This window comes from Methylobacterium sp. D53M, from assembly GCF_053345625.1.
This window is the reverse complement of record NZ_JBKFAL010000032.1, coordinates 1-53,973: the sequence shown is the minus strand read 5'-3', so window position 1 is coordinate 53,973 and position 53,973 is coordinate 1. Positions and strand designations below refer to the sequence as shown.

The window sequence follows — 53,973 nt, the reverse complement described above, 5'->3', positions numbered from 1 at the left end:
GGCGTCGACCCGCGGCCGGAGGCGGTCGAGGCGGCCGCTCGCCTCGTGCAGCCGGCCGACGGTCGCCGCCACGGCGGGGAGTTCGAGGCCGTCGAGGAGCGGCCGGGCCGCGGCGAGCCCCGCGATGGCCCGCTGCCGGTCGGCGTAGAGCGACGCGCGGGTCTCGGCCTCGACGGGCTCGGCGGCGGCGAGGAACTGCAGCGTCGCGCCCCGCTCGAACCGGGTCACGTTCAGCGTCTGGAGGAGGGCGCGGCTCGCCTGCACCAGCGCGATGACCCGCTCGGCCTCGGCGGCGTGCTGCCGCGCCTCCCGCACGGTGCCCGTCGCGAAGCCGAGCATGATCGTGGCCATGACGACGAGGACGAGGCTCATGGTCGTCCGGATGGACAGGTCCCCTACGCGCATCGTGCCTCGGCTCCGGTCGCCCGATCGGTCGGGCATACCAGATCATAGCAAGTTTTTCCCCGCACAGCCGGGACAATGCGAGCGGACTCAGGCACAGAACTGTCTTAAAATTTCCCTTTCCGAATTATTTATCTGCAAAACGACCGGATAATGGTCGGGCACAAGCGCAGATATTCTCGGCCACCAATCGATCGGACGTGGATTTTTTGCAGAAACACTTTTATCTTCCCTGTGCGCAACGACACTCACGCTCGGAACGGCGCGTCGTCCGAGGGGTCCCGCGTCCCTCTCGGGGGGCGCCGCGTCAGCCGGCCAGAAGCGCGGCGAAATGGGCGACGAGCCGCCGGGCGACCTCGTCCTTGCCGAGGCGCGGCCAAGTCTCCACCGCGCCGTCCCGCCGGATCAGGTGCACCGTGTTGTCGACGCCGCCCATGACGCCGCCCTCGGCCGACACGTCGTTGGCCACAATGAGGTCGCAGCCCTTCCGGGCGATCTTCGCCCGGGCGTGCTCGACCACCGTGTCTGTCTCGGCCGCGAACCCGACCACGAGGGGCGGGCGCCCGGCCGGCAGGCGCGCGATCGTGGCGAGGATGTCGGGGTTCTCGACCAGCGGCATCGGCGCCGGCCCGGTGCCGTCCTTCTTGATCTTCTTGCTGCCCGCCTCCTGCTCCGGGCGCCAGTCGGCGACCGCGGCGGCGAAGACCGCGATGTCGGCCGGCAGCGCTTCCTCGACGGCGGCCAGCATCTGCCGGGCGGTCTCGACCCGCACGACGGCGACGCCCGGCGGGTCGGGCAGCGACACCGGCCCGGAGACCAGGGTCACGGCGGCGCCGGCCGCGGCGGCGGCGGCCGCGATGGCGTGGCCCTGGCGGCCCGAGGAGCGGTTGGCGATGTAGCGGACGGGGTCGATCGGTTCGTGGGTGGGGCCCGAGGTCACGAGCACGCGCCGGCCGGCCAGGGGTCTGTCCCCCGCCGGCGCGCCGAGCATCCGCTCCAGCGCGTCGGCGATCTCGTTGGGCTCGGCCATCCGGCCGGGCCCGGATTCGGGCTCGGCCATCCGGCCGGCATTCGGCCCGACGATCCGGACGCCGTCGCCCTCCAAGACCGCGCGGTTCCGGCGGGTGGCGGGGTGCGCCCACATCTGGACGTTCATGGCCGGCGCGATCAGGATCGGCAGGGTCGTGGCCAGCAAGACCGTGGTCGCGAGGTCGGCCGCGTGACCGCCGGCCATGCGGGCCATCAGGTTGGCGGTCGCGGGCGCCACCACCACGGCATCGGCCTGACGGGCGAGCTTGATGTGGCCGATCTCGGCCTCGGAGGCGCGGTCGAACAGGTCGGTATGCGCCCGCTCACCGGCGAGCGCGGCCGCCGCCAGCGGCGTCACGAATTCCTGCGCCCCCGCGGTCAGGACCGGGCAGACGCTGGCGCCCCGCTCGCGCAGCCGCCGGATCAGGTCGAGGGCCTTGTAGGCCGCGATGCCGCCGCCGATGACGAGGAGGACGCGGCGATGGGCGAGGGTCTCGGTCATGCCGCCGACCCTCTGCGCGCCGGCGCGCGCGCGTCAAGCCGCCTCAGGCGGCGGCCGGGACGGCCGGCGCCTTCAGGCCGCCGAACCGGCGCTCCCGGCGGCCGAACTCGGCCACGGCCTCGGCGAGGTCGTCGGGCCCGAAATCGGGCCACATCCGCTCGGTGAACAGCAGCTCGGCGTAGGCCGCCTCCCACAGCATGAAGTCGGAGAGGCGGCGCTCGCCACCGGTGCGGATCAGCAGGTCGACATCCACCGGCGAGCCGTGCATCGGACCGGCCACCAACTTGCCGAAGCTCTCGCGCGTCGGCTCCTCGCCGGCGAGGCGCTGCGCCGCCGCGATGATCGCGTCGCGGGCCGAGTAGTCGACGCAGATCCGCAGATGCAGCCGGGTCCCCCCCGCCGTGGCGGCCTCGGCGGCCGCGATCGCCTGGGGGATGCCGTCGGGCAGACGGTCGCGCCGACCGACGACGCTGAGACGGGTGCCGGTGCGGGCGAGGCGCTGGGTCTCGTTGCGCAGGTACGAGCGCAGGAGCCGCATCAGGCCGCCGACTTCCTCGGCCGGCCGCTGCCAGTTGTCCGCCGAGAAGGCGTACAGCGTGAGCGTGCCGATGCCGTGATCCGGGCACGCCTCGGCGGTGCGGCGGATCGCCTCGACGCCCCGATGGTGGCCGGCCAGCCGCGGCAGGCCGCGTTGCGTCGCCCAGCGCCCGTTGCCGTCCATGATGATCGCGGCGTGCAGGGCTCCCGGCACCGCTTCGCTTTGCATCGTAAAGTCTCCCGGCATGGGCGTGGCGTAGAGGTCTATCGAAACGGGATTAACATTCCCGGCGGGACGGGCGGTCTCACGCCGTTTTCGTGGCCGGATCGAGGCCGCGGACACCGGACTCGGGGCCGCGCTCGGCCGCCTCCGCGGCGTCGCGCACCACCTGCTCCAGCACGCCGAGATAGCCGATGAAGCGCCGACGCCCGACCGCCGTGAGGCGGCAGATCGTCTGCGACCGATTCTGCGCGAAGCGCTTCTCGAGGCTCACCAGATCCGCCTCGCTCAGAACGGCCAGATGGCGGCTGAGATTGCCGTCGGTCAGCCCGCACAGCCGCTTGAGATCCGGGAAGGGCAGCCCCTTCGGGTGCGCCACCAGGGAGGTCAGCACGCTCAGGCGCGCCCGCTCGTGGATGATCCTGTCGAGCCCCTCGTAGGAGAAGCGCCCCTCGGAACGGTCAGCGGTCGTCATCGAAGGCCCGGGCCCCGTGATGGATGATCCCGGCCAGCCACGCCTGGCCGATCAGGAAGGGCAGGCCCATCGTCCAGGGCGACAGGGCCCGCGTCTCGGCCGAGACCGCCAGGACGGCGAGGCCGGCGAGCAGGTACCAGGCCCCGACGCCCTGGACCGCCCGGGGCAGGATCCGCGCCGAGGCGAAGAGGCCGAGGCCGACCAGCACCTGCCAGAGACCCGGCAGCATCCAGACCTCGCCGGGCGCGAAGCGGGCGATGACCAGGGCGAGGCAGGCCCCCGCGCCCGCGGCCGGTAGGAACACCTCGATGGCGTTCCACACCATCGCGTCGGCGAGGCCGGAATGCAGGCGCCGGCTGCGCCGGACCGCCTCGACGCCGATCATCGCGAAGGCCGCGAGGGCCGCCGCGATCCAGAGGCCGAAGAACAGGCCCGGCCGCGCCGCGGGATCGCCGAGCCACAGGGCCTGCCCCGCCGCGCAGGCGAGCGCGAGGCCGCCGGTGCCGGCGACCGTCGCCGCGCCCAAGCCGCGGAACGCCGTGTCGCGGGCGATCTGCGAGCGGATGGCCACGATGTCGGCCAGCGCCTTGTCCAGGTCCTGCATGTGCCTCAAGCCCCCGGCCGCAGCATGCCGCACACCCCACTTTGCACCGCAAAGTATCGACGGGGTCGGCCCACCGCAAGCCGATTTCCGCGCGCGCATGCCGATCTTCTCAGCATCCGGGACCGCGGTCGAGTTCGCCCCCGGGTGAATTCTACCTATCGGTTGTATTCGCCACACCGTCTTTAGTGGAACGCCACGGCGCTCCGCGGCCGGTCCTCGGCATGGCCGGCGGCGGACGAAAGCCGTCAAACCGCACCCGCGCAGGGTTTCTCGGAGCGCGATCCGGGCCCATATTGTTCTCATGCCCGCACCGAAGAAACCGCGCGCCGCCTCCGTGACGGCCACGTCCGCCAAGGCGTCGAAGCCCGAGCTGAAGCCCCTGGACACCTATCTGGCGGAGCTTCTGAACCCGGCGCTCAACCGGAACCGTCCGGCCACCGTCGAGCCGCCCCCCGAGGCGCCGGCACGGCCGGGCCGCAAGGCGGGGGGCAGGAAGGGCAACCCGAAGGACGGGGTGCCCGCGGCCGCGACCCGGAGGGCCGAGATCGCCCGCGACGGCTTCGCGGAGGCGCCCCAGGCCGGCTACGCGCTCGGCGACGCGGCCGATGTCGACCCCCGTCTGGCGCAGGCGCTCGGCCTGACGCCGCCCGAGGACGGCCCCGCGCCGGAGGGCGCCGATCTGCCGGATCCCGGCGGCGACGGCGGCGCCTCGGCGACGGTGAGCGCGCTCGAGCGGCTGCTCACCGAGGGCAACCCGCTGTTCAAGGACGGCAAGACCTGGACGCCCCACCGGCCGGAGCGGCCGCAGAAATCCGAGGGCGGCGTCCGGTTCACGCTCAAGTCGGACTTCACCCCGGCCGGCGACCAGCCCCGGGCGATCGCCGAGCTCGTCGGCGGCGTGCAGGCGCTGGAGCGCGACCAGGTGCTGCTCGGCGTCACCGGCTCGGGCAAGACCTTCACGATGGCCAAGATCATCGAGGAGACGCAGCGCCCGGCGCTGATCCTCGCGCCCAACAAGACGCTGGCCGCGCAGCTCTACGGGGAGTTCAAGGCGTTCTTCCCCGACAACGCGGTCGAGTACTTCGTCTCCTACTACGACTACTACCAGCCCGAGGCCTACGTCCCGCGCTCCGACACGTTCATCGAGAAGGAATCGTCGATCAACGAGCAGATCGACCGGATGCGCCACGCCGCGACCCGCGCCCTGCTGGAGCGGGACGACGTCATCATCGTCGCCTCGGTTTCGTGCATCTACGGTATCGGCTCGGTCGAGACCTACACGGCGATGTCGTTCACCGTGAGCCTGGGCGAGCGGATCGAGCAGCGCCAGCTGATCGCCGACCTCGTGGCCCTGCAGTACAAGCGGATCCAGTCCGACTTCGCCCGCGGCACCTTCCGGGTCCGCGGCGATTCAATCGAGCTGTGGCCGGCCCACTTGGAGGATCGCGGCTGGCGGATCGGCCTGTTCGGCGACGAGGTCGAGAGCATCGTCGAGTTCGACCCGCTCACCGGCAAGACGATCTCCGAGCTGAAATTCGTGAAGGTCTACGCCAACTCGCACTACGTCACGCCGCGCCCGACGCTGCAGCAGGCGATCAAGGGCATCAAGCACGAGCTGAAGGGCCGGATCGAGGAGCTGACCAAGATGGGCCGGCTGATCGAGGCGCAGCGGATCGACCAGCGCTGCACCTTCGACATCGAGATGATCGAGGCGACCGGCGCCTGCAACGGCATCGAGAACTACTCCCGCTACCTCACCGGCCGGAAGCCCGGCGAGCCGCCGCCGACCCTGTTCGAGTACCTGCCCGACAACGCCCTGGTCTTCACCGACGAGAGCCACGTCACCGTGCCGCAGATCGGCGGCATGTACCGGGGCGACTTCCGCCGCAAGGCGACGCTCGCGGAGTACGGCTTCCGGCTGCCCTCCTGCCTCGACAACCGGCCGCTGCGCTTCGAGGAATGGGACGCGATGCGGCCGATGACGGTCCACGTCTCGGCGACGCCCGGCAAGTGGGAGATGGAGCAGACCGGCGGCGTCTTCGCCGAGCAGGTCATCCGCCCGACCGGCCTGGTCGACCCGGTGATCGAGGTGCGCCCGGCCCGCAGCCAGGTGGACGACCTGCTGGGCGAGGTCCGCGAGGTGGCGCAGGCCGGCTACCGGACCCTCGTCACCACGCTCACCAAGCGCATGGCCGAGGACCTCACCGAGTACCTGCACGAGAACAGCGTGCGGGTGCGCTACATGCACTCCGACATCGACACGCTGGAGCGGATCGAGATCATCCGCGACCTGCGGCTCGGCGCCTTCGACGTCCTGATCGGCATTAACCTGCTGCGCGAGGGCCTCGACATCCCGGAATGCGCCCTGGTGGCGATCCTCGATGCCGACAAGGAGGGCTTCCTCCGCTCGGAGACCTCGCTGATCCAGACGATCGGCCGCGCCGCCCGCAACGCCGACGCGCGCTGCATCCTCTACGCGGACAATATCACCGGCTCGATGGAGCGGGCGATGGCCGAGACCGAGCGCCGACGCGCCAAGCAGCTCGCCTACAACGCGGAGCACGGGATCACGCCGCAGAGCGTGAAGCGCGGGATCGCCGACATCCTGAGCAGCGTGTTCGAGCGCGACCACGTGCAGGTCGATACCGGGCTCGCCAAGGACGCGATCACGGTGGGCCACAATCTCAAGGCCGTGATGGCGGACCTCGAGAAGCGCATGCGGGCGGCCGCCGCCGACCTGGACTTCGAGGAGGCGGCGCGGCTGCGCGACGAGCTGAAGCGTCTCCAGGCGACCGAGCTGCTGGTCTCCGACGACCCGATGGCCCGGCAGGGCGACGTGGAGCGCGAGGCCGGCAAGTTCGGCCGGAAGCCGCCGCGCGGGGGCAGCCGCATCGCCAGGCCCGACCTCGACAATATGGGCCCGGGGACGGACCGGGAGCTGCCGGTGGGCGGCGCGGCGCCGGTCTGGCAGGAGCGGCCGAAGCCGCGCTCGACGCAGGGGCTCGGCGGTCAGAAGCCCAAGTACAAGGGCGGCGGTGGGCGACGGCGGGGCTGACCCGGCCGCCGGGACCTCAGGCGGCCTCGCTGCCGCGGCCGAGGCCGTGTCCCGACCCGGCCTCGCCGGCATCGACGATGGCCTGCGCGATCCGGACCACGAGGACGTGGCAGGCCTCGTCGTAGGCGTTGGAATCCGCGCGGACCGCCGCCTCGACGACGGTCCCCGCCTGCTCGCGCACGATCTCGCGGGCGGTGCGCAGCGCGTCGGCGTAGGGCTCAAACGGTCGGGGCATCGTCGCGCTCCGGAGACGCCGGGCCTGGCCCGGATAGGCGGCTGGAACGAGCCAGGCGACGAAACTGTTCCCCCGGCCGCTGGACGTCGATGCCGCAGCGGCCCAGATCAGCCGCGATGAGTGACGAGCACGCGATGGCCTCAGAGACGAACCCGCCCCCGACCCTCGACGACGAGACCCTGGCCTTCGCGGGCCGGGTCTTCCAGTACGCGCGGATGGGCCACGCCGAGGAGCTCGCCGACCTGTTCGGGCAGGGGCTGCCGGCGAACCTGCGCAACGACAAGGGCGACAGCCTGCTGATGCTCGCCGCCTATAACGGTCAGGCGGAGGCCGCCCGGGTGATCCTGGAGGCCGGCGGCGACCCGGAACTCGCCAACGACCGCGGCCAGACGCCGCTCGCCGGGGCGGCCTTCAAGAACGACCTCGCCGTCGCGCAGCTCCTGCTCCGGCATGGGGCCGCGGTGGACGGGACCGGCGACGGCACCCGCACGGCGCTGATGACCGCGGCCATGTTCGACCGCACCGAGATGGTCGACCTGCTCCTCCAGCACGGCGCCGACCCGGATCGCCGCGACGCCTCCGGCCAGAGCGCCGCCGACATGGCCCGGGCGATGGGCGCCCAGGCGACGCCGGCGCAGCTCGACGGGGCGCCCCGGCGGCAGGCGTGAGGCCGCGTCGCGAGAAGACCTGTTCGGGCGCGACGGGCGCCGCACACGGGAGCACAGTTTTGTCGCGATGGATCGGGGCCGCCCTGCTGGCCTGCCTTGCAGGACCCGCGTCCCTCGGTTCGGCCTCGGCCGCCGAGACGCCCTGGCCGGCCTTCGGGCACGACCCGAGCAACCGCAACTTCTCCGAGCTGACCCAGATCAACCGCGACACGGTCGGCCGGCTGCGTCCCGCCTGGATCTTCCAGACCGGGGTCACCGGCTACTTCCAGGCCCAGCCGGTGATGGTGGACGGCACCCTCTACGTCTCCACGACGCAGAACAACGTCGCCGCCCTCGACGCGAAGACCGGCAAGCCGCTCTGGACCTACACCCACAAGCCGCGCACCGAGAAGATCTTCGGCCCGCCCTCCAACCGCGGGGTCGCGGTGTCGGGGGGCCTCGTCTTCGAGGCGACCATGGACGGGCAGCTGATCGCCCTGGACGCTAGGACCGGTCGGATCGTCTGGGAGAAGGAGGCGGTGCGCCCGGAGGAGGGCGAGACCGAGACCGCCTCGGGCCTCGCCGCGACCCTCGGCGGCAAGCCCGTCCAGGGTTCGAGCCGCCTCGGCTTCAAGATGCCGCCGCTCGTCGCCGACGGGCTCGTCATCGTCGGCGTCACCGGCGCCGGCTACGGCCTCCACATCGAGGACGAGGCGGGCGGCCTCGACGGCGGCTCGGTGGTCGGCATCGAGGGCGGATACGGGCGGCGCGGCTGGCTCGCGGCCTACGACGCGAGGACCGGCGAGGAACGATGGCGCTGGTACGTGACGCCCTCGGAGGGCTGGGAGGGCGGCTTCGTGGAGAAGACCGCCGACGGCACGCCGCTCCACCGCGACATCGCCGCCGAGAAGGCGGCGGCCCCCGCCAACCGCGATGCCTGGCGGGTGGGCGGCGGCTCCCTCTGGATGACGCCCGCCTACGACCCCGATCTCGGCCTGATCTTTCTCGGCACCGGCAACCCGGCGCCGCAGAATTTCGGCCTGTCGCGCCCGGGGGACAACCTCTACACGATGTGCCTCGTCGCCCTCGACGTGAAGACCGGGAAGCTGCGCTGGTACTACCAGCAGGTGCCGCACGACGAGTGGGGCTACGACGTCGCCGCGCCGCCCTTCCTGCTGGACATGCCGGGCGGCGCCAGGGCGGTGGCCTCGGCGAGCAAGACCGGCTGGATCTACGTCCACGACCGCGCCACGGGGAAGCTGCTCGCGCGCTCGGCCCCGCTGATCGAGCAGAAGAACCTGTTCGCGCCGCCGACCCCGCAGGGCACCGTGGTGGCGCCCGGCCCGCTCGGCGCGGTCTCGTGGCCGCCCACCGCCTATGACGGGACGCGCGCTTACGTGCAGGTCCGCCACGGGGCGACGACCTACACGGTGAAGACCGTGCCGGCCGCCGCGGGGCGTCCGGAGATCCGCTACACGGAGACCGGGGAGGCCAGGGGCGAGCCGTCCTTCAGCACGCTCACGGCCGTCGATCTCGCGGACGGCGGCCGGATCGCGTGGTCGGTGCGCGGCGCGAGCCGCCTCTCCGGGGGCACCCTGGCGACCGCCGGCGGGCTCGTCTTCTCGGGCGAGGAGGACGGCCATCTCGACGCCCACGACGCGCGGGACGGCCGGATTCTCTGGCGCTTCCAGTGCGGGGCCGGCATCAGCGGGCCGGCGATGACCTACGCGCTGGACGGCAAGCAGTACGTCGCGGTGGCGGCGGGCGGTGCCTCGTTCACCAAGGCGTCGGGCTTCGGAACCGGCGACGCGCTGCTGGTCTTCGCACTGCCCGATTGACCGCGGCCGGCCCACAGCGCGGACGGATGTCGCGGCGCGCCGGACTCTCGACGCTGCGGCGGGACGGGACGCCCCGGCGCGGTCCCTTGGCTATTGGGCCACGAAGAGGGACAGCGCGCACAGGGCGCTCACGCCCAGCGCGAACGTCACGTCAGTCCAAGCGAAACGAGCCCTGCCCGGCATGCAGAATCTCCGCGCGAATGCCGACCAACAGTTTCCCGGACAAGTTGTTGCCGTCCGCTATCGGACAGAAGCCTCGCGGACGGGGGACGGAGACGTTCGAGGAGGCAGGCCGGGACGGGTACGCTCACGACGCGCGGCCTTCCGCGGCCGGCGCGTGATGTCCGGGCGCCCGGGGCGCTTCAGCCCGCCGCGACGGCGTAGCGGGTGCGCAGGCGCAGGCCGAACACCGCCATCATGAACATGCAGCAGGTGGCGTTGTTGCCGTTGTAGAGCACCGTCTCGAAGGAGGCCGAGACCAGCCCGAGGAACCACAGCCTCAGGAACAGCAGGGTCTCCGCGTCGAGGCGCGTCCCGCCGGCCACGCGCTGCAGGTCGCGCACCGGGGCGAGCACGAAGGCCACGACGGTCAGGGCGAGGAACGGCAGGCCGCCGATCAGCGCGGTGTCGAGATAGGCGTTGTGGGCGTGATCGACGGTGTTGACCCAGGTCAGCGCTTCGGAGCCGGCATACATGGTCCGCTCGGTCATCCAGAAGGCGCCGATCCCCCAGCCGCGCCAGGGCCGGATCATGATGTTGTCGATGGCGAACTGCCAGATCTCGCTGCGGCCCGTGAAGGTCGCGTCGGTGAGCAGCGAGCCCACCGCCTCCTGGATCGGCGGCGCCAGCACCGAGCCGATCGAGATCAGCGAGAACCCGATCACCGGGCCGAGGAGCAGCAGGCGGCGCAGGAACCCGCCGGTCAGGACCTGGCACAGGCCGGTCACGGCGAGGATCACCGGCAGGAGCAGGATCGCGGTCTTGGAGCCGCTCGCCACCAGGAACCCGGCCGCCAGGAGCACGATCGCCCAGCCGAGGACGCGGCTCGCCACCCTGGCGACGTAGAGGCCCACGATCACCAGGATCACCATGGCGGCACCGGCCTCGTTCTTCTGCGGGAAGATCCCACGCCAGAGGCCCGGATGGCTCGGATCGGAATTGACGTCGAAGGCCGAGTGGATCGCGAGGTTCGGCACGAAGGCGACCGCGAGGTAGGAGGCGAGCACGATGACCAGGGCGGACCCGGCCATGGTCAGCGCCAGCTGGCGGGGCGAGCGGGCCACGATCAGCACGCCCGCCGAGAGCATCGCCGCGATGGCGAAGAGCGCGAGCCGCCGCAGCGACAGGCTCGGCTCGACGGAGAGCAGCGCCGTCGCCCCGAGCCAGAGGGCGCAGAGCACGAGGGGGCGGGTCACCAGGGGGCGGAGGTGGCGCACGCCGATCCGGTGGATCGCCGCCGCCATAGCGGCGCCGGCGCTGAGGAACAGGATCTGCGTCAGCAGGCTGCCGTCCTCGGAGGCCGCGAGCATCGACCGGTCGGACAGGTCCTTCAGCCAGACGTGGTTCCAGAGCAGGACGAAGACGGCCCCATTCAGGAGCACGCGCAGAACGTCCGGCACGTCGCGGCCAGCGACGCCGCGCTGCCGCCCGTCGGCCGGGATCCCGATCGCCGCGTCCGCAGAAGCCATGCCGTCCCACCGCGAGGCCGCGCCGCGCGGCCGAGACCATTCTAGCGGCCCGCAGGAGCGGGGCGATGGAAAATCAGATGTTGCACCCCGCGATCGCGCGATAACCTTGACGCGGTCCCGGCGGGGTCAGCGCCGCATCGTGTACTGCGAGCGGCCGGCGGATTGCCGCATCAGGAAGGACGCCATCTCGGCCAGTTCCGGCGCCTTCGAGCGGAAGGTGACGGACAGCGCCAGCAGCGTGTCCTTGTGGTCGAGGCCCGGGTAGAGCCGCTCCTGGACCGGGACGTGCTCGGCCCGCAGCTTGGCGGCGAGGCTGACCGTGTGCCGCGGCTTCACCACGGTGTCGGCGTCGCCGGTCGCCAGGAAGGCGGGGGGCGAGAGCGGGCCCGCGAAGGCGACGGGCTGCGTGGCCTCCGGATCGGGCGCCTTGCCGAACACCTTGACGGTGGTGTCTTGGTCGAACGGCAGGAAGTCGTAGGGACCAGACAGGCCGGCGACGGCCTTGATCACCTTGGGATCGACCCCGGCGGCGATCACGTAGCGCGGGTCGAGGCCGAGCATCACGGCGTTGTAGGCGCCCGCCGAGTGGCCGGCGAGCACGATGCGGCGCGGGTCGCCGCCGTAGCCGGCGATGTTGTCGCGCACCCACGCGATGGCCTCGGCGCCGTCCTCGAGGAAGCCGGGGAACGGCGCCTCCGGGTAGAGCCGGTAATCGGGCAGCACCGTGACGAAGCCCTGCGCCGCGAGGGCGTGCCCGACGAAGGCGTAGTCGTCCTTGGCGCCGCTCTGCCAGGAACCGCCGTAGAAGAACACCAGGACCGGCGCGTTCTCGGCGCCCGCGGTGGGAACGTAGACGTCGAGCCGCCGCCGCGGACCCTCGCCGAAGGGCTGGTCCTTCGCGGCGAGCCGCCCCCCCGGATCGCGCGGGCCGATCGCGTCGAACAGCGCGAGCGGCGAGGCAGCGGTGAAGCCGAACGCGGCGAGCCCGAGGCAGAGGAGGCTAGCGAGCGCGGTGAGGAGACGTGTCATATCCCATCCGGTTGTCCCGACCGGGCCATACCGCACCGCCCTCGGGGCGGATTGATGACGCTCTCGGGGCGGATCACGAAAAATCAGGTCCGCAGCACGAAGCAGGCGCCGCCGACCTTGCGGATGCGGCCGCACAGGTCGTCGGCCGCCTGCCGGCTCTGCGCCGGGATGCGGATCCGGTAGAAGGCGCGGGTCCCGCGGTTGCGCAGGCGCGTGCCGATGATCATCGGCCGCACCTCGCCGATCACCCCCGCGTAGGCGCTCCGCGCGCGGTTGAAGCTCTGCAGCGCCAGAGCCTTGGAGAAGTTGCCGGCGAGCTGGATGCCCCAGGGGGCGGCCGGCCCCTCGTTGAGGCCGAGGGCGAAGCGGTCGCCGCGCGACGGGACGCGCAGGCTGGCGGTGACCTGCAGGCAGGTCTGCGGCGCTTCCGGCTTGGTCTCCCTCTTGGCCTCCCCCTTGGCCTCCTTCTGGTCCGTCGCGTCCTTCTCACCCTTCGCCTCGGACTTGCTGTCGGACCTGCCGTCGGACTTGGCGGGCGCGCCGCCCTCCGGGAACTCGATCGCCTTGCCGGGGCCGGTCCGCCAGTCGTCCACCGGCTGGCCCGTGATATTGGCCACGTAGGCCCGCGTCTCGGCGGGCAGGCCGCCGTCGCCGGCGAGCCACTTGCTCACCCGCGCGGCGCCGCCGTTATAGGCCGCGGCGGCGAGGCCCAGATTGCCGAACTGGGTCCTCAGGTCGGCGAGCAGGTGGGCCGCGTGCGGGATCGCCTGCTCGGGATCGAACGGGTCGAGGAGGCCGCGCTCCCGGGCGGTCCCGGGCATGAACTGCGCGACGCCCTGCGCGCCGGCCGGGCTCACCACCCCGACGCGAAAACTGCTCTCGCGCCAGATCAGGCGCGTCAGGAACGGCACCGGCAGGCCGCGGGCCTTGGCCGAGTCGTCGATGAGGCGGCACAGGGCCTGCTCGACGGTCTCGGTCGCCCCCTCGGACGGGGCGGCCGCGGCCGGCTGCGCGCAGGCGAGGGCGAGGAGCAGCGCGCCGAGGCGCAGGGGCGGGACGGTCACGCCGCGCATGTAGCGACGCGCGGGGTAGGATCAATCCGCACGGCCAACCTTCCTGGGGGAACATCCGGCCCCGGCGCGCGAGCGTTGCACCTTTGCACACTGGCGCGACCGGGCCGCGCCGTCGTAGCGTCCCGGGCTCAGAGAGCCGCCTCCGACGCGGCCCGATGGGAGGAACCGCCGATGTCCGATCCGGCAACCCTGCGCGGCCTGTCCGGCCTGAGCCCCGCGCCGGCCCCGCTCAGGGGCTCGGCGCTCGTGATGATCGACCTGCAGCAGACCTACCGGGAGGGCGTGATGCGGCTCGACGGCGTCGAGCCCGCGCTCCGGGAGGCGGCGGCGCTCCTGCGACGGGCGCGCGAGGCCGGGATCCCGGTGATCCATGTCCGCCACGATGCCGGGCCGGGCTCGCCCTACGACGTGACCGCCCCGATCGGCCAGATCAGCCCGGAGGTGGCGCCGCAGGGCGACGAGCCGGTGATCACCAAGGCCTATCCGAGCTCCTTCGTGGGCACCGACCTCCAGGCGCGGCTCGAGCAGATCGGCGTGAAGGACGTCGTCCTGGCGGGCTTCATGACGCATATGTGCGTCAACTCCACCGCCCGGAGCGCCTTCAACCTCGGGTTCCGCCCCACCGTCGTGGCGGCCGCCACGGCGACGCGGGACCTGCCCGGGCCGGACGGCGCCGTGGTGCCGGCGGCCCAGCTCCAGGCCGCGAGCCTCGCGGCCCTCGGCGACCTGTTCGCCGTGATCGCGCGCGGGCAGGGCGATATCCCCGACTGAGACAGCGGACCGCTCCCGGCACCGGTCGAGGCCGCGCGATCAGGCCTGGAGCCGCTCGATCTCGGCGATCACCGCCCCGAGGCCCGGCCGCCCGTCGGGATCCGGCCCGGCGCAGGCCTGCGCCAGGGCGCGCAGGGAGTCCGGCGGCGCCGCGCATCGGTCGAGCAGCTCGCCGATCAGGATGCCGACGGCGCGGACCTCGACCCGCGCCAGGGCCGCGCCGAGCGGCCCGTCCGGCAGAGCCGAGGCGGCGCCGAAGTCGCTGAGCACGGCCGCGCCGGTCCCGGCATCCCAGAGCGTGTTGTGGGCGTAGACGTCGCCGTGCAGCAGGCCCCGCCCGTGCAGGTGTGCCACCGCCTCGGCCACGGCGCGGGCGATCCGCAGGACCGTGTCGGCGCCGAGGCGCAGGTCCGGGTCGTAGACGTCGCGGCTGCAGCTCGCGAGGCTCGGCGGCCCGGCGAGCGCGCGCCAGTGCGCCGGCAGGAGCCGGAGCAGCAGGCCGCGGGCACCTTCGGGATGGCCCTCGAGCCGGCCGAGCGCGCCCGTGAGGGCCGGGTGCGTCCCGGCGGCGAGGCAGGCCTCCATCTCCCGCTCGGGCAGGCCGTCGCTGGTCATCGCGCCCTTGAACAGCTTCAGGGCCACGTCCTCCCCGCCGGCCGGCCCCCGCCACCGCGCCCGGTGGACGCGCCCCGAGGCGCCCTCGCCGAGCAGGTCGCCGACGGCGAGGTCGGCCCACGGCACCGCGGGGGCCGCGACCGGCGCCGTCGCCGGCTCGGCGGGGTTGCCGGCATAGGCGATCCAGGCGAGGCGGGGCAGGCGCGCGAGCCAGGGCGGGAGTGCCGCGAGGCGATTGCAGGCGAGCCGGATCAGCTCGAGATCGTCCGCTCCCGACAGGCTGTCGGGCAGCGCCGTGAGCCGGTTGCCCGCCAGCATCAGCTTCTGCAGGCGCGGCCGCTCGCCGAGGGCGGCGGGCAGCTCCGCGATCGCGTTGTCGGTCAGGGTCAGCCAGCGCAGGTCGCGCGGCAGCGACTCCGCCGGGACCTCGCGGATGCCGCAGCCGCGGAAGCCCAGCTGGCTCAGCGCCGGGCAGGCGCCGAGCACCGGCGGCAGGCGCGCGAACGGGTTGCCGGAGCAGAACAGCACGCGCAGGCGGTGGAGGCGGCCGAGATCGTCCGGCAGGTCGGTGAGGCTGCCCCGGCCGAGATCGAGCACCTCGAGGGTGTCGGCGAGGGCGAAGACCTCGGGCGGCACCTCCGTCAGGCCGTCGGGCAGCCGCAGCTCGCGCGCGCCGCCGAGATCGCCGCGCCGCAGGGCGGCGAGGGTTTCGCGCCGGTCCAAGCCTCAGCCCCGCTTGAAGAAGGCGTCGGCCGCGCCCTGCGCCGCCTGCTTGGCGGCCCGCGCCGCCTCGAGCCGGGCGATCTCGGCGCGCTGGAGCGCGACGCGCTCGTCGAGATCCCCGAGCGAGAGCGTGTCGAGGGGCTGCCCGATCTCGTGGGCCACGGCCTTGCGCGGCCGGTCGTCGTCGTCCCGCACGTCGTGTCCTCCCTACAGGAACGGTGTTCCGGCCCCGTCCCAGGCGAGGCCGAGATGGGCCGCCACGGTGGCGCCGATATCCGCGAAGGTCTCCCGCCGGCCGATCGGCCGGCCGGCCACGCCGGGGCCGAAGGCCAGGACCGGGACCTGCTCGCGGGTGTGGTCGGTCCCGGTCCAGGTCGGATCGTTGCCGTGGTCGGCCGTGATCACCGCGAGGTCGCCCGGCGCCAGCGCCGCCAGGATCTCGGGGATCCGGGCGTCGAACGCCTCCAGCTCCGCGGCGTAGCCCGGCACGTCCCGGCGGTGGCCGTGCTCCGTGTCGAAATCGACGAGGTTGACGAAGATCAGGCCGCCCTCCGGCAGCGTCGCCAGCGCGTCGAGGCCCGCGGTCACGCAGGCCGCGTTCGGGCCCGGCCTGATCTCGCGCCCGGTGGCGCGGTGGGCGAAGATGTCGCCGATCTTGCCGACGCTCACGACCGCGCGGCCGGCCGCCTCGGCGCGGTCGAGCAGCGTGCGCCCGGGCGGGGCGACGGCGAGATCCTTGCGGTTGCCGGTCCGGCGGAAGCCCGCCTCCGGCGAGCCGACGAAGGGCCGGGCGATCACCCGGCAGACGCGGTAGGGGTCGCACAGGCGGCGCGCCACCCGGCACAGGTCGTAGAGCCGCTCCAGCCCGAACGCCTCCTCGTGGGCGGCGATCTGGAACACACTGTCGGCCGAGGTGTAGCAGATCGGCCGGCCGGTCCGGAGATGCTCGGCGCCCAGCGCGTCGATGATCGCGACGCCCGGCGCGTGGCAATCACCCAGGATGCCCGGAAGTCCGCCCTCGGCCACGAGCGCGCGCGTCAGCTCCGGCGGGAAGGCCGGCCGGGTCTCGGGGAAATGCCCCCAGGGCTCGGTCAGGGGCAGGCCGGCGATCTCCCAGTGGCCGGAGGGCGTGTCCTTGCCGGCGGCCGTCTCCACCGCGTGGCCGTAGGCGCCGCGCGGCGGGCCGGCCGGGGCGAGGTGCGGCGGGATCCGGCCCGAGGCCCCGGCGGCCGCCAGGCCGAGCCCGAGTTCGGCGAGGTGGGGCAGGCGCAGGGGGCCCGCGCGCAGCCCCGCCCGGTCACCGCGGCCCTCCGCGCAGCGCTCGGCGATGTGCCCCAGCGTGTCGGACCCGGCATCGCCGTAGCGGTCCGCGTCCGGGGCCCCGCCGATGCCCACGGAATCGAGGACGATGATGAGCGCCCGCGCCACGGTCAGGCGGGCTCCAGCTCGGCGGGGGCGTCGCTCTCGAGGGCGAAGGCGGCCTTGAACAGGGCGCGGGTGTAGGGCGTCTGGGGGTTCGCGAAGATCGTCTCCGCGGCGCCCTCCTCGACCACGCGGCCGTTCTGCATGACGATCACGTAGTTGGCGAGCGCCCGCACCACCTTCAGGTCGTGGCTGATGAACAGGTAGGCGAGGCCCCGCTCGCGCTGGAGGTCGCGCAGCAGGGTCACGATCTGCGCCTGGACCGAGCGGTCGAGGGCCGAGGTCGGCTCGTCGAGGACGACGAAGCGGGGATTGAGCACCATCGCCCGCGCGATGGCGATGCGCTGGCGCTGGCCGCCGGAGAACTCGTGCGGGTAGCGGTCCATGGCGGCCGGATCGAGCCCGACATCGGTGAGCGCCTTGGCGACCACGGCCCGGCGCTCCGCCCGGGAGCGCGCCGTGCCCTGGACCACCAGTCCCTCGGCGACGATGTCGGCCACCGACATGCGCGGCGACAGGGAGCCGTAGGGATCCTGGAAGACGACCTGCATGTCCTTCCGCAGCGGGCGCATCTGCGCCGCGCCGTAGCCGTCGATCGCCTTGCCGAGGAAGACGATCGGGCCTTCCGAGCCCGTGAGCCGCAGGAGGGCGAGGCCGAGGGTTGTCTTGCCCGAGCCGGACTCGCCGACGACGCCGATGGTCTCGCCGGTCCGGACCCGCAGGGAGACGCCGTCCACGGCCCTGACGTGGCCGGTGACGCGCCGGAGCAGGCCCGACTTCAGCGGGAACCAGACCTTCAGGGGGCCGGCCTCCAGGAGCGGGGCGGCGTCGGCCGGGACGGGGTTGGCCCGGCCCTTCGGCTCGGAGGCGATCAGGCGGCGCGTGTACGCGTGCTGCGGATCCGCGAAGACGGCCTTGGTGGCGCCGGCCTCCACGATCTTGCCCTTCAGCATCACGCAGACGCGGTCGGCGATCCGCTCGACGATGCCGAGATCGTGGGTGATGAACAGCATCGCCATGCCGAGGCGCTTCTGCAGGTCGGCGAGCAGCGCCAGGATCTGCGCCTGCACGGTCACGTCGAGGGCCGTGGTCGGCTCGTCGGCGACCAGGAGGTCCGGCTCGCAGGCGAGCGCCATGGCGATCATCACGCGCTGGCGCTGGCCTCCGGAGAGCTCGTGCGGGTAGGCGCCCATGCGCCGCTCGGCGTCGCGCAGGCCCACGAGTTCCAGAAGCTCCAGGATCCGGCGGCGGGCCGCCTTGCCGGCGAGGCCGCGGTGCAGGCCGAGCACCTCGCCGATCTGCCGCTCGATTGTGTGGAGCGGGTTCAGCGAAGTCATCGGCTCCTGGAACACCATGGTGATGTCGGCGCCGCGCACGTCCCGCATCGCCCGCTCGGGCAGCCGCGCGAGGTCGCGGCCCGCGAACAGGATCCGCCCGTCCTGGCGGGCCGCGGGGTCGAGGAGGCGCAGGATCGCCAGCGCGGTCACCGACTTGCCGGACCCCGATTCGCCCACGAGCGCGACGGTCTCGCCCCGGCGGATGGTGAAGGAGACGCCGTCGACCGCCACGGTCTCGCCCTCCCGCGCGCGGAACGCCACGGAGAGGTCCTCGACGGCGAGGAGCGGCTGGGGATCGGCCTCTGACATGAGCCCCTTATAGCGCGCCCGGCCCCGGACCCTAGCCCGCGCGGACGCCGCACGGGGCGGGCCGGCACGACGCGGCCGGACGGGCGGGCCGGCGGTCCCGGAAGGTCGGCCCGGCGCCCCAGCGCGCCACGGACCTACCGGATCGGCGCCCCGGGATCGATCGCCGGCAGCTCGTTCGCCGGGAGCCCCGTTCCCGCCTGGGCCTGCGGTCCGGCGGCGCCGCGGGCGCGGTTGGCGAGGGCGACGGTCAGGCGCTCGGCGGTCTCGGGCTGCATCACCGCCAGGACCTCGGACATCTTGCGGGGGTTCATGGCCAGCACGATCGGGACCAGCACGTCGAGCCCGAGCCGGTCGAAGACCCGGGCGGCGTCCTTGGGCTTCATCGCCTCGTACATCGTGACGATGTTCTTCAGGGCCTGCTTCTCGGCGTCCTCCTTCGCCTTCGCGACGGCGTCGACCTTGTCCTCGGCCTTCTTGAGGTCGCCGAGCCCGGTCTCGAGCTTGCGCTCGGCCTCGCCCAGCATCTTCTCGCGCAGCTCGAGCTCGTCGCTCTTCTGACGCAGGGCGTCGCGCCGGGCACCGAGCTTCTCCAGGAGCAGGCGCTCGGTGGGCGAGGCCGAGCTCCCGGCCGCGGGCGGTGCGGACTGGGCCGGGGCCAGGGGAGGGGCCGACGGCTGCTCGGGCGCGGCTGCCGGCGCCTCCTTGGCGCCCACCGAACCGGTCGTCACCGGATCGAAGGGCTCGGAGCCGGTGCGCGCCCGGGCGACCGCGCGCCCGTAATCCGGCAGCGCCGCGCTCTCCGGCAGGCCGGCCTGCAGCAGACTGAGCAGCTTGAGCACGAGCAGCCCACCGGCCGCGAGCGCCACGGCGTCGATGAGGCGGAGCCGAAACTGCCGGACCGGCTTCCGGCGCGCGCGCCGCTCGGGCGTCGCGGCGCGGCGTATCCGCTCCTCGGGATCCGGCTTCGGCGGCGGGATCTTCGGGGCCTTGACCCCGGTCACGCGGCGCGCGCCCGGACGCGGGCGAGGGCGCGCTCGCTCATGGCGAGCGCCGCCGCGGCCGCCACGCCGAGGCGCTCCCCGTTCGGACTGGCGTGCTCCGGCCGGCGCTCGGCCGGGATCTCCGGCGCGCGCGTCGGCTCGGGGACCGCCTGCGGCGCGGGCCGCGGCTCCGGCGCGGGCTCGGGGCGGACCGGCACGGCGCGCATCTGCGCCACGATGGCGCCGATGCGGGTGATCACGCCCTCGCCGGCCTCGACCTGCAGCCGCAGCTCGCCGGCGCGGATCGTGGCGGTCTCCAGGCTCGCGTTCAGGGTGCGGTCGCCCTCGTCGATCGCCGCCCGCAGGCCCGCGATAGCCCGCTCGGCCGTGCCGGTCGCCACCATCAGGTCGCCGATGGTCTGGCGGAGGGCGGCCTCGTCGCCCTTCATCTGGCCGATGCGGCGCGAGAGCCGGAGGGACGTGACGATGGTCGCCGCCAGGAGGACGGCGACCAGGATGTCGGCCGCGAGGGTGACGAAGAGACTCATGACCGGACCCTCATCGGCACTAGTTGTCCGAGCGGTTGTTCATCGAGGCCTCGTAGGCCTGGATCGTCGTGCGCGAGCGGCGCAGCGGCCGGGTGACCTGGACGGCGATGTGGCCGTCGACCCGGCCGATCCGCCCCTGCGTCAGCGCCCAGTCGCCGCAGCGCACGGTGATGAGGTCCGAGGGCTTGGCCTCGAACATCAGCGTCTCGCCGACCTTCAGGCTCATGACCTGCTTCAGCGGCAGCATCATCTCGTGCAGCACCGCGTCCATGGTCACGTCGGCCTGCCAGATCTCGGTGGCGAGATGGCCCTCCCAGACGTGGTCGCGGCCGAGCTTCTCGCCCATGAAGCTCTGGGTCAGCAGCTCCCGGATCGGCTCGATCGTCGCGTAGGGGAACAGGATCTGCAGCATGCCGCCGCGCCCGTCGACGTCGAGGCGCAGGCTGATCAGGATCGCGGCGTTGCCGGGCCGCGTGATGGTGGCGAAGCGGGGGTTGGTCTCGATCCGGTCGATGCCGAAGCTCACGGGCGAGAGCGGCTGGAACGACATCTCGAGATCGCCGAGCACGATCTCGACGAGGCGGCGCACCAGCGTCATCTCGATGGCGGTGAAGGGCCGGCCGTCGAGGCGGCTCGACGAGCCGCCGCGCTTGCCGCCGAGCAGCAGGTCGAAGGTCGCGTAGGCGAGGTTCGAGTCGACCGTGACGAGGCCTGAATTCTCCCACTGCTCGGCCCGGAACACGCCCAGCAGCGTCGGCAGCGGGATCGCGTTCAGGTAGTCGCCGAAGCGCACCGAGGTGATGTTGTCGAGGGTCACCTCGACGTTGTCCTGGAACAGGTTGCGCAGGGAGGTCGACAGCAACCGGATCATCCGGTCGAAGACGATCTCCAGCATCGGCAGGCGTTCGTACTGGACGACGCCCGAATCGACGATGGCCTGCACGCCCCCGGCCCCGGAGGCCGAGAGCTCGCGCATGGAGAAGCCGAGGACGCCGTCGATCTCGTCCTGATTGAGCACCCGGTCGTTGCCGGCGAGCTCGGGGAGGTTGTCGCTCTCCCCGTCCTCGATCATCGTCGCCCATTCGGCGGCGACGTCGCCCGCGTTGCGCGTGGTGCCCTGCTCGGCGAGCGCCGCGCCCCACTCCTCGGCCAGCGACGTGTCGCCGCCCTCGGCCCCCTGCTCCAGGAGGGCTGCCGACCAGTCGTCCTCGGGGAGTTCGTCCTCGGGTTCCATCAGGCGTGCTCGATCGGGGCCCGGCGCGGCGCGGCGCGCGATGGACGGGGCAGGGTCGCGGGCGCGCTCACTGGACGATCACGTCCTTGAACAGCACCGCGTCGACCTTGGCGGGGTACAGGGCAATGTTGATCCGGCGCAGAAGCTCCTCGCGCAGCCGGAACAGGCCCATCGAGTTGGTGATGTCGCTGGCGCGCAGCTCGCGCATGTAGACCTGCAGCGCGTCCTCGACCCGCGGCATCAGGGGCTTCACCTCCTCCTCGACCTTGGCGTCCTTCAGCTCCAGCGAGATCCGGACCTTGGCGTACTTGGCCTTGTCCTGGGGCAGCTCGGGAGAGAGGTTGAGGAGCATCTCGCGCACGTCGACGAAGACCACGGCCTTCTTGGCGTCCGGACCGGCGCCCTTGGCGTCGCCGTGCCCGCCGCCATGGCCGCCGCCCTGCGCGGCTTCCTTGCCGTCGCCCTGACCGCCGCCGCGCATCATCAGGAAGGCGCCCGCGCCGCCGCCCGCGATCAGGACCGCGAGGGCCACCATGATCATGAGCTTCTTCTTGCCCTTCGGGGCGCCCTCGGCTTTGGCCTCGCCGTCCTCGGCGGAGGCCTTTTTCGGCGTCTTGGCCATGGAATAATGCTCTCTCGCGGGAGACCGCGCGCCAGGTACACCTGGATATCGGAGCATCACGGTTAACGCGCCGTTAAGGAGGCAATTCCTGCCGGGTCAGGTTTGCCGCGGCGCAGCCCCCGCGCCGCCGCGACACGCGAGCGTCGCTAACCAAGTCCCTGTCACACCGCTAAAATTTGCCGCAGACGGGTTTGGCACAGCGGATGCTGAATGGATCGTTGCCGCCTCCGCGGCCCGCGAGTCCCAGAGTCCACGATGCAGAATGCCCTCTTCGTCGGCGTGTCGAGCCAGATGGCGCTCCAGCGGGAGCTGGACGTGATCGCCAACAACATGGCGAACGTCTCGACCACGGGCTTCAAGGCGCGGAACACCCGCTTCGAGGAATACCTGATGCCGGTGGCGAGCGCGGATTCGTTCGCCCGGCCCGACCGGCGCCTGTCCTACGTCATCGACCAGGGCACCAGCCTCGACCTCGGGCAGGGCCCGATCGAGCAGACCGGCAACCCGCTCAACGTGGCGGTCAAGGGCTCGGCCTTCATCGCCGTGCAGTCGCCCCAGGGCGAGCGCTACACCCGGAACGGCGCCTTCGAGCTCGACGCGCAGGGCACGCTCGTCACCAGCGACGGCTACAAGGTCGTGGGCGAGGGCGGCCCGATCAGCATCAACCCGCAGGAGACCGGCCTCGCCATCGGCCCCGACGGCACCGTGTCGACCAACCTCGGCATCCGCGGGCGGATCAAGCTCGTCACCTTCGCCAACCCGCAGCGGCTGACCAACGAGGGGACCAACCTCTACGCCTCGCCGGAGCCCGCACGCCCCGCCGGGATCGACGGGCGCCTGGAACCCGAGTCGCTGGAGCGCTCCAACGTCCGCCCGGTGATCGAGATGACCCGGCTCATGGACGTGAACCGGACCTACGCCATGGTGTCGAGCATGATCTCGCGCCTCGACGACCTGCGGGGCACGGCGATCCGCCGCCTCGCCGACGTCGCCTGAGGAGGCCTGACCGATGCGCGCCCTCTACTCCGCCGCCACCGGCATGGCGGCCCAGGAACTCAACGTCCAGGTCATCTCCAACAACATCGCGAACCTACGCACCACCGGCTACAAGCGCCAGCAGGTGCACTTCCAGGATCTGCTCTACCAGAACATGCGCCGGGCCGGCGCCTCGACCTCGCAGCAGAACACCCAGCTCCCGGCGGGCCTCAGCCTCGGCTCGGGCGTGAAGACCACCTCCACGGCCCGCGTGATGTCGCAGGGGACGCTGTCCTCGACCGAGAAGGATTACGACGTCGCGATCCGCGGCGACGGGTTCTTCCGGGTGACGCTGCCGGACGGCCGGACCGCCTATTCCCGCGACGGCTCCTTCGACCTCTCGGCCCAGGGCCAGCTCGTCACCCGCGACGGCTACCTGCTCGATCCGGCGATCACCGTGCCGCAGAACGCGACGTCCGTGACGATCAGCGCCACGGGCGTCGTGCAGGCGAACATCCCGGGCCAGACGGCGCCGCAGGCGCTGGGCCAGTTCCAGCTCTCGCGCTTCGTCAACAAGGTCGGCCTCGAGTCGATCGGCGACAACCTGTTCGTCGAGACCGCCGCCTCCGGGCAGGCGATCAGCGGCCTGCCGGGCGCCGACGGCTTCGGCAACCTCCAGCAGAGCTACCTGGAGGAGGCGAACGTGAACGCCGTCACGGAGATCTCGTCCCTGATCGCCGCGCAGCGCGCCTACGAGATGAACTCGAAGGTCGTCACCGCCGCCGACCAGATGCTCTCCACCACCACGCAGATGTTCCGCAGCTAACCGCGCGACCCGCACCCCGCTTCAGGTCCCTGAACATGTATGCCGGCATGCATCCCGACCCGCTCGATCCCGACTTCGAGACCCTCGACCTGCCCCGCATCGCCGCGGGGACCGGGGACGACATCAGCCCGATCGTGCGGCGCGTCCCGCGGCGGGTGATGCCCCTCGGCGCCGCCGTCATCCTGCGCGCGCTGCTGGCCTTCCTGACCTTCGCGGCCCTCGGCGCCCTGGCGATCCCCGCCATGGCGCGGGCGGAGGGCCTGCGGCTGCGCGGCGACGTCACCGCCCGCGGCGACGTCCTGACGCTCGCCGATCTCGTCGAGGGCGCGCCCGAGCGCCTGGCCACGCGCCCGCTGTTCCGCGCGCCCAGCCTCGGCGCCACCGGGACGATCCAGACCCGCCGCATCCTCGACGCGGCCTCCGCGCTGGGCCTCAGCGGCCTGGAGACCGGCGGCCGGCTGCAGATCGCCGTGCAGCGCGCCGCCCGCCGCCTCGGGCCGCCGGAGATCGAGGCGGCGCTCAAGCGCGGCCTCGAGACCGGCTACGGGCTCAACGCCCAGAACATCGCGGTCCGCCTCGACGGCGACGGACCGACCCTGCTGGCGCCGCTGGACCTCGAAGGGCAGGCCGCGGCCCTGGACCTGACCTACGATTCGCGGACGCGCCGCGTCGCGGGCCTCGTCACCCTCGGCGAGCGGCAGGTCTCGCTGCGCGTCTCCGGCGTGGTCGTGGAGCTGCGCGAGGTGGCGGTGCTCACCCGGAACCTCAACCGCGGCGAGCCGGTGAGAGAGGGTGACGTCGCCCTGGAGCGGCGCCCGCGCGAATCCGTCGCCCCCGACGCCCAGGGGAGCGCCACGACCATCCTCGGCGAGGTCGCGCAGAACACCCTCACGGCCGGCACCGTGCTGCGGGTCACCGACACGGCCCCGCCCGACCTGGTCGCCCGCGGCGAGAACGTGACCATCGTGTACGAGACGCCGAGCATCAGCCTGTCGATGCGCGGCCTGTCGAACGATTCCGGCCGCATGGGCGCCGTCGTCAACGTCGTCAACGTCGCCTCCAAGAAGGTCCTGCAGGCCACCGTGATCGGCCCCGGCCGGGTCTCGGTGAGCCCCAGCCCCGCGGCCCGGCAGGCCGCCGGCGCCGCCCCCGTCCAGGCGACCGCCTCCCTGCGCTGACCGCCCGCCCTGCACGCGTCGAAGATTGATAGCCCGATGGCCCGTCGCACCGTCCTGAACCCGCTCGCCGCCGCCCTGATCGCCGGCGCGCTCGGCGCCTGCAACACCGCCGACCGCCTCTCGCAGGTCGGCTTGACCCCGGCGCTGTCGGCGATCGAGGACCCGACCGCGCAGCCGGGCTACAAGCCGGTGCGGATGCCGATGCCGGACGTGCAGCCGGTCTCGTACGCGCCGAACTCGCTGTGGCGCACCGGCTCCCGCGCCTTCTTCAAGGACCAGCGCGCCGCCAAGCTCGGCGACATCCTGACCGTGAAGGTCAAGGTCACCGACCAGGCGAACATCAGCAACGAGACCAAGCGTTCCCGGGCCAACACCGAGAGCTTCGGCCTGCCCAACGCCCTGGGCCTGGAGAACAACGCGGTCGGCAAGTCCTTCGGCGTCGGAAGCACCGCGCTGCTCTCCGCCACCTCGGCCATGGCCAATGACGGGGCCGGCTCGGTCCAGCGCACCGAGTCCGTCCTGACGAACGTCGCCGCGGTGGTGACCCAGGTCCTGCCCAACGGCAACCTCGTGGTCGAGGGCAAGCAGGAGATCCGGGTCAATTTCGAGGTGCGCGAGATGATCGTCGCCGGCGTGGTGCGGCCGGAGGACATCGAGTCCGACAACACCATCGACTCGGCCAAGATCGCCCAGGCGCGCATCGCCTACGGCGGCCGGGGCCAGATCACCGACGTGCAGCAGCCGCGCTACGGCCAGCAGCTCGTCGACATCCTGCTGCCGTTCTGAGGCACCTCAGGACGGCTCCTCCGGCTCCGGCCCGCGCATCACGTCGAGGCCGGAGCCCGCGCCGGGGGGCGGGCCGACCTTGACCGGCGCGCCGGTGCGGGCGGCCTCGTAGATCGCCTCCATCAGGACCTGGTCCTGCAGCCCCTCCTCGCCGGGCGTGCGGGGCCGCAGGTTCTCCTGGATGCACCGCGCGAAGTGGTCCAGCTCCAGGGCGAACTGGTTCTTCGGGCTCAGGACCTTCTCGTCCCGGGCGGCGTTCCTGCCGTCGCGGTGGCCGATGTAGAGACGCTGGCCCTGGTAGGCGAAGGCGTTCTGGAGATCGACGGAGGCGGTCCCGGTGTGCAGGGTCAGGCTCCGCGCCTCGTAGACCCCGTAGCTCGTCAGGCACTGGGCGATCACGCCGGACGGGAAGTGGAGGGTGAAGCTCGCCGTCTCCTCGACCTCGCGGTACTTGGGATCGTCCGGCGGCGCGTGGATCTGGGCCTGGATCAGGTTCGGCTCCTCGCCGAGAACCGCGCGGGCGGTGTTCAGGCAGTAGAGCCCGATATCCGGCAGCGAGCCGCCGCCCGCCAGCGCCCTCCGCAGGCGCCACTGCTCCGGCAGACCCGTGGTCTGGCCGTTGAAGGCCTGGATCAGCCGCGGCCGGCCGAACTCGCCCGAACGCGCGAGCTTGATCACGGCCCGGTTGTGGGGCTCGTACTGGCACCGGTAGGCGATCATCAGCTTGACGCCGGCCTTCGCGCAGGCCGCGATCATCTCCCGGCACTCGTCCGAGGTCACGGCCATCGGCTTCTCGCAGAGCACCTGCTTGCCGGCCGCGGCGGCCGCCACGACGTTGTCCCGGTGCACGCCGTTCGGCGTGACGATGTAGACCGCCTGGACGTCGGGGTTGGCCTTCAGGCGATCCCACGCGTCGTAGCCGTAGACGGCGTCGTCCGGCAGCCCGTACTGCCGCGCCACGAGCTTCGCCTTGTCGGGCGAGCCCGACATCACCGCCGCGAGACGGGCGCGCTTGGACTCGCCGAAGGCCGGCAGGATCTCGTCGAGGCTCAGGCGCCCGAGACCCACCACGCAGTAGCCGACGCGCTGGCTCGGCGGCTGCGGCGCCGGGCTCGGGGCGGGCGGCCGGTCGCCCGGCCCGCGCCAGTTCGGGAACATCACCTTTCCGCCCTGCACGGCGCCGGTATCGGCCGGGACCGAAGGGGCCGGCGGGGCGGCCGGCGGGGCGGCCTGCGCGCCGCCGCCGGCCGCGGCGCCGGCCAGGGCGCCCCCGGCCGCGAGGAGAGTGCGTCGTGAGAGCCGGGTGTCGTCCGCCATGTGCCTCGCCGTGTCGCCGGATCGGGAGGGCCGCGCCTGGGACGCCGCCCGCGCCGGGAGCCGCCGGATGGCGGGACCGCGCCCTCAGTGAACGCGACCCGGCTCCGGGCTGTTTCCGTCGAGGAGCGCGGCGCGCAGACGCGCCACCTCCGCCTCGCTGGCGGCGAGCCGGCGCGCGACCGCCTCGGGCTCCGTCGCCGCTCGGGTCTCGGCGAAGCCGAGGCCGACCGACTCGCCCGCGCGCCAGGCCACGAAGGCGCGCCGGGTCTCGCCGCGACAGGGGATGAACAGCTCGACGCAGTCGGGGAGCACGGCCTCCGCCGGCAGCCGGACCCGCGCCCCGTCGAGGGACACGTCGCGGACCGTGCAGTCGATCTCCGGGAGGAAGGCCGCGATGCGCAGCCGCCCGCCCAGGCAGACGCGGCGTCGGGCAGTGCGGCGGCGCTCGACCACGATCGTCTGACCCTGACGGTTTCGGTTGCGGGGACAACCGCCATCCAGCCCGGACCGCCCCCGCCCGTCCACCTTAACCGTCTGTTTACCTTAACGGCGGCCTCAGGCGGGCGGCGGCGGGTCGGGCGCCTCGACCTCGCCGCGGCGCTGCAGTTGCAGGGCGACGAACCAGCACAGGGACGCCCAGGCGGCGCCGATGCACCAGCCGGCCAGGACGTCGCTCGGCCAGTGCACGCCGAGATAGATGCGGCTGATGCCGACGAGCAGCGTCACGCTCACCCCGAGCGCCAGGACCAGCGCCTTGGCGCGGCGGTTGCGCTCGATCCGGGCGATCAGGGTCGCCAGGGTCAGGTAGGCGATCGCCGACATGGTGGCGTGGCCGCTCGGGAAGCTCGCCGTGAACACCTCCATGCCGTGGGGCACGAGGTCCGGCCGGGGCCGATGGTAGAAGATCTTCAGCACCGTCGAGACCAGCTCGCCGCTCCCCACCGCGGCGAGGACGTAGAGACCGATGCGTCGGCGCCCGGACACGCCGAGATAGGCCGCCACCGCGCAGGTCAGGAACAGCACGGTGAAGACGCTGCCGAGCCCGGTGATGTCGCGCATCGCCTCCTCGAGCCAGGGCGGCCCGATCGGGTCGGCGAGATCGGCGGGGTTGCGCAGGGCGAGCAGGATCCGCCGGTCGAGGGCCGCGGTGGAGCCCTCGCCGACCTCGTGGGCGAGGTAGAAGAATCCGTAGCCGAGGATGCTCAGGCAGAGCAGGGCGACGAGGGGACCGACCTCGTTCAGGCGCAACCGCAGCCAGACCGCCATCGCGGGCTCGATCAGCCGGTTCTGCCGCAGGTTGCCCGGCGCCCTCATGGCGCGGTCTCCCGGTGCGCGTCGACATCCATCAGGCATTCTCTCCGAAGGGCAGGCGGGCGACGGCGTCCCAGGGGCCGCCGCGGTAGCGCCAGAGCAGGGTGCCGGGGGCGGTGAACCGGAACGGCACGAACCCCGCCGACAGGTCGGCGTGCAGCGCCCGGGCCGTGTCCGGCGACACCTTGTTCTGCACCGTGACGTGCGGGCGCCAGCCCTGCCGGTCCTGGGCGGTGAGGTGGGCCGCGAATTCCTGCGCGAGGCGGCCCCGGAAGCGCGCCAGCGCGTCGGAGTCGAGCGCGTAGGCGACGCCGCGGCCGGTGAGGCGCAGGCCGGTCACCGCGACCTCCGGCGGCGGCACCGTGCGGGCGAGGGCGGTGATCGCCTCGATCACGCCCCGCTCCCGGTCGCCCGGCAGGTGGTGGAACAGGGTCGCGTGCGCCGGGATGCGGTTCAGGGCTTCCGGGAAGTGGCGGCGCCGCTCGCCGTCGAACCGCGCGAAAGTCGGCTCGTCGAAGGCGAGCGTCAGGATCAGGGGGTCCGCGTCGATCATCGGGGCCAGATGGCGCCCGCGGGCGCTCAGGTCCAGTACAGGATCCGCGCGGCCGGCAGGTCGCGGGCGAGGCAGGCGGTGAGATGGGCGCGCATCGCCTGCATCAGGGGCTTCGGGAAGACGTGCTTTACCGAGCCGAACTTGGTGCGCTTCTCGACGCGCTCCGCCTCGTCCAGCGGCAGGTCCGAGCCGGGATACCAGCCGCGCAGCACCGCCTTCGAGCCCGGCGTGAACCGGTGGGTGATGAGTTCGGCGGTGAGGTCGAGATCGGGCACGCCGGCCAGCGCGTCGGCGGCGGCGCGGACCAGCCCGGCATAGGCGTCCGCCCAGTCCGGAACCGGCAGGATCGGCGCGACGGTCAGGCCGACCGGGTAGCCGGCCCGCGCCGCCGCCGCCAGGGCGGCGAGCCGCGCGTCGAGGGGATCGGTGCCGCCCTCGTAATGCGCGGCCGCCCGCGGATTGACCGAGAAGCGGATGCGCGTGCGCCGGTTGTGCGGCAGGTCGAGGAGCGGTTCGACCGCGGCGAACTTGGTGGTGAAGCGCAGCTGCACCGGCGCGTCCCAGGCGCCGAAATGCCGGATCGCCGCCGAGAGCGAGCCGGTCAGGTGCTCGATGCCGAGGGGATCGGTGTAGCAGGACGCCTCGAAGGTGGTCCCCTCCCGCGCCCGCTCGGCGGAGGCCGACGTCACCGCGCCGCGCCCCGCATAGTCCGCGAGGGTGCCGAGGATCGCCGCCAGATTGGCGTAAGCGCGGGTCACCGGCGGCCCAGACAGAGAGCCCGCGAGGTAGCAGTACTGACAATGGGCCGGGCAGCCCTCGGCGAGGTCGAAGCGCCAGTCGGCCGAGGGCGGGATCGGCTGCAGTCGCAGCTTGGTCGGCGGGGCGACCGTCAGCGCGAGGGTCGCCTTGGCGGCCGCGTAGGCGCGGCGCGGATCCGGCTCGCGCGGGCTCGGCAGGCGGTTGGACGCCAGCCGCTCCACCGGCAGGCCCAGCGCCTCGGCGCGGGCCAGCATGGCGCGCCCGTGGGCATGCTCCAGGGCGGCGGGCATCACCAGCACGCGGCGCGGGCGCCACAGCCGCGCCGGGCGGGCGGGCTCCGGGCCGCCGGGCAGCTCCGGGCGATCGCGGGTCTGGACGGCCGGTGCGGGCGAGGGCGTCATGCCTGACGAACGCGCGGTCCCGGTGCCGGGTCCGGCCTAGTCGCCCGCTCGCGGTGCGGCTAAAGCACCGTCATGTCTGCAGGCAGGGAGAGCGTACATGTCGGCCGCGACGGCTGGTTATTCCTCACGGGGGGGACCAACCGGGTCATGGACCGGTATCGCGGCGGCCTGCGGCACTGGCTGCTGCTGCGCGGCTGGACACGGCTGATCAAGGCCCGCGCGCGGCGGGCCGAGAGCCTCGGCATCCGCTGCCTGCACGTGATCGTGCCGGAGAAGCTGTCGGTCTACGACGACAAGACCGACGGCCTGCGCTACGCCCCCGGCAAGGCCTCGACCCGGCGGCTGGCCCGCAGCCTCTCCCGGCATCCGGCCTATCTCGACCTTCTCGCCCCGCTCCGCGCCGCCCGGAACGGGCCGGTGCCGCTCTACCTGCGCACCGACACGCACTGGACCGCGCAGGGCTGCCTGCTGGCCTACCGCGCGATCATGCGGGCGCTCGGGGCGATCCCGCCGGCCGACATCGGCGCGCGTCCGGGCATCGTCTCGGACCAGCTCATGGATCTCGGCGAGAAGCTGCCGGAGCGGCCGCGCGAGCGCCTGGAACGGTTCATGCTGCAGCGCGACGCGTCGCGGGTCGAGACCGGGCCGCTGCTCGCCGCCTACGAGGCGGAAGGGCGCGACCGGGAGGTGCATGTCGGCGCGCATGTCGTCTACCGGAACGCGTCACCGGCGGCCGATCCGCGCCGGCTCGTCCTGTTCGGCGATTCCTGCGCCCATTTCGACCCGTTCCTGCTGACCGGGCTACTCGCCGAGAGCTTCAGCGAGGTGCACTTCGTCTGGTCGTCGAGCCTCGACTGGGCCTATATCGAGCGGGTCCGCGCCGACATCCTTCTGTTCGAAATCGCCGAGCGCTTCCTCGCCAAGCTCCCGAAGGACGATTTCGACGTGGCCGTCGCCGGCCAGCGCGGGACCGGCGGCCGCCTCGCGAAGCTCCGGACCGGCGGCCTCGACACCGTCGGCCGCGGGGCGAAGCCTCAGTAGATGGCCTGATCCAGGCGGGCGAAGTCGGCGACGCTCGCCGCCTGATACTTCGCGAAGGATTCCGGCGCGCAGGCGATGCCGATCATCAGGACGAGGAGCGTCGCGAGGCACGCGAGCGTCGCGGTGACCACGTCGGCGTGGCGCCGCAGGGCGTGGATCACCAGGCACCCGAACGTGAACAGGGCCGCCTCGGCGACGGGCACCAGCGCGAACGACATCACATCACCTCCATCGATCCCCCACCGGGTCGGGCAGCTGCGGCACGCGCACGGCGACGGGTGGGTGACGCGAGACATGGCGGACTTTGCTGCACCGCAACAGACAGGCGGGCGCAGGCCTGCCTTGCGTGGCGTTCGCGGGCGGACGCGTCCCTTCACACCGACCGCGCGAGGCCCATCTCGGTCGGACCTCTCGGACAGGCGGAGACGACAATGGGCCTCCTCGTAGACGGCATCTGGCGCGACCAGTGGTACGACACCGCCGCGACGGGCGGCCGCTTCGAGCGCAAGGCCTCCGCCTTCCGCAACTGGGTCACCGCCGACGGGTCGGCGGGCCCCTCCGGCGCGGGCGGCTTCCGCGGCGAGCCGGGGCGCTACCATCTCTACGTGTCCCTGGCCTGTCCGTGGGCGCACCGCACACTCATCGGCCGGACCCTGAAGGGGCTGGAGGACGCGATCTCCGTCTCGGTGGTCGACCCGCACATGGGCGCGGAGGGCTGGGTCTTCGGCGACACGCCGGGCGCGACGCCCGACCCGATCCACGGCGCCCGGCGCCTCTACGAGGTCTACCTGGCGGCGGACCCGTCCTACAGCGGCCGGGTCACCGTCCCGACCCTCTGGGACCGGGAGCGCGCCACCATCGTGTCGAACGAATCCGCCGAGATCCTGCGGATGCTGAACGACGCCTTCGGGGGCACCGGCCCCGACCTCTATCCCCCGGACCTGCGCGCCGAGATCGACGCCGTGAACGGCCGCGTCTACGACCGCGTGAACAACGGCGTCTACAAGGCGGGCTTCGCGACCACACAGGAGGCCTACGCCCAGGCCTTCGAGGCGCTGTTCGCGGAACTCGACGCGCTCGAGGCGCGCCTCGAACGGAGCCGCTACCTCTGCGGGGACCGGCTGACCGAGGCCGACATCCGGCTGTTCACGACGCTGGTGCGGTTCGACGCGGTCTATGTCGGGCACTTCAAGTGCAACAGGCGCCGGATCGCCGACTACCCGAACCTGTCGAACTACCTCCGCGACCTCTACGCGCTGCCGGGCGTCGCGCCGACCGTGAACCTCACCCACATCAAGCGGCACTATTACGAGAGCCATCCAACCATCAATCCGACGAGGATAGTGCCCCTCGGGCCGGACCTCGACCTCGCCGCGCCGAACGACCGGGCCCTGCGGTTCGCGGGCTAGCGGGCCGCCCCGCCCGGCGTCCCTGCCGCGCCCGTGCGGGTAGGGTTGAGGGCGTCCGGCGCGTCCGCGACACACCTCCCGTCGCGCCGGTCCGGGGGCCGTGCCCCTCGACGGCGTGCGCGGCGCGCCTAGTTCGGCTCTCAACCGGAGGATGCCCGACACGCCATGACCAACAGCCTGCGCCTCGCGCTGCTCTGCGCCCTCGTCAGCCTGCCCTCCGCGGCCCGCGCCCAGGCGGCGCTGCGGCTGGAAGGGACCTGCGAGAAGCTCGTCATCGGCACGCAGGACCTGAGCGCGGCCTGCAGCAACGTCCTGACGAACGCGGTGAGCCGCAACCGCACGAGCTTCGACTTCACGACCTCCGACGGTCAGACCCTCAGCTTCAGCGGCAACGGCGCCCAGCAGGAGGCCACCGAGGAGACCGATCCGCTGCAGCCGATCAACGTCGTCACCACGGGCAAGGACGGCGCCCCGATCCTCGCGATCGGCGCCTGCCGCTTCTCGACCCCGGAAGCCGGGCGCACCGCGATCACCTGCGAGGCCAGCACCGCCGACGGGCGTCCCTTCGCCGGCACGTTCGTGACCGCCGCCAAGGCGGCGGCGGGCGCGCCGGCCGCCGCGCCGCCGCGCTGAGGATCCGTCCCTCCGGGCTGGTCAGACCGAGGCGGAAGCCCCATTTAAGGCGCTCCACGAAAAAGGTTCCGAAGCCAGACCGATGCTCAACGACACCCTCGCCGCGGGCGGTACCCCGGCCGGCGACACCGGCTCCCTCATCAAGGACACGACCACCGCGAGCTTCCGTCAGGATGTCATCGCCGAGTCGATGAACCGGCCGGTCCTGGTCGATTTCTGGGCGCCCTGGTGCGGGCCCTGCAAGCAGCTCACGCCGGTCCTGGAGAAGGTCGTCCGGGAGGCCGCGGGCGCGGTCGTCCTCGCGAAGATGAACATCGACGAGCATCCCTCCATCGCCGGTCAGCTCGGCATCCAGTCGATCCCGGCGGTCATCGTCTTCCAGAAGGGCCAGCCGGTCGACGGCTTCATGGGCGCGGTCCCGGAGAGCCAGATCAAGGAGCTGATCGCGCGCGTGGCCGGTCCGCAGCAGGACCCGCTCGAGGCGGCCCTCGCCGACGCGGCGGCCCTGATCCAAGAAGGCGACCTCGCCGGCGCCGCCGAGATCTACGCGGCCGTGCTGGAGCAGCAGCCCGACAACGTCACCGCGCTGGCCGGCCTCGCCAAGATGCAGCTCGACGCGGGCGAGATCGAGAACGCCAAGCGCGTCCTGGCGATGGTTCCGGAGGCGAAGGCCGGCGACCCGGCGCTCGTCGGCATCCGCGCCGCCCTGGAACTCGCCGAGCAGGCGGCGTCGCTCGGCGACCTCGCGGGCCTGCAGCGCGAGGTCGAGGCCAACCCGGACGCCCATCAGGCGCGGTTCGACCTCGCGCTCGGGCTCGCCGCCCGGGGGGAGCGCGGCCAGGCGGTCGATCACCTGATCGAGCTGCGCAAGCGCGACAAGGACTGGAACGAGGACGGTGCGCGCAAGCAGCTGCTGCAATTCTTCGAGGCCTGGGGCGTGATGGACCCCGACACGATCCGCGGCCGGCGCAAGCTCTCGGCACTTCTGTTCTCGTGAGGCACCGGCTCGCGCGCCGGCCCACCGATCGGCCCCTCTGGGAGGCGCCATGAGCACCCATGCGAGCTACAAGGGCCCCGCGGATTGCCCGGCCGTGATCCCGGTCTTCCCGCTGTCCGGCGCGCTGCTGCTGCCGCGGGGACAGATGCCGCTCAACATCTTCGAGCCGCGCTACCTCGCGATGGTCGACGATGCCATGCGGACGGACCGGATCATCGGGATGATCCAGCCCGACCCGGAAGGGTCGGGCGGATCGAATCCGAAGCTCTACCGCGTCGGCTGCGCGGGCCGCGTCACCCAGTACGCCGAGACCGGCGACGGCCGGTACCTGATCTCGCTCACCGGCGTCACCCGGTTCCGGGTCGAGAGCGAGCTGGCCTCGATCGGCCCCTATCGCCGCTGCCACGTCTCCTACGACGAGTTCGCGGTGGACTTCGAGCCGCGGGCGGGCGAGGAGCAGGTCGACCGCGAGGGCGTCCTCAAGGCGCTGCGCGATTTCGTGGAGTCGAACGACCTCAAGGTGGACTGGGCCGGGATCGACGAGGCGCCCGACGAGGCGCTGGTCAACGCCCTGTGCATGATGAGCCCGTTCGGCGTGCGCGAGAAGCAGGCGATGCTGGAGGCTCCCGACCTGAAGACCCGGGCCGAGATCCTGATCGCGGTCACGCAGATGGAACTGGTTCGCGGCTCGGGTCCCGAGTCGCCGATGCAATAGGTTGCCCCGCCGATGTCCAACGATCTCACCGCCCCCGTCGAGGCGACCCGCGTCGACCCGAAGCTCCTGGAGATCCTGGTCTGCCCGCTGACCAAGGGCACCCTGGAATACGATTCGGCCCGGCAGGAGCTGATCAGCCGCTCGGCGAAGCTCGCCTACCCGATCCGCGACGGGATCCCGATCATGCTGCCCGAGGAAGCCCGGCCGCTCACCGACTGAGCACCGCGAGTCGCTCCGGCCGTCCCGCGCGGCCCGTCACAACCCGAGAGGGCGGCGCGGCGCGCTGGTCGGCTGCCCGCGCACGCCGACGGATCCGATCATGGATCCCGCCCGGCCCGATCGAGGCCGGTTGCTCAATCGCCGGCCCGCCCCGAGGCGCCCGAGGCTCTCCCGCGCGGGCAGGGTCGGCCGCGGTCTCGCGGGCGCTTTCCCGCGGGCCCGGCGATCCTCGGCAGGCGCGAGCAGGACCTTGGCCGCCCCCGTCTCCTCCGTGATGAGCGGAGACTTGGACGCTCCGGTCGGCAGATCAACCCACAGCATCGTCCGCAACGAGCTTGACTATTGGCCGGGAGACTGTCGGCCGTAATCTATCTTGAACAGGCGGGAGGCAGCCATACTCTTGCCGCTTCCATCGTTCAGCGTCGAGTCATCCTCGATCGATGATTCTGACCGTGCACGCCGCTTCCGGCGGTGTCCGCTTCGCTGAAAGATTGCATCGCATGACCAAGCTGACCGCGGTCGCGGCCCTCGCCGCCGGCCTTCTCCTCCCGACGTGCCTGCCCGCCAGCGCGGGGCCGAGCGCGCATAACGGGCGGTGGTCGGTGGAGCTGGTGACGGAGAGCGGCCTGTGCAGCGCCCGCTACACCTACGCGCTCGCGATCCGCGAGGGGCAGGTGCAGCTCGTTTCCGGCAGCGCCGGGGCGCAGGTCAACGGCCACGTGCGGCCCGACGGCAGCGTCGGCATCACGGTCAGCAACGGGACGGCGAGCGGAACCGGCACCGGCCGACTCCAGGCCGGCAGCGGCGCAGGCACCTGGAAGGTCTCGTCCCTGTGCTCGGGCCACTGGACCGCGCGGCGCAGCGACACCCGCACCGCGCAGGCCGACTGAGGTCGCTCAGGCGGCCGCGGCGAGCCAGCTCCGCGCCTCGTCGATGCGGGCGCGCTCGAACACCTTGATCTGGGTCGGCGACACGAAGTTGAAGGTCTCGGCCAGCGCCTTCAGCCAGGGCGCGTCCGTCACCAGGGCGACGTGGCTGATGCTCTTCATCATCGAGATGCCGAAGCGCGGGTCCTTGAAGAAGGCCGCGGGCTCCATGCCCTCGAAGGCGCGGATATCCTCGAGCAGCTTGATCTTGCCGCCCTTGTCGAGGTCGGCCTTCATCGCGGTCATCGCCGCGTTCATCTCCTCGTCGGTGATCTTCCCGTCGACCACGATCTCGGCGACATTCGAATCCGGCGTCTTGGTGTAGGTCAGCACTGATCGCTCCTCCGGGAACCGCATGCGTCCCGTAGCCGGTCTCCGACCAGGGTCCGCCGCCCGTGACCTGAGCCATACCCGATCGCGGGACGAACCGGTATGGCCCCGGACCCTCGCTCTGACGTGCCTCCCGACGGCGAACCGGCGTTCACGAGACCGGGAGGCCCGCGAAGTCTCCTACAAAAAGCTCTGCGGGTCGACATCGATGGCGACCCGGACGTTGCCCCGCACCTTCGGGCCCCGGGCGATCCAGGCGCGCAGGTAGGCCTGGAGATCGACGTTGCGCTCGGTCTTCACGAGCAGCCGGAACCGGTAGCGGCCGCGCACCAGGGCGAGGGGCGCCTCGGCGGGGCCCAGGACCATCACGCCCTCCGGCGGCTCGGCGGCCCGGGCGAGCGCCTGCCCGTGCGCCTCCGCGACCTCGCGCTCGCTCGCCGAGACGATCAGGGCCGCGAGCCGCCCGAACGGCGGCAGGCCGGCGGCCTCGCGGGCCTGGATCTCCTCCGCGTAGAAGCGCTCGGCGTCGCCCGAGAGGAGCGCCGCGATCACCGGGTGGTCCGGCTGGTAGGTCTGGACCAGGGCGCGCCCGGGCTTCTCGCCGCGTCCGGCGCGCCCGGTGACCTGCTGGAGCAACTGGAAGGTGCGCTCCGCCGCCCGCGGGTCGCCCGAGGTCAGGCCGATATCGGCGTCGAGGACGCCGACCAGCGTCAGGAACGGGAAGTTGTGGCCCTTGGCCACGAGTTGCGTGCCGATCACGACGTCGCACGCGCCGGCCGCCACCGCCTCGAGTTCCTGGCGCAGACGCTCGGCGCCGCCGGGAAAATCGCTCGACAGGACGACGATGCGCCGGTCCGGGAACATCTCGGCCGCCTCCTCGGCGATCCGCTCGACGCCGGGCCCGCAGGCGGTGAGATTGTCGAAGGTCCCGCACTCGGTGCAGGCCTCCGGCCGGCGCTCCGCGTAGCCGCACTGGTGGCAGACCAGCGCCCGGCGGAACCGGTGCTCCACGAGCCAGGTCGAGCAGTTCTTGCACTGGTAGCGGTGGCCGCAGGCGCGGCAGAGGGTCAGCGGCGCGTAGCCCCGGCGGTTGAGGAACAGCAGCGCCTGCTCGCCGCGCCCCAGGGTGCTCTTCACCGCGTTGACCAGCGGCGGGCTGAGGAAGCGGCCGCGCTCGGGCTGGTCGAGGCGCATGTCGATCGCGGCGATGTCGGGCAGGCGCCGGCCGCCGAAGCGCTCGGGGAGCAGGACGTGCCGGTAGCGCCCCCGCGCGGCGTTGACGCGGGTCTCGATCGCGGGCGTCGCCGAGGTCAGGACGACCGGGCAGCCCTCGAGGCGCCCGCGCACCACCGCCATGTCGCGGGCGTGGTAATGGACGCCGTCCTCCTGCTTGTAGGCGGTCTCGTGCTCCTCATCGACCACGATCAGGCCGAGCCGCGCGAAGGGCAGGAACAGGGCGGAGCGCGCGCCGACCACCACGAGCGCCTCGCCGTCGGCCACGGCGGCGCGCAGGCGCTCGCGCCGCTTGCCGCCGATCCCGGAATGCCACGCCGCCGGCCGGACCCCGAACCGGGCGGCGAACCGGTCGAGGAACTGCGCCGTCAGGGCGATCTCGGGCATCAGGATCAGGGCCTGCCGCCCGGCCCGGACGCAGGCCGCCACCGCCTCGAAATAGACCTCGGTCTTGCCCGAGCCCGTGACGCCCTCCAGCAGGACCGGGCGGAGATCGTCGGATTCCCGCGGCTGCGGCCGGTCCCACGGGAAGGGGGCGACGAGGGCCGCCACCGCCTCGGCCTGCGCGGGCGAGAGCGGCGCCCGCGGGAAGTCCGGGTCGGGCCGCGGCGCGACCGGCTCCGGCTCGACCGCCACGGTCTCGAGGACGCCGTCGTCGATCAGCCCGTCGACCACCGAGAGCGAGACGCCGGCCTCCTTGGCGAGCGCGCTCTTGCCGCGCAGGGCGCCGTCGGCCGCCGCGGCGAGCACCTTGGTGCGGGCCGGGGTCGGCCGGGACGGGGGCCTGTCGGTGAGGCGCACGGCGACGCGGGCGGTCTCGCCGGCGGCCGCCTCGTCGGGCAGCCGCAGGACCATGGCCAGCGCCGAGCCCTTCGGCGCCAGCGTGTACCGGGCGATCCAGTCGACGAGGCTGCGCAGCGGCTCCGACAGGGGCGGGTAGGGGAGGCGGCCGGTCACGGGCCGCAGGTTCGAGCCGCCGGGCGTCTCGGCGACGCCCCAGACCACCCCGACGATCTCGCGCGGGCCGAGGGGCACCTGCACCACGTCGCCCGGGGCGAGGTCGAGCCCGGCCGGCGCCACGTAGCTGTAGGGCGTATCGAGGGCGAGCGGGATCAGGATCTCGGCGACGGCGGGCATGCGGGGCTTTTCGGGCGGGTCCGTTCCGGGTCCGTACCATAGGCGCGGGAAAAGAACCCGCCGCTTCAGCGATCCCGCAGCGCCGGCACGAGCGGCAGGGCCGCGAGGCTCAGCGCCGCCATGGCCCAGAAGGCCGAAGCGCCGAACGCCCCGTAGAGCGCCCCGGAGGCCAGGGTCGTGGCCACCCCCGACAGGCCGAGGCCCAGCGTCCCGTAGAGCGCCAGCGCGGTCGTCCGGAGATCGGCCGGCGTCGACGCCTCGATGAGTCCCAGGCAGGCGAGGTGCAGGAGGGCGAAGCTCAGCCCGTGCAGGGACTCGGCGGCGGCGAGCCAGGGAAGCGCGGTCGTGGATGCCAGCACCGCCCAGCGCAGCCCCCCCGCGCAGGCCGCAACCGCGATGCCGGTCGCCGGGCCGATCCGCGCCAGCAGGGGCGGTCCGACCAGCAGGAAGACCAGGACCTCGGCGGCCACCGAGACCGACCAGAGCAGGCCGGCGGTGGTCGCCGCGATCCCGGCGGACCGCCACAGGATCATGGCGAAGCCGTCGTGCATCGCGTGCGCGCCGATCACCAGGGCGGCGACCAGCACCGTGCGGCGGAAGCGCGGCAGGGCGACCAAGGCGGCGAAGCCGTGCCACGGCGCCCCGGCCCGCGCCGCGCCGCCAGGGCCGGCGGGCAGGGCCAGGGCGGCCGCGCCGGCGGCCAGGAACAGGCCGCCGCTCGCCACGAGGGCGGCGGCGAGGCCGTAGAGGCCGATCAGCCAGCCGGCCGCGGCGGTGCCGACGATGAACGCGGCCGAGCCCGCGCCGCGGACCCAGCCGTACTGGAACGCCGCGCCGCCGCGCGCGGCGGCCAGGGCCAGCGCGTCGGCGAGGGGCGCCGGGGCCGCGGTGCCCGCTGCGTAGAGGAGCGCCGGCCCGATCAGCTGCGCCAGCCCGGTGCCCGGCAGGTGCGCCAGGGCGCTGAGCCCGGCCAGCGCGAGGCTCGCCGCCAGGACGGATCGGCCGGCCCGGTGGCGGTCGGCGAAGGCGCCGGCCAGGGGGCCGACCGCGAGACGCAGGGCGCCCGCGGCGGCGAGGAGGAGGCCGATCTCGCCGGGCGTCAGGCCGCGCGCGGCGAGGAAGCCCGGCAGGACCGGCGACAGCACCCCGTAGGCGCCGTAGAGCGCCGCGTAGAGGACGAGGAATCGGGCGAGCCCGCCCCACCGTCCCGCCCCTGTCGCCCGCCGCTCCATCGGCGGAGCGTAGCACCGGCGGGCGTCCCGGTGTCAGGTCCGCGCCGGGCTTTCGTCAGCAGGGTCGGCGGACGGCGTAGCGGTAGCGCCGCCCCTGCGCGTCGAGCAGCTCGCTGTCCGGCCCTTCCTGCCACACGACCTCGTCCTCGGGACGGGCCGCGTCGGTCAGGGTCGCCCCGCGGACGATGTCGAGGCTGAGGCCGAACCCGTAATTGGTCGCGGTCGCGTCGGTGATCGCGGCCGAGATGTCGGCCTCGTCGGGCAGGCAGGCGAACAGGACGCCGTCGGCGATGGCGAGGGTGTAGGTTTGCACGGATGGCCTCCAGGAGGCTCGAGGAGCGTGGACCGGCTGCGAGGGGCCGAACCTAGGCATCGCGGCCCGGATGTGAACCCTCTCCACCGAGATGCTGCATTGCACCATTTCGTGAGCACGAGCTCCGCGCGAGCCCGCGCCGCCGCGCCTCAGCGACCCAGATGATCGTCGAAGAAGTGCGCCATTTCTCCGAAGACTTCCCTGGTTTCGGGCGCGTCCGGCGTGAACAGGTACTGCGCGTGGGACATGCCCTCGAACACCTGCAGCGACGCCTCGATCCCGGCGGCGCGCAGCTTCCGGTGGGTGCGCACCGTGTTCGACAGGAACAGGTCGCGGGTGCCGGTGACCAGGATCGCGGGCGGGAGGCCGGCGAAGTCGCCGTAGATCGGCGAGAGCTGCGGGTCCTTCAGGTCGCGGCCGGCGGCGTAGAGCTTGGCGGCCGGCGTCAGGTAGCCGGAATAGCTGACGAGCACGTTGTCGAGCCACTCGTTGGTCCGGTAGCTGTCGCCGGTCTCGGTCATGTCCGACCAGGGCGTTCCGAGACCGATCGCCGCGGGCAGCGCCAGCCCCTCGGCCTTGGCGCGGAGCATCAGGGCCAGGGTCATCCCGCCGCCCGTTGAGGTGCCGAACACCGCCATGTTCCGCGGCTTCTGCATGGACAGCATGGCCCGCCACACGGCGGTCGCGTCGTCCATGGCGGCCGGGTAGGGCGCGTCCGGCGGCATGCGGTAATCCACCGAGATCACCTTGTAGCCGCCGAGGCCGGCCATCAGGATCGCCTCCAGCGTTCCGGCCTCGCCGGGATTGTAGACGTAGCCGCCCCCGTGGATGTGCAGGAGGAGCCGGTCGCGGTTGGCCTCGGGGATCTGCCGGGGCTGGATCACGAAGGCCTTCACGCCGCCGATCACCGCGGCCTCGCTGGTGACGCCCAGCTTCTCGCGGAGCGCCGGCAGGGTGGCGGCTCCGGCGGCAGCGAGCTTGTAGACCAGCGCCTTCCAGGCCGCGGCGTCCGGCGGGTTCGCGTTCCAGGCCGGCACCCGGTAGGGCGCCGCCACCGCGGTGCGGAATTGCGGGCTCGTCGTGTCGGGGACCGGCACGACCTTGGCCGGCACCGTCCGCGGCCCCGGGGCGGCGTTGGCCGCGCCCATCTCGGCCTCCAACTGCGCGAAGCGCGGCACGGCCCGCTCCGCGGGCGCGGCCTGCCCGAGGGCGGCCTGGGTGCCGCAGGCGATCATCAGCAGCGCGGACAGGCTCAGGCGCATCTCGATTCCTCCCGCGGCAGCCCGTTCCGCGACCCGTCTCGGCGGGTGCCGGCCGCGCTCGGCCGATACTTATCGGAGCGGGCGGCCCGCGACAGCCGCCCGGGTGACGATCGCGGCCGCGCGATCACGCACCGAGCCGCGGGAGCGCGGCCGGCGTCTCCGGCTCGACCACCAGGGTCGCCGGCACGGCGCCGTCGCCGGCGAGGGCCTCGGCGATCGCCTCCGGCCCGATCGGGTCCTCGGCCGCGCCGGCGACGCCCGACGGTTCCGGCGTGATCCGGGCGGTCTCCCGGCGCGGCCCGGTCTCGGCCGCCGCCGCGTGCTCGTCGGCGACGCCGGTCACCGCCCCGGGCGCGATCAGCCCGATGGCGGCCGCGTGCTCGGCCATGGCGACGCTGTCGGCGGCGAGCACGAGGCTCGATCCGGCCCGCGCGACGGCGCCGGCGAGCCGGACGATCTCCTCCACCCGCGCGGAGCCGCGGGACACGTTGCGGATGTAGACCGCCAGCACCCGCCCGGGATTCTCCTCGACGATCTGCGCGTAGACCTCCGGGTCGTGCTGGCCGCTGTCGCCGATCAGCACGAAGGGCAGGTCGCGGTAGAGGGCGAGCATGTGGCGGATCAGCGCGTGCTTGTGGTCGGTGGCCCGGCGCGGCAGCGGGTGGGTCCAGGAGAGGCCCCATTCCCGCAGGAACAGCACCGGGCCCGCCGGGATGCCGTGGCGCTGGAAGAACTCCGAGAGCATCTCGTAGAGACCCCAGGGCGCGCGGGACACGTAGAGCATCGGGTTGCCCTCGTCGCCGCCGGCGCCCGCGTGGAGGGCGCGGTAGAGGGCGGCGACGCCCGGGAAGGCGACCCGGCTCTCGGCATCCTCCACGAACAGGCGCCAGAGCATCTTGAGCTTGTTGGCGACGCCGGTGCGCATGACCGTGTCGTCGATGTCGCTGACCACGACGCAGCGGCAGCGGTCGGGCGGGATGAACACCGCGCCCTCGGCGGGGATCGGCGGATCGGCCTCGAGGCGGAGTTCGACCGCGTGCCAGTCACCCGTCTCGGCCGGAGGCGAGCGCGGGTGCAGGTGAACGCGGAAATAGCCGTCCCGGTCGGTCTCGACCCGGACGGCATCGTCGCCGAACCGGGCGGTGACGGCCGCACCGGCGATCGTCCGCCGGGCGATGCGGCGGCGCAGGTCGCGCCACTGCGCCCGCAGCGATTCGGGATCCTCGCCGGGTATCCCCGGCGACTGCCGGAAGACCCGGCCGATCAGGAACACCTCGTCCCGTGACCCGTAGCCGCGGTAGGGCTCGACCACGAGCCCGCCGCGGCCCTTGCCGCCATGGCCCTGCGCGCGGCGGACCGGCCGCGTGAGGACCCGCAGCGCCTTCGTGGCGCCCCTGCGCGCGCGCGAGGCCATGGCGACCGGCCCCCGTCCGGGCGCTCAGGCCTGCGGCAGTTCGGGGCTGAGCCCCATCGCGTCGAGGCCTTCCTCCAGGAGGTCGCCGGCGTCGGGAGAGCCCAGCAGTTCCCGCGCGGCGCCCTCGCCGGCGGCCTCGCGCTCGCGGGCGAAGCGGACAGCCTCGCTCCACTCCTCCGGCTCCATGTCGCCGCGCCCGACGTAGAGGAGGGCGAGGAGCTCGGCCCGGGAATCGTCGTCGAGCCCGGCGATCAGGCCGCGGACCTCGGACTCGGTGGCGTCGTCGGTGCCGGAGACCAGGACGTCGGTGGCGCCGTCGTCGATCGGGTTCGAACCCGAATCCGGGTCGGTGTTGCCCTCCTTCACCTCGATGGCGCGCAGCCGCGTGACGATGTCGGTGACGGTTTCGACGGCGATGTCCATGCGCTGATCTCCGGGCGCTGAAAGGGTCGGGCCAGCGGGGCCCTCAAGCCGCGACAACGGGCGAGCGGGCGCCGGGTTCGCCCCGTCCCCATCGAAGGGGGCTTGCGTGGTCCGCGCCACTTTCCGGCTCAGCGACCGTGAGTTAGAGGCTGCGAGACTGTTCCGACATCCGGATCGACATCGGCGATAGACGTGATTTCTACAAAGACTGCCACGACATCGCCTGCCGATACCGTCATTCCCCCCGCACGCGACGCCGCGTCCCGGCGCTCGGGCCGGCGATCCGGCAGGCGTCTCGCGGCGCTCTCGGCGCTCTCGGCGCTGGCCGGATCCGCGCTGATCGGGACGCGCCCCGCCGAGGCCCGGCCCGCGGGCTACGAGGGCAGCGCCCCGAGCTGCTTCCTGACCGGGGGCGGCGCGCTGGAGATCTGCCGCGAGGGCTCGGAGGCCGAGGGCGTCCTCATCGCGCCGGCGCCCTGCGCCTTCGTGCGCGGCGTGCAGATCCTGCGGCTCGCCCGCTCCGAGGCGCCCGGCCCGCTCCAGGCCGTGTTCCAGGGCCAGACACCGGTGGCGTCTCGCCGGGACGAGCCGTGCCCGGAGCGGCGCGCCACCGACAGCCGCGACGGCGGCGCCCTGCGCACCGGCCGCACCTTCGAGGCCCTGGTCACGACGCTGCCGCCCTCGGCCGACCGGTTCTGGGTCGACCTGCCGGAGGAGCGCGCGCGGACGCGCGGCTGGTCCGAGCCGACGCCGTCCGCGGAGGGCATCGGCCCGCGCGACCCCATCGCCGTGACGGGCCGGACCTGGGCCGGCGAGGCCTACAGCTACGTCTTCCTGCTCGGGCAGGAGCGCGTGGGCGTCACCGGCGGCGACGCGGCCGAGCCCGAGCGCCGCGGCCGGCGTCGGCGCCGGCGGGTGGAACCGGACGCGCCGGCGACGGGCCCGGCCGACGTCCGGCGCCGCGTCCAGATCGAGGCGCGCACCCTCGACTTCCAGACCTTCGAGATCCGGACCCGCACCGCCGACGGCTACGGGCTGGCCTGGACGCCGTTCGAGGCCGGCGCCGGCCGCGGCCGGCGCGCCGACCCGCCCGTCCCCGCCGCGGTGGTCGACGAGGCGGGCAAGCCGGTCACGTCGGCCTGCACGGCGCCGGCCTTCGAGACTCACGGACTCGCCGGCTCGATCAGCGTCGTCGACCGCACCTATCACTACGTCTACACCGACGTGCTGCCCGAGGATTGCGGCCTCGCCCCCGAGAAGCGCCGCACCGGGCTGTTCCTGCGCACCGCGCAGGACCTGTCGGGGCCGAAGGTCTGGTCGACGGCGCGCAAGCTCGCCGGGCCGCTGCCGCCCGGGACCCTCGTGCGGGTGGCCCGCGCCAAGGGCATGCCGCGCTGGGCGGTCTCCTACACGTGCCAGCGGCCCGCCAACGCCCCGGGCGGTCCGGTGGCGGATATCTGCCTGCAATACACGGCCGACATGAACCTCGACGGGATCGGCGCCCTCAAGCTCTACGCCGATCCGGTGGAGGCGGGCCGCTCCGCCGCCTATCTCGGGCTGCGCTCGGGGGGCGACGGCAGCGGCCGGTACGACCGCAGCGCGCATTTCTGGATGACCGACGCGGAGGGCAACCTCGACACGCCGGCGATCTACCCGAACAAGGCGGGCTTCCTGACCTGGCTCGACCGGCTCGCCCCGACCGCCTCCGGGCGCGACGCGTCGAGCCTGTACGGGCGGCCCGTCTACTGGGGGACGTGGACGGTGCGCCCGATCGGCGCGCAATAAGTCGCAGGAGGCGCTATATGGGCGGCCGACAAGCCGCGCGAGGCGTGCCTGACGGACCCGATGGAAACCCATATCGACCTGTGGTTCGCCGCGAGCATCGTGGCGATCTCGCTGCTGCTCTCGGCCTTCTTCGCGGGCGCGGAGACGGCCTTCACGGCCGCCTCGCGAGCCCGGATGCACGCCCTGGAGCAGGCGGGCGACCCGCGCGCCGCGATCGTCAACCGCATCCTGGCGATCCGCGAGCGCTTCATCGGCGCGATGCTGATCGGCTACAACATCGTGGCGATCGGCGCCTCGGCCTTCACCACCAGCGTGCTCACGGCGCTGTTCGGCAAGAGCGGCGTCATCTACGCGACGGTCGGCATGTCGGTGCTGGTCATCGTCTTCGCCGAGGTGCTGCCGAAGACGCTGGCGATCTCCAAACCCGACAAGGCCGCCCTGCTCACCGCCCGCCCGGTGGCCTTCGCGGTGGCGCTGATGGGCCCGCTGGCCATCGCCATCGAGCACGTCGTGCGGGTGATGCTGAAACCGTTCGGCGTCACCATCGGCGAGCACCAGTCGATCCTCACCGCCGCCGAGGAGCTGCGCGGGCAGGTGGCGCTGATGCACCGGGAGGGCGGCGTCGCCAAGGCCGAGCGCGACATGCTGGGCGGCCTCCTCGACCTGTCGGACCTGTCGGTCTCCGACGTGATGGTCCACCGCACGAAGATGCGGGCGATCGACGCCGACCAGCCCTCCGAGGACATCGTCCGGGCGGTGCTGGCCTCGCCCTACACCCGCATGCCGCTGTGGCGCGGCACGCCCGAGAACATCGTGGGCGTCCTCCACGCCAAGGACCTGCTGCGGGCGCTCGACGCCGCGGGCGGCGACGCCTCCGGCCTCAAGGTCGAGGCGCTGGCCCTGGAGACGTGGTTCGTGCCGGGCACGACGTCGCTGCGCGCCCAGCTCAAGGCCTTCCTGACCAAGAAGACCCACTTCGCCCTGGTGGTCGACGAGTACGGCGAGGTGATGGGGCTCGTGACCCTGGAGGACATCCTGGAGGAGATCGTCGGCGACATCGCCGACGAGCACGACGTCACCGTCTCGGGCGTGCGCCCGCAGGGGGACGGGTCGGTGAACGTGGACGGCGGCGTGCCGATCCGCGACCTGAACCGGGCCATGGACTGGGACCTGCCCGACGAGGAGGCGACCACCATCGCCGGCCTCGTCATCCACGAGGCGCGGACCATCCCGGACCAGGGCACCGCCTTCAACTTCCACGGCTTCCGCTTCCAGGTGCTGCGGAAGGCCAAGAACCGGATCACCACGCTCCGCATCACGCCGCTGACCGCGGCGGGGCTCCAGGCGGCCGCGCTGCCGGACGCGCCGCGCGACGCGGTGTGACGGCGGCAGGCGACCGCCGCGGCCGGGGTCCGCGCCCGCGCCGCGACGCGCGCGGGGCGGTCCTCAGCCCGGCATCGCCTCCAGCCCCTCGGCGCGGATCCAGTCGCGGGTCCGGTCCAGGGCCCGCCCGAGCCGGTCGAACAGGGCGTCGATCTCGCCCGGCGCGATGATCAACGGCGGGCAGACGGCGACGCGGTCCCCGGCAAGCGCCCGCACGATCAGCCCCTCGCCCTGCGCGAAGGCGACGCAGCGGGCGGCCACGCCCTTCTTCGGGTCGTACTGCCGCTTGCTGGCCTTGTCGGCGACGATCTCCAGACCGCCGATCAGCCCGAGGCCGCCGGCCTCGCCCACGATGTCGTGCCCGGCGAGCGCCGCCAGGCGGCGCTGGAACTGCGGCGCCTTCTCGGCCGCGCCCTCGATCACCCGGTCGCGGCGGTAGATCTCGATCGCCTTCAGGGCCACCGCGGCGGCCACCGGGTGCCCGGAATAGGTGGTGCCGTGGCCGAAGGTGCCGATCTTCTCGCTCTGGCCGATCAGCACCTCGTAGAGCGGTTCGTCGATGCTCACGCCGCCGAGCGGCATGTAGGCCGAGGTCAGGGCCTTGGCGAAGGAGATCGAATCGGGCCGGGCCCCCAGCGCCTCGCTGCCGAACCACGTGCCGAGCCGGCCGAAGCCGCAGATCACCTCGTCGGCGATGAAGCGGACGTCGTACTTGGCCAGCACCGCCTGGATCGCCGCGAAGTACCCCCGCGGCGGCACGATCGCGCCGCCCGCGCCCATCACCGGCTCGGCGATGAAGGCCGCGACCGTCTCCGGCCCCTCGCGCAGGATCGTCTCCTCCAGCTCGGCGGCGAGGCGCGCCGCGTAGGCCTCCTCGGTCTCGCCCGGCTCGGCGCCCCGGTAGTGGTGCGCGGGCGAGACGTGCAGGAAGCCCGGCAGCGGCAGGTCCCAGTCGGCGTGGTTCGCGGCGAGCCCGGTCATCGAGGCGCTCGCGACCGTGACGCCGTGGTAGCCCTTCTGGCGGGCGATGATCTTCTTCTTCTGCGGCCGCCCCAGGGCGTTGTTGTAGTACCAGGTCAGCTTGACCTGCGTGTCGTTGGCCTCCGACCCCGAGGAGGTGAAGAAGATCTTCGAGGTCGGGATCGGCATCAGCTCCTTCAGCGTCTCGGCGAGCTCGATGCCCGGATCGTGGCTGCGGCCGGAGAACAGGTGCGTGAAGGGCATGCGCGCCATCTGCGCCCGGGCCGCCTCCACGAGCTCCGCGTTGGAGTAGCCCAGCGCCGTGCACCACAGGCCGGACATGCCCTCGATGTAGGAGCGCCCCTCGGTGTCGTAGACGTGCACGCCCTCGCCCCGTTCCAGCACCAGCGGGCCGGTCTGTCGGTGCGTCGACAGGTTCGTGTAGGGATGGAGGAGGGTTTCGACGTCGCGGGTCGCGAGGTTCGAGAGCATGGTTCGCAAGGTCCTCGTGCGCGGGTGACCGCCGCCACACTACCGACCCGATGCCCCGTCAGGTAGCCCGGAGGATCCGCGTCCGGCCGTTGCCGGACGCATGCCGCCAGCGCTACTCCAGCACCGCCCCTCGCCGCGCCCGACCGATGCTCAACCCGGAAGCCTACGTCGCCCAACCCGCCCCCGGCCGCGCCTGCGGCGCCTGCACGCTCTGCTGCAAGGTCTACGACGTGCCCGCGGTCGAGAGCGTCGCGGGCCAGTGGTGCCGCCATACGAAGGCCGGCCAGGGCTGCGCCATTCACGCCACCCGCCCGGACCATTGCCGGGCCTTCCACTGCCTCTGGATGACGGAGGGATGGCTCGGCCCGGAATGGAAGCCGGACCGCGCCAAGATGGTGCTGAGCCTCGATCCGCTCACCCGCAACATGAACGTGCAGGTCGATCCCGGACAGGCGAACGCGTGGCGGCGCGAGCCCTATTACGGGCAGCTCAGGCGCTGGGCCGTGGCCTCGGTGCCCATGCGCCGGCACGTGCTGGTCCACGTCAACAAGAGCACCACCGTCATCCTGCCGGACCGCGACGTCAGCCTCGGGATCGTCGGCGCCGACGAGCGCATCGTCACCACCGACCGGATGACGCCCCAGGGCCCGAGCTTCGACGTCCGGAAAGTGCCGGCCTGAACCGGGCGACCGGCCGGACCCGGGGCCGGCTCAGCGCTCAGTGCCGGAATGCCGCCGCATGACCGGGGATTCGACCACCAGGAACGTCATCTGGAACAGGATCAGCCCCGTCTGGTCAGTCACCTCGATCCGCCAATCCTCGCCGAGGGCGATGCGCTGGGCGTCCTGCTTCAGGATGTCGCCGGCGCGCCGGACGGCTTCGAGCCGGGCGGATTGCCAGTCCGGCAGCTCCGTTCCCGCGCCGTCCAGGATCGTGGATCCGTCGTGTATGTTGAAGTGATAGCGCGGCATCCACACGTCCCGGTCGGGTCCAGGCGGGGGATGCGAGTACCCCTCACTCGCGGCCGTGCCGAGTCTCGTCGCCGCGATTGACGGACTCGTTACGCCACGCGCGCCGGCTCGGCCATATACGGGGTTAGAGTCGCGGCCGGGATCGCCGGGCCGCGCCGCGGGCCGACGCCATGTCGCGACGCGCGAGCCTTGCGGATCCGGCCGGTTTGCCCGAGTGATCGGCCATGACGACCGTTCACGATTTCAGCGTCTCCGCGGCCGACGGAACGCCGTACCCGCTCGCGCAGCACCGCGGTCAGGTGCTGCTCATCGTGAACACGGCCTCCCGCTGCGGTTTCACCCCGCAATACGAGGGGCTCGAGGCGCTCTGGCGCCGGCACCGGGATGCGGGCCTGACGATCCTGGGATTCCCCTGCAACCAGTTCGGCGCGCAGGAGCCGGGCGACGCCGCCGAGATCGCGAGCTTCTGCGCGCTGCGCTACGACGTGAGCTTCCCGGTGCTCGCCAAGGTCGCGGTGAACGGGTCGGGCGCCGATCCGCTCTACGCCCATCTCACCCGGGCCCGGACCGGGCTGTTCGGCACGCGGGCGGTCAAGTGGAACTTCACCAAGTTCCTGGTCGGACGCGACGGCCGGGTCGTCGCCCGGTTCGCACCCGGGACGAAGCCCGCGGCCCTGGAGGCGAAGATCCAGGCTGCCCTGGCCGAGCCCGCCTGAGCCGCGCCCGCGTCAGACCGCGTCGAGATCCGCGGCCTCGGCGGAGACCGCGCGGCGCGCGTCGATCCGTTCGCGCACGCGCAGCACCGTCCGCAGGGGCGCGATCGGGAACGGGCGCACCGACTCGCGCAGGATCCCCGTCAGGAACCGGATCTCGGCAATCTTGCGCAAGGTGAGGGCGGGTGCGCCGGCGCCCTGTGCTCGGCGCTCGAGGTCCGAGAGGGCGTCGAACAGCGCGTAGCGCCCGTCGAGATCCCGGGAAGACTGTTTCGACGCGATCAGATTGGCCAGTTCGCCTTCAAAACTGCAACAGACAGGCTGATCGGAACGCATCGTCGACTCGAACACAATGTGCGTCGAACCCTAAAACAGTGTTCGCGCTTTGTCAGCCGCCGACGCGGGGCGGGCGCCGCGAATGCGGGATTGTTGCGCAATTGCATCTGCGCGACCGCACCGGACCGCGGCCCGGACTCAGCCGCCGGCCGCGACGAACGCGGCGGCCGCCTCGAACTCCGTCCGGCGCGCCTCGAGGCGGGCCTCCGCCTCGGCGTCGTGCCCCCAGACGGCGGCCTGATAGGTCTCGTCCACGTGGGCCGCGGCCCAGGCCTCGGCCGGTGTCAGCCGGCCCTCGAGAACAGCCAGGGCGATCAGCAGGGAGCCGGTCAGCGTGGTCAGGGTGTGCAGGCCCGCCAGCCGGAACGGGTCGGTCACCGCGTTCACCGCAGCGGAGAGCGCCTGGATCGTGTCGGCCGGCTGCGCGACGTGCATGACGCCCTCGCTCAGGATCACCCGCGCGCCGAACGCGTCCCGTGCCCAGGCGAGGATCGGATCCCAGGCCTCCGCCTGGGCCGCCACGAGGCGCTCCGGATCCCCGGCGCGGTAGGCCACGAGATCGGTGCCCGCGTAGGCGCAGAGATCCGCCGCGACCTCGGCGAGGCGGGGCGTGACGCCGTCGATCGCCGTGTTGGCCAACCGGGTCAGGGGCATCCGCGCGGGGTCGATCGCCGTGTCCTGGGCCTGCCACTCCGCCGCGACGCGCTCGGCCAGGGTCCGGCTGGGGAGACGCAGCGGGTTGCGGGCCGGCGTGTTGGCCGGACGTCCGTCCAGGGTCAGCCGGAACCCGTCGTCATCCTCGGAGAAGCCGGCTTCCTTGTAGAAGCGGTGGGGCAGGGCCGGCTTGGCGTGGCCGCGGGCGGCCCGGACCGGATCGGGCCTGTCACCGTCGCTCGGTTGCCCGAGCCAGTCTGTCGTCTGATCGCTCATGGAGGCGAGATAGGCGCTTCCGGCCCCGCGCGCGAGCCTCCCGCGATCAGGAGCCGGTCGCGAGCCCCTCGAGGAGCAGCGTCTCCAGCGCGGCGGCACTGGGGACCACCGTCACGGCCCCGGCCCCGTAGAGCGCGTCCGGCGGATGGTAGCCCCAGGCGACCCCGACGGCCGTCGCACCGGCCGCCACGCCCATGGCGATGTCGAAGGTGGTGTCGCCGACCATCACGGTGGCCTCGGGCTCGCAGCCGGCCTCGCGGATCGCCTGCTGCAGCATGGTCGGATCCGGCTTCGACGGCGCGTCGTCGGCGCTCTGGGTCGTGGCGAACCAGTCCGCCCAGCCGTAATGCGCGATCAGCCGGTCGACACCGCGCCGCGACTTCCCGGTGGCGAGGCCGATCAGCACGTCGGAGCGCCCGTGCAGCCGGGTCAGCAGGTCGGCCATGCCGGGGAACAGGGGTTCCTCGTGGACGGGGTCGAGCCGCAGGCGGTTGTAGGCCTGCTTGTAGCTTTCCGAGAGTTCCGCGACCGGGCCGTCCTCGCCGACGAGGCGCCGGAAGGCCTGCGGCAGCGACAGGCCGACCACCGACAGGGCCTCCCGCCGTCCGGGCGCCGGCAGGCCGTTCTCCGCGAACGCCACCTCCTGGGCCGCCACGATCAGGTGCTGGCTGTCGACGAGGGTGCCGTCGACGTCGAAGACGACGAGCCTCATCGCGACCGACGCGCCGGAAGTCGCCCCGACGGCGCGGGTGAAAGGAGGCGGGTCCCCGTCACGGCTTCCGGCCCGGCTGGGCCGGCGCGGCCGCGGCGGGCTGGCCGCCGGGGATCCGGGTCCGCTCGTAGCCGAGCCGGCACCGGATCAGGAAGCGCCGGCGCTTGCCGCCGCGCAATCCGCGCTGATGCGAGGCGCGGTTGCAGGCCGCGTAGGAGCGCCGCCGGCGCTCCGCGCGGGCACTGTTGGCGGTGCGCGGGGCGGCCTGCGCGGGCGCCGCGCCCGGGGCGGGCACCGGGGCCGGATGCGGGGCCGCCGTCTCGGGGGGGTGGGTGCCGTTCGCCGTCGGCGCCGCCCTGGTCGTCTCGCCCGGCGCGGCATGCGCGATCGGCCCGGTGAGGCACAGGGCGGCGAGGCAGGCCAGCATCGCGAGCTTCATGTGTCAGGGTCTCGAACCGCCGGGAACAGGCCCCGCGGCGGATCGGCGGGGCGCGGGGCAGCATATGAGGCGGCGCGGCCGGTTGCCAAGGCATGCGCCGCGCGGGACGCTCGGACCGCACCCGACTTTCACCGAAGATGCCGCGGCGCTGACGGGCGCTGGCGTGACGGTTATCGGGGGGACGGGAAGGGTGATCCGGCGATGAACCTCGTGCTGCTGCCCGGCTTCATGACCGACGCCGACCTCTGGTCGGACGTGGTCGCGCGCCTCGGCGAGGTGGGTCCGATCACGCACGGCGACCTCGCGCGGGACGCCGCCATCGCCGACATGGCGCGCCGCGTCGTCGCGGAGGCGCCGCCGCGCTTCGGGCTCGTGGGCTTCTCCATGGGCGGCTACGTCGCCCGCGCGGTCGCCCGGCTCGTGCCGGACCGGGTGGAGGCGCTGGTCCTCGTCGCCACCTCGTCGCGGGCCGACACGCTGGCCCAGGCGCGCCGGAAGGCCGCCGCGGTCGCCCATGTCCGCCAGCAGGGCTACCGGGGCCTCAGCCGTGCGGCGATCCTCCAGTCGGTGCACCCGGACCGCGCCGGCGACGGCGCCCTCCTGAGCCGGATCCGGCAGATGGGCGACCGGCTCGGCGGAGAGGTCTTCCTGCGCCAGGCCGGGCACGCGCGCGAATCCGATGGCGACCGCCTCGGCGCGATCGGCTGCCCGACCCTGGTCGTGGCGGCGGCCCAGGACGCCCTGCGCAGCCTCGACGAGGCGCGGGAGCTCCGCGACGGCATCCCGGGCGCGACGCTGAGGGTGATCGACGGGTCGGGCCACATGCTGCCGCTCGAGGCCCCGGACGCGCTGGCGGACGCGATCGTGCCCTGGCTGCGGGCTCAGGCCTCCGGAGCCTCGACGATCGGGTCGTAGCGGGCGGCGTCGAAGCCCAGGAGGTTCCAGCTCTGCGCCATGTGGGGCGGGAGCGGCGCGCTCACGTCGACCGGCTTGCCGGTCCGCGGGTGCGGGATGACGATCCGCCGGGCGAGCAGGTGGAGGCGGTTCTGGATGCCGCCCGGCAGCTCCCAGTTCTCGACGGAGAAGTATTTCGGGTCACCCACGATCGGGTGGCCGATATGGGCCGCGTGGGCGCGCAGCTGGTGCGTGCGGCCGGTGACCGGCTTGAACGACAGCCAGGACAGCTTCTGGGCCGCCTGATCGACCATCGCGTAGTAGGTCAGCGCGTGGCTCGCGCCCTCGTCGCCGTGCTTGGCGACCCGCATCCGCGCGTCGGCGTCGGTGGGCTCCTCCTTGGCGAGGTAGGTCGAGACGCGTCCCTGCCGGACCCGCGGCACGCCCGCGGTGAGCGCCCAGTAGATCTTCCGCGCCGCCCGGGACCGGAAGCTCTTGGCCAGCGTCGCGGCGGCGAGCCGGGTCTTGGCGATGATCAGGCACCCGGCCGTGTCCTTGTCCAGCCGGTGGACGAGGCGCGGCTTCTGGCCGTCCGGACCCGTGAGGGCGGCGAGCAGGCCGTCCACGTGCCGGACCGTCCCCGAACCGCCCTGGACCGCGAGGCCGAAAGGCTTGTTGAGGATCATCATGTCGGCATCCTCGTAGAGGATCAGCGACCGGATGAAGGCGGCGTCGTCCTGCTCGCGGGCGGCGCTGCGCGGCCGCTCGGTGGGCTGGTCGAGGCGCAGCGGCGGCACGCGCACGCTCATGCCCGGCTCCAGCCGGTCGTTCGGCTTGGCGCGCTTGCCGTCGACCCGCAACTCGCCCTTGCGGACGATGGTCTGCACGCGGGTGAAGGGCAGGAGCGGGAAGCGGGCGGTGAGGAAGCGGTCGATCCGCATCCCGGCCTCGTCCGGCTCGACGGTCAGGGTCTGCACGCCGGAGGCGAGGGTCGCGGAGGCGGCGGCGCGCTGCTCGCGCCGGGTCGGACCGGGCGCGGGGGCAGAGGCGAGGGCCGGGGAGGGGGCCGCCGA

Annotated in this window: 57 protein-coding genes (1 of these 57 only partly in view); 20 read left to right on the top strand and 37 right to left on the bottom strand. The window is 73.1% G+C overall.

What is annotated here, in order from left to right:
• The 5 genes from ACLBYG_RS28025 to ACLBYG_RS28005 form a co-directional block, all read right to left on the bottom strand.
• Positions 1-405, bottom strand: part of the annotated coding region (locus tag ACLBYG_RS28025) for a HAMP domain-containing protein (protein WP_447683637.1) (this coding region is incomplete at its 3' end). The annotated region extends 836 nt beyond the left edge of the window; 405 of its 1,241 annotated nt are in view.
• Positions 406-709: 304 nt separating this feature from the next.
• The gene (gene coaBC, locus ACLBYG_RS28020) at positions 710-1,933 is read right to left on the bottom strand and encodes a bifunctional phosphopantothenoylcysteine decarboxylase/phosphopantothenate--cysteine ligase CoaBC (protein WP_447683636.1); all 1,224 of its coding nucleotides are present in this window, start codon (positions 1,931-1,933) and stop codon (positions 710-712) included.
• Between the two features lie 43 nt (positions 1,934-1,976).
• A complete protein-coding gene (locus ACLBYG_RS28015) occupies positions 1,977-2,699 on the bottom strand; it encodes a di-trans,poly-cis-decaprenylcistransferase (protein ID WP_042674708.1) in 723 nt (240 codons plus the stop codon).
• Between the two features lie 76 nt (positions 2,700-2,775).
• A complete protein-coding gene (locus tag ACLBYG_RS28010) occupies positions 2,776-3,165 on the bottom strand; it encodes a transcriptional regulator (RefSeq protein ID WP_020093611.1) in 390 nt (129 codons plus the stop codon).
• The gene (locus ACLBYG_RS28005) at positions 3,152-3,769 is read right to left on the bottom strand and encodes a hypothetical protein (RefSeq protein ID WP_056525429.1); all 618 of its coding nucleotides are present in this window, start codon (positions 3,767-3,769) and stop codon (positions 3,152-3,154) included. Before ACLBYG_RS28005 ends, ACLBYG_RS28010 begins: the two co-directional genes overlap by 14 nt.
• A gap of 301 nt (positions 3,770-4,070) precedes the next feature.
• Between ACLBYG_RS28005 and uvrB the strand changes: the two genes are divergently transcribed.
• Positions 4,071-6,824, top strand: a complete 2,754-nt coding sequence (gene uvrB, locus ACLBYG_RS28000; RefSeq protein ID WP_447683635.1) for an excinuclease ABC subunit UvrB — start codon at positions 4,071-4,073, stop codon at positions 6,822-6,824.
• A 16-nt stretch (positions 6,825-6,840) separates the two neighbouring features.
• Here the strand turns inward: uvrB and ACLBYG_RS27995 are convergent, their stop codons facing one another.
• Entirely contained in the window at positions 6,841-7,059 is a 219-nt protein-coding gene (locus ACLBYG_RS27995; RefSeq protein ID WP_427508107.1) for a hypothetical protein, read from the bottom strand.
• Positions 7,060-7,193: 134 nt separating this feature from the next.
• Between ACLBYG_RS27995 and ACLBYG_RS27990 the strand changes: the two genes are divergently transcribed.
• Positions 7,194-7,727 (top strand): ankyrin repeat domain-containing protein, encoded by a 534-nt coding sequence (locus ACLBYG_RS27990; protein ID WP_020093615.1) that lies wholly within the window; start codon positions 7,194-7,196, stop codon positions 7,725-7,727.
• Positions 7,728-7,786: 59 nt separating this feature from the next.
• Positions 7,787-9,544 carry an outer membrane protein assembly factor BamB family protein gene (locus ACLBYG_RS27985; RefSeq protein ID WP_447683634.1) on the top strand — a complete coding sequence of 586 codons (1,758 nt, stop codon included), beginning with the start codon at positions 7,787-7,789 and terminating at the stop codon, positions 9,542-9,544.
• Between the two features lie 362 nt (positions 9,545-9,906).
• On the opposite strand, the gene ACLBYG_RS27980 is transcribed toward ACLBYG_RS27985, so the two are convergent.
• The 3 genes from ACLBYG_RS27980 to ACLBYG_RS27970 all read right to left on the bottom strand — a co-directional run bounded on the left by ACLBYG_RS27980 (position 9,907) and on the right by ACLBYG_RS27970 (position 13,334).
• The gene (locus ACLBYG_RS27980; RefSeq protein WP_447683633.1) at positions 9,907-11,232 is read right to left on the bottom strand and encodes an O-antigen ligase family protein; all 1,326 of its coding nucleotides are present in this window, start codon (positions 11,230-11,232) and stop codon (positions 9,907-9,909) included.
• Between the two features lie 126 nt (positions 11,233-11,358).
• Positions 11,359-12,261: an alpha/beta hydrolase gene (locus tag ACLBYG_RS27975; RefSeq protein WP_012317814.1), complete on the bottom strand. Its 903-nt coding sequence runs from the start codon at positions 12,259-12,261 to the stop codon at positions 11,359-11,361.
• A gap of 83 nt (positions 12,262-12,344) precedes the next feature.
• Positions 12,345-13,334 carry a lytic transglycosylase domain-containing protein gene (locus tag ACLBYG_RS27970; RefSeq protein ID WP_447683632.1) on the bottom strand — a complete coding sequence of 330 codons (990 nt, stop codon included), beginning with the start codon at positions 13,332-13,334 and terminating at the stop codon, positions 12,345-12,347.
• A 171-nt stretch (positions 13,335-13,505) separates the two neighbouring features.
• Between ACLBYG_RS27970 and ACLBYG_RS27965 the strand changes: the two genes are divergently transcribed.
• Entirely contained in the window at positions 13,506-14,105 is a 600-nt protein-coding gene (locus ACLBYG_RS27965) for a cysteine hydrolase family protein (protein WP_103985426.1), read from the top strand.
• A 39-nt stretch (positions 14,106-14,144) separates the two neighbouring features.
• Here the strand turns inward: ACLBYG_RS27965 and ACLBYG_RS27960 are convergent, their stop codons facing one another.
• The 8 genes from ACLBYG_RS27960 to fliL form a co-directional block, all read right to left on the bottom strand.
• Positions 14,145-15,443, bottom strand: a complete 1,299-nt coding sequence (locus tag ACLBYG_RS27960; RefSeq protein WP_447683631.1) for a leucine-rich repeat-containing protein kinase family protein — start codon at positions 15,441-15,443, stop codon at positions 14,145-14,147.
• A gap of 3 nt (positions 15,444-15,446) precedes the next feature.
• Positions 15,447-15,638 carry a DUF1192 domain-containing protein gene (locus ACLBYG_RS27955; RefSeq protein ID WP_447683630.1) on the bottom strand — a complete coding sequence of 64 codons (192 nt, stop codon included), beginning with the start codon at positions 15,636-15,638 and terminating at the stop codon, positions 15,447-15,449.
• Between the two features lie 12 nt (positions 15,639-15,650).
• On the bottom strand, positions 15,651-16,871 hold the full coding sequence (locus ACLBYG_RS27950) for a phosphopentomutase (protein ID WP_447683629.1): 1,221 nt from the start codon (positions 16,869-16,871) through the stop codon (positions 15,651-15,653).
• Between the two features lie 2 nt (positions 16,872-16,873).
• On the bottom strand, positions 16,874-18,511 hold the full coding sequence (locus tag ACLBYG_RS27945; protein WP_020093623.1) for an ABC transporter ATP-binding protein: 1,638 nt from the start codon (positions 18,509-18,511) through the stop codon (positions 16,874-16,876).
• A 134-nt stretch (positions 18,512-18,645) separates the two neighbouring features.
• The gene (locus ACLBYG_RS27940; protein WP_447683628.1) at positions 18,646-19,512 is read right to left on the bottom strand and encodes a MotE family protein; all 867 of its coding nucleotides are present in this window, start codon (positions 19,510-19,512) and stop codon (positions 18,646-18,648) included.
• On the bottom strand, positions 19,509-20,039 hold the full coding sequence (locus ACLBYG_RS27935) for a DUF6468 domain-containing protein (protein ID WP_020093625.1): 531 nt from the start codon (positions 20,037-20,039) through the stop codon (positions 19,509-19,511). Before ACLBYG_RS27935 ends, ACLBYG_RS27940 begins: the two co-directional genes overlap by 4 nt.
• A 19-nt stretch (positions 20,040-20,058) precedes the next feature.
• The gene (gene fliM / locus ACLBYG_RS27930; protein ID WP_091681367.1) at positions 20,059-21,276 is read right to left on the bottom strand and encodes a flagellar motor switch protein FliM; all 1,218 of its coding nucleotides are present in this window, start codon (positions 21,274-21,276) and stop codon (positions 20,059-20,061) included.
• A gap of 64 nt (positions 21,277-21,340) precedes the next feature.
• Positions 21,341-21,895, bottom strand: coding sequence for a flagellar basal body-associated protein FliL (gene fliL, locus ACLBYG_RS27925; RefSeq protein WP_020093627.1), 555 nt, complete (start codon positions 21,893-21,895; stop codon positions 21,341-21,343).
• Positions 21,896-22,150: 255 nt separating this feature from the next.
• Here fliL and flgF point away from each other — a divergent pair, with 255 nt between their 5' ends.
• The 4 genes from flgF to flgH are packed head-to-tail and all read left to right on the top strand — an operon-like array spanning position 22,151 to position 25,660.
• The gene (gene flgF, locus ACLBYG_RS27920; RefSeq protein ID WP_020093628.1) at positions 22,151-22,891 is read left to right on the top strand and encodes a flagellar basal-body rod protein FlgF; all 741 of its coding nucleotides are present in this window, start codon (positions 22,151-22,153) and stop codon (positions 22,889-22,891) included.
• A 13-nt stretch (positions 22,892-22,904) separates the two neighbouring features.
• The gene (gene flgG / locus ACLBYG_RS27915; protein WP_020093629.1) at positions 22,905-23,696 is read left to right on the top strand and encodes a flagellar basal-body rod protein FlgG; all 792 of its coding nucleotides are present in this window, start codon (positions 22,905-22,907) and stop codon (positions 23,694-23,696) included.
• 35 nt (positions 23,697-23,731) lie between these two features.
• Positions 23,732-24,874, top strand: coding sequence for a flagellar basal body P-ring formation chaperone FlgA (gene flgA, locus ACLBYG_RS27910; RefSeq protein WP_447683627.1), 1,143 nt, complete (start codon positions 23,732-23,734; stop codon positions 24,872-24,874).
• A gap of 36 nt (positions 24,875-24,910) precedes the next feature.
• Positions 24,911-25,660: a flagellar basal body L-ring protein FlgH gene (gene flgH, locus ACLBYG_RS27905; RefSeq protein ID WP_020093631.1), complete on the top strand. Its 750-nt coding sequence runs from the start codon at positions 24,911-24,913 to the stop codon at positions 25,658-25,660.
• Positions 25,661-25,666: 6 nt separating this feature from the next.
• Here flgH and ACLBYG_RS27900 read toward each other — a convergent pair whose 3' ends face one another.
• From ACLBYG_RS27900 to ACLBYG_RS27880, 5 genes are all read right to left on the bottom strand, one after another.
• Positions 25,667-26,977, bottom strand: a complete 1,311-nt coding sequence (locus ACLBYG_RS27900; RefSeq protein WP_447683626.1) for a Gfo/Idh/MocA family protein — start codon at positions 26,975-26,977, stop codon at positions 25,667-25,669.
• Between the two features lie 84 nt (positions 26,978-27,061).
• Complete coding sequence (locus tag ACLBYG_RS27895; protein WP_447683625.1) at positions 27,062-27,430, bottom strand: PilZ domain-containing protein; 369 nt, start codon at positions 27,428-27,430, stop codon at positions 27,062-27,064.
• A 102-nt stretch (positions 27,431-27,532) separates the two neighbouring features.
• Positions 27,533-28,291, bottom strand: coding sequence for a phosphatase PAP2 family protein (locus ACLBYG_RS27890; protein ID WP_020093634.1), 759 nt, complete (start codon positions 28,289-28,291; stop codon positions 27,533-27,535).
• Between the two features lie 31 nt (positions 28,292-28,322).
• Positions 28,323-28,841: a 2'-5' RNA ligase family protein gene (locus ACLBYG_RS27885; protein ID WP_447683624.1), complete on the bottom strand. Its 519-nt coding sequence runs from the start codon at positions 28,839-28,841 to the stop codon at positions 28,323-28,325.
• Positions 28,842-28,867: 26 nt separating this feature from the next.
• A complete protein-coding gene (locus tag ACLBYG_RS27880) occupies positions 28,868-29,890 on the bottom strand; it encodes a spore photoproduct lyase family protein (RefSeq protein ID WP_447683638.1) in 1,023 nt (340 codons plus the stop codon).
• A 183-nt stretch (positions 29,891-30,073) separates the two neighbouring features.
• On the opposite strand from ACLBYG_RS27880, the gene ACLBYG_RS27875 reads away from it, so the two are divergent.
• Complete coding sequence (locus ACLBYG_RS27875; RefSeq protein ID WP_447683623.1) at positions 30,074-31,042, top strand: alginate O-acetyltransferase AlgX-related protein; 969 nt, start codon at positions 30,074-30,076, stop codon at positions 31,040-31,042.
• Here the strand turns inward: ACLBYG_RS27875 and ACLBYG_RS27870 are convergent.
• On the bottom strand, positions 31,036-31,260 hold the full coding sequence (locus ACLBYG_RS27870) for a hypothetical protein (RefSeq protein WP_042671783.1): 225 nt from the start codon (positions 31,258-31,260) through the stop codon (positions 31,036-31,038). The two genes, ACLBYG_RS27875 and ACLBYG_RS27870, sit on opposite strands and share 7 nt — an antisense overlap.
• A gap of 213 nt (positions 31,261-31,473) precedes the next feature.
• Between ACLBYG_RS27870 and ACLBYG_RS27865 the strand changes: the two genes are divergently transcribed.
• From ACLBYG_RS27865 to ACLBYG_RS27840, 6 genes are all read left to right on the top strand, one after another.
• Complete coding sequence (locus tag ACLBYG_RS27865) at positions 31,474-32,451, top strand: glutathione S-transferase family protein (RefSeq protein WP_447683622.1); 978 nt, start codon at positions 31,474-31,476, stop codon at positions 32,449-32,451.
• Positions 32,452-32,616: 165 nt separating this feature from the next.
• Positions 32,617-33,084, top strand: a complete 468-nt coding sequence (locus tag ACLBYG_RS27860) for a hypothetical protein (RefSeq protein ID WP_020093640.1) — start codon at positions 32,617-32,619, stop codon at positions 33,082-33,084.
• A gap of 82 nt (positions 33,085-33,166) precedes the next feature.
• A complete protein-coding gene (trxA, locus tag ACLBYG_RS27855; protein ID WP_020093641.1) occupies positions 33,167-34,081 on the top strand; it encodes a thioredoxin in 915 nt (304 codons plus the stop codon).
• 49 nt (positions 34,082-34,130) lie between these two features.
• Positions 34,131-34,796, top strand: coding sequence for an LON peptidase substrate-binding domain-containing protein (locus ACLBYG_RS27850; protein ID WP_020093642.1), 666 nt, complete (start codon positions 34,131-34,133; stop codon positions 34,794-34,796).
• A 12-nt stretch (positions 34,797-34,808) separates the two neighbouring features.
• Positions 34,809-35,015: a Trm112 family protein gene (locus ACLBYG_RS27845; RefSeq protein WP_020093643.1), complete on the top strand. Its 207-nt coding sequence runs from the start codon at positions 34,809-34,811 to the stop codon at positions 35,013-35,015.
• 500 nt (positions 35,016-35,515) lie between these two features.
• Positions 35,516-35,905: a hypothetical protein gene (locus ACLBYG_RS27840; RefSeq protein ID WP_354455844.1), complete on the top strand. Its 390-nt coding sequence runs from the start codon at positions 35,516-35,518 to the stop codon at positions 35,903-35,905.
• 6 nt (positions 35,906-35,911) lie between these two features.
• Here ACLBYG_RS27840 and ACLBYG_RS27835 read toward each other — a convergent pair whose 3' ends face one another.
• From ACLBYG_RS27835 to ACLBYG_RS27805, 7 genes are all read right to left on the bottom strand, one after another.
• A complete protein-coding gene (locus tag ACLBYG_RS27835) occupies positions 35,912-36,274 on the bottom strand; it encodes a SpoIIAA family protein (protein WP_020093645.1) in 363 nt (120 codons plus the stop codon).
• A 177-nt stretch (positions 36,275-36,451) separates the two neighbouring features.
• On the bottom strand, positions 36,452-38,641 hold the full coding sequence (locus ACLBYG_RS27830; protein ID WP_447683621.1) for a primosomal protein N': 2,190 nt from the start codon (positions 38,639-38,641) through the stop codon (positions 36,452-36,454).
• A gap of 65 nt (positions 38,642-38,706) precedes the next feature.
• Positions 38,707-39,873 (bottom strand): MFS transporter, encoded by a 1,167-nt coding sequence (locus tag ACLBYG_RS27825; RefSeq protein ID WP_447683620.1) that lies wholly within the window; start codon positions 39,871-39,873, stop codon positions 38,707-38,709.
• A gap of 55 nt (positions 39,874-39,928) precedes the next feature.
• Positions 39,929-40,186: a hypothetical protein gene (locus tag ACLBYG_RS27820; protein WP_020093648.1), complete on the bottom strand. Its 258-nt coding sequence runs from the start codon at positions 40,184-40,186 to the stop codon at positions 39,929-39,931.
• A 149-nt stretch (positions 40,187-40,335) separates the two neighbouring features.
• Entirely contained in the window at positions 40,336-41,448 is a 1,113-nt protein-coding gene (locus ACLBYG_RS27815) for an alpha/beta fold hydrolase (RefSeq protein WP_447683619.1), read from the bottom strand.
• 124 nt (positions 41,449-41,572) lie between these two features.
• Complete coding sequence (locus ACLBYG_RS27810) at positions 41,573-42,862, bottom strand: App1 family protein (RefSeq protein ID WP_447683618.1); 1,290 nt, start codon at positions 42,860-42,862, stop codon at positions 41,573-41,575.
• Positions 42,863-42,886: 24 nt separating this feature from the next.
• The gene (locus ACLBYG_RS27805; RefSeq protein ID WP_042671771.1) at positions 42,887-43,285 is read right to left on the bottom strand and encodes a DUF3775 domain-containing protein; all 399 of its coding nucleotides are present in this window, start codon (positions 43,283-43,285) and stop codon (positions 42,887-42,889) included.
• Positions 43,286-43,477: 192 nt separating this feature from the next.
• Between ACLBYG_RS27805 and ACLBYG_RS27800 the strand changes: the two genes are divergently transcribed.
• Positions 43,478-45,070, top strand: coding sequence for a hypothetical protein (locus ACLBYG_RS27800; protein WP_447683617.1), 1,593 nt, complete (start codon positions 43,478-43,480; stop codon positions 45,068-45,070).
• Positions 45,071-45,130: 60 nt separating this feature from the next.
• Complete coding sequence (locus ACLBYG_RS27795) at positions 45,131-46,453, top strand: HlyC/CorC family transporter (RefSeq protein WP_091681339.1); 1,323 nt, start codon at positions 45,131-45,133, stop codon at positions 46,451-46,453.
• A gap of 63 nt (positions 46,454-46,516) precedes the next feature.
• Here ACLBYG_RS27795 and ACLBYG_RS27790 read toward each other — a convergent pair whose 3' ends face one another.
• Positions 46,517-47,905 (bottom strand): aminotransferase, encoded by a 1,389-nt coding sequence (locus tag ACLBYG_RS27790; RefSeq protein WP_447683616.1) that lies wholly within the window; start codon positions 47,903-47,905, stop codon positions 46,517-46,519.
• A gap of 146 nt (positions 47,906-48,051) precedes the next feature.
• On the opposite strand from ACLBYG_RS27790, the gene ACLBYG_RS27785 reads away from it, so the two are divergent.
• Positions 48,052-48,585 (top strand): hypothetical protein, encoded by a 534-nt coding sequence (locus ACLBYG_RS27785; RefSeq protein ID WP_447683615.1) that lies wholly within the window; start codon positions 48,052-48,054, stop codon positions 48,583-48,585.
• 30 nt (positions 48,586-48,615) lie between these two features.
• Here ACLBYG_RS27785 and ACLBYG_RS27780 read toward each other — a convergent pair whose 3' ends face one another.
• A complete protein-coding gene (locus ACLBYG_RS27780) occupies positions 48,616-48,876 on the bottom strand; it encodes a DUF6894 family protein (protein ID WP_042671770.1) in 261 nt (86 codons plus the stop codon).
• Positions 48,877-49,100: 224 nt separating this feature from the next.
• Between ACLBYG_RS27780 and ACLBYG_RS27775 the strand changes: the two genes are divergently transcribed.
• Entirely contained in the window at positions 49,101-49,592 is a 492-nt protein-coding gene (locus ACLBYG_RS27775) for a glutathione peroxidase (RefSeq protein ID WP_132366862.1), read from the top strand.
• 12 nt (positions 49,593-49,604) lie between these two features.
• Here the strand turns inward: ACLBYG_RS27775 and ACLBYG_RS27770 are convergent, their stop codons facing one another.
• The 4 genes from ACLBYG_RS27770 to ACLBYG_RS27755 form a co-directional block, all read right to left on the bottom strand.
• Entirely contained in the window at positions 49,605-49,925 is a 321-nt protein-coding gene (locus ACLBYG_RS27770) for a hypothetical protein (RefSeq protein WP_447683614.1), read from the bottom strand.
• A 138-nt stretch (positions 49,926-50,063) separates the two neighbouring features.
• Positions 50,064-50,855 carry an ATP12 family chaperone protein gene (locus tag ACLBYG_RS27765; protein WP_447683613.1) on the bottom strand — a complete coding sequence of 264 codons (792 nt, stop codon included), beginning with the start codon at positions 50,853-50,855 and terminating at the stop codon, positions 50,064-50,066.
• A gap of 46 nt (positions 50,856-50,901) precedes the next feature.
• Complete coding sequence (locus ACLBYG_RS27760) at positions 50,902-51,567, bottom strand: HAD-IA family hydrolase (protein ID WP_447683612.1); 666 nt, start codon at positions 51,565-51,567, stop codon at positions 50,902-50,904.
• 58 nt (positions 51,568-51,625) lie between these two features.
• Positions 51,626-52,006, bottom strand: a complete 381-nt coding sequence (locus tag ACLBYG_RS27755) for a hypothetical protein (RefSeq protein WP_100252670.1) — start codon at positions 52,004-52,006, stop codon at positions 51,626-51,628.
• Between the two features lie 201 nt (positions 52,007-52,207).
• Between ACLBYG_RS27755 and ACLBYG_RS27750 the strand changes: the two genes are divergently transcribed.
• A complete protein-coding gene (locus tag ACLBYG_RS27750; RefSeq protein ID WP_447683611.1) occupies positions 52,208-52,921 on the top strand; it encodes an alpha/beta fold hydrolase in 714 nt (237 codons plus the stop codon).
• Here ACLBYG_RS27750 and ACLBYG_RS27745 read toward each other — a convergent pair.
• Positions 52,888-53,973 (bottom strand): RluA family pseudouridine synthase (locus ACLBYG_RS27745; RefSeq protein ID WP_447683610.1); only part of this gene is annotated, 1,086 nt, incomplete at its 5' end. The two genes, ACLBYG_RS27750 and ACLBYG_RS27745, sit on opposite strands and share 34 nt — an antisense overlap.

What these genes read in the sequence shown, in the direction of transcription:
- ACLBYG_RS27750 (WP_447683611.1), top strand. Translation starts at nt 52,208, where the DNA reads ATGAACCTCGTGCTGCTGCCCGGCTTCATGACCGACGCCGACCTCTGG.
- ACLBYG_RS27765 (WP_447683613.1), bottom strand. Translation starts at nt 50,855, where the DNA reads ATGAGCGATCAGACGACAGACTGGCTCGGGCAACCGAGCGACGGTGAC.
- flgG (WP_020093629.1), top strand. Translation starts at nt 22,905, where the DNA reads ATGCGCGCCCTCTACTCCGCCGCCACCGGCATGGCGGCCCAGGAACTC.
- fliL (WP_020093627.1), bottom strand. Translation starts at nt 21,895, where the DNA reads ATGGCCAAGACGCCGAAAAAGGCCTCCGCCGAGGACGGCGAGGCCAAA.
- ACLBYG_RS27875 (WP_447683623.1), top strand. Translation starts at nt 30,074, where the DNA reads ATGTCTGCAGGCAGGGAGAGCGTACATGTCGGCCGCGACGGCTGGTTA.
- ACLBYG_RS27755 (WP_100252670.1), bottom strand. Translation starts at nt 52,006, where the DNA reads ATGAAGCTCGCGATGCTGGCCTGCCTCGCCGCCCTGTGCCTCACCGGG.
- ACLBYG_RS27780 (WP_042671770.1), bottom strand. Translation starts at nt 48,876, where the DNA reads ATGCCGCGCTATCACTTCAACATACACGACGGATCCACGATCCTGGAC.
- ACLBYG_RS27795 (WP_091681339.1), top strand. Translation starts at nt 45,131, where the DNA reads ATGGAAACCCATATCGACCTGTGGTTCGCCGCGAGCATCGTGGCGATC.
- ACLBYG_RS27840 (WP_354455844.1), top strand. Translation starts at nt 35,516, where the DNA reads ATGACCAAGCTGACCGCGGTCGCGGCCCTCGCCGCCGGCCTTCTCCTC.
- ACLBYG_RS27935 (WP_020093625.1), bottom strand. Translation starts at nt 20,039, where the DNA reads ATGAGTCTCTTCGTCACCCTCGCGGCCGACATCCTGGTCGCCGTCCTC.
- ACLBYG_RS28005 (WP_056525429.1), bottom strand. Translation starts at nt 3,769, where the DNA reads ATGCAGGACCTGGACAAGGCGCTGGCCGACATCGTGGCCATCCGCTCG.
- ACLBYG_RS27785 (WP_447683615.1), top strand. Translation starts at nt 48,052, where the DNA reads ATGCTCAACCCGGAAGCCTACGTCGCCCAACCCGCCCCCGGCCGCGCC.
- ACLBYG_RS27810 (WP_447683618.1), bottom strand. Translation starts at nt 42,862, where the DNA reads ATGGCCTCGCGCGCGCGCAGGGGCGCCACGAAGGCGCTGCGGGTCCTC.
- trxA (WP_020093641.1), top strand. Translation starts at nt 33,167, where the DNA reads ATGCTCAACGACACCCTCGCCGCGGGCGGTACCCCGGCCGGCGACACC.
- coaBC (WP_447683636.1), bottom strand. Translation starts at nt 1,933, where the DNA reads ATGACCGAGACCCTCGCCCATCGCCGCGTCCTCCTCGTCATCGGCGGC.
- ACLBYG_RS27975 (WP_012317814.1), bottom strand. Translation starts at nt 12,261, where the DNA reads ATGACACGTCTCCTCACCGCGCTCGCTAGCCTCCTCTGCCTCGGGCTC.
- ACLBYG_RS27850 (WP_020093642.1), top strand. Translation starts at nt 34,131, where the DNA reads ATGAGCACCCATGCGAGCTACAAGGGCCCCGCGGATTGCCCGGCCGTG.
- ACLBYG_RS27945 (WP_020093623.1), bottom strand. Translation starts at nt 18,511, where the DNA reads ATGTCAGAGGCCGATCCCCAGCCGCTCCTCGCCGTCGAGGACCTCTCC.
- ACLBYG_RS27760 (WP_447683612.1), bottom strand. Translation starts at nt 51,567, where the DNA reads ATGAGGCTCGTCGTCTTCGACGTCGACGGCACCCTCGTCGACAGCCAG.
- flgA (WP_447683627.1), top strand. Translation starts at nt 23,732, where the DNA reads ATGTATGCCGGCATGCATCCCGACCCGCTCGATCCCGACTTCGAGACC.
- ACLBYG_RS27995 (WP_427508107.1), bottom strand. Translation starts at nt 7,059, where the DNA reads ATGCCCCGACCGTTTGAGCCCTACGCCGACGCGCTGCGCACCGCCCGC.
- ACLBYG_RS28015 (WP_042674708.1), bottom strand. Translation starts at nt 2,699, where the DNA reads ATGCAAAGCGAAGCGGTGCCGGGAGCCCTGCACGCCGCGATCATCATG.
- ACLBYG_RS27885 (WP_447683624.1), bottom strand. Translation starts at nt 28,841, where the DNA reads ATGATCGACGCGGACCCCCTGATCCTGACGCTCGCCTTCGACGAGCCG.
- ACLBYG_RS27870 (WP_042671783.1), bottom strand. Translation starts at nt 31,260, where the DNA reads ATGTCGTTCGCGCTGGTGCCCGTCGCCGAGGCGGCCCTGTTCACGTTC.
- uvrB (WP_447683635.1), top strand. Translation starts at nt 4,071, where the DNA reads ATGCCCGCACCGAAGAAACCGCGCGCCGCCTCCGTGACGGCCACGTCC.
- ACLBYG_RS27865 (WP_447683622.1), top strand. Translation starts at nt 31,474, where the DNA reads ATGGGCCTCCTCGTAGACGGCATCTGGCGCGACCAGTGGTACGACACC.
- ACLBYG_RS27860 (WP_020093640.1), top strand. Translation starts at nt 32,617, where the DNA reads ATGACCAACAGCCTGCGCCTCGCGCTGCTCTGCGCCCTCGTCAGCCTG.
- ACLBYG_RS27775 (WP_132366862.1), top strand. Translation starts at nt 49,101, where the DNA reads ATGACGACCGTTCACGATTTCAGCGTCTCCGCGGCCGACGGAACGCCG.
- ACLBYG_RS27770 (WP_447683614.1), bottom strand. Translation starts at nt 49,925, where the DNA reads ATGCGTTCCGATCAGCCTGTCTGTTGCAGTTTTGAAGGCGAACTGGCC.
- ACLBYG_RS27825 (WP_447683620.1), bottom strand. Translation starts at nt 39,873, where the DNA reads ATGGAGCGGCGGGCGACAGGGGCGGGACGGTGGGGCGGGCTCGCCCGA.
- ACLBYG_RS27805 (WP_042671771.1), bottom strand. Translation starts at nt 43,285, where the DNA reads ATGGACATCGCCGTCGAAACCGTCACCGACATCGTCACGCGGCTGCGC.
- ACLBYG_RS27830 (WP_447683621.1), bottom strand. Translation starts at nt 38,641, where the DNA reads ATGCCCGCCGTCGCCGAGATCCTGATCCCGCTCGCCCTCGATACGCCC.
- ACLBYG_RS27900 (WP_447683626.1), bottom strand. Translation starts at nt 26,977, where the DNA reads ATGGCGGACGACACCCGGCTCTCACGACGCACTCTCCTCGCGGCCGGG.
- ACLBYG_RS27790 (WP_447683616.1), bottom strand. Translation starts at nt 47,905, where the DNA reads ATGCTCTCGAACCTCGCGACCCGCGACGTCGAAACCCTCCTCCATCCC.
- ACLBYG_RS27965 (WP_103985426.1), top strand. Translation starts at nt 13,506, where the DNA reads ATGTCCGATCCGGCAACCCTGCGCGGCCTGTCCGGCCTGAGCCCCGCG.
- ACLBYG_RS27890 (WP_020093634.1), bottom strand. Translation starts at nt 28,291, where the DNA reads ATGAGGGCGCCGGGCAACCTGCGGCAGAACCGGCTGATCGAGCCCGCG.
- flgH (WP_020093631.1), top strand. Translation starts at nt 24,911, where the DNA reads ATGGCCCGTCGCACCGTCCTGAACCCGCTCGCCGCCGCCCTGATCGCC.
- ACLBYG_RS27980 (WP_447683633.1), bottom strand. Translation starts at nt 11,232, where the DNA reads ATGGCTTCTGCGGACGCGGCGATCGGGATCCCGGCCGACGGGCGGCAG.
- ACLBYG_RS27815 (WP_447683619.1), bottom strand. Translation starts at nt 41,448, where the DNA reads ATGCGCCTGAGCCTGTCCGCGCTGCTGATGATCGCCTGCGGCACCCAG.
- ACLBYG_RS27845 (WP_020093643.1), top strand. Translation starts at nt 34,809, where the DNA reads ATGTCCAACGATCTCACCGCCCCCGTCGAGGCGACCCGCGTCGACCCG.
- flgF (WP_020093628.1), top strand. Translation starts at nt 22,151, where the DNA reads ATGCAGAATGCCCTCTTCGTCGGCGTGTCGAGCCAGATGGCGCTCCAG.
- ACLBYG_RS27880 (WP_447683638.1), bottom strand. Translation starts at nt 29,890, where the DNA reads ATGCCCGCCGCCCTGGAGCATGCCCACGGGCGCGCCATGCTGGCCCGC.
- ACLBYG_RS27990 (WP_020093615.1), top strand. Translation starts at nt 7,194, where the DNA reads ATGGCCTCAGAGACGAACCCGCCCCCGACCCTCGACGACGAGACCCTG.
- ACLBYG_RS28010 (WP_020093611.1), bottom strand. Translation starts at nt 3,165, where the DNA reads ATGACGACCGCTGACCGTTCCGAGGGGCGCTTCTCCTACGAGGGGCTC.
- ACLBYG_RS27970 (WP_447683632.1), bottom strand. Translation starts at nt 13,334, where the DNA reads ATGCGCGGCGTGACCGTCCCGCCCCTGCGCCTCGGCGCGCTGCTCCTC.